Annotated in this window: 50 protein-coding genes (2 of these 50 only partly in view); 30 read left to right on the top strand and 20 right to left on the bottom strand. The window is 69.6% G+C overall.

What is annotated here, in order from left to right:
- From IEY21_RS03265 to IEY21_RS03255, 3 genes are all read left to right on the top strand, one after another.
- Window positions 1-902: the 3' portion of a PilT/PilU family type 4a pilus ATPase gene (locus IEY21_RS03265; protein ID WP_188901299.1), read on the top strand. The gene continues 175 nt to the left of window position 1, outside the view; 902 of the gene's 1,077 nt are visible here — the last part of the coding sequence; the start codon falls outside the window, past its left edge; it ends in the stop codon at window positions 900-902.
- Window positions 903-1,115: 213 nt separating this feature from the next.
- Window positions 1,116-2,294, top strand: coding sequence for an ABC transporter ATP-binding protein (locus tag IEY21_RS03260; RefSeq protein ID WP_188901297.1), 1,179 nt, complete (start codon window positions 1,116-1,118; stop codon window positions 2,292-2,294).
- 265 nt (window positions 2,295-2,559) lie between these two features.
- Window positions 2,560-3,318: an ABC transporter substrate-binding protein gene (locus tag IEY21_RS03255; RefSeq protein ID WP_188901295.1), complete on the top strand. Its 759-nt coding sequence runs from the start codon at window positions 2,560-2,562 to the stop codon at window positions 3,316-3,318.
- 89 nt (window positions 3,319-3,407) lie between these two features.
- Here the strand turns inward: IEY21_RS03255 and IEY21_RS03250 are convergent, their stop codons facing one another.
- The 3 genes from IEY21_RS03250 to IEY21_RS03240 all read right to left on the bottom strand — a co-directional run bounded on the left by IEY21_RS03250 (window position 3,408) and on the right by IEY21_RS03240 (window position 6,538).
- Complete coding sequence (locus IEY21_RS03250) at window positions 3,408-4,898, bottom strand: tripartite tricarboxylate transporter permease (RefSeq protein WP_188901293.1); 1,491 nt, start codon at window positions 4,896-4,898, stop codon at window positions 3,408-3,410.
- Window positions 4,898-5,407 (bottom strand): tripartite tricarboxylate transporter TctB family protein, encoded by a 510-nt coding sequence (locus tag IEY21_RS03245; RefSeq protein WP_188901291.1) that lies wholly within the window; start codon window positions 5,405-5,407, stop codon window positions 4,898-4,900. The genes IEY21_RS03250 and IEY21_RS03245 overlap by 1 nt, the downstream gene beginning before the upstream one ends.
- Before the next feature lie 159 nt (window positions 5,408-5,566).
- On the bottom strand, window positions 5,567-6,538 hold the full coding sequence (locus tag IEY21_RS03240) for a Bug family tripartite tricarboxylate transporter substrate binding protein (RefSeq protein ID WP_188901289.1): 972 nt from the start codon (window positions 6,536-6,538) through the stop codon (window positions 5,567-5,569).
- A gap of 201 nt (window positions 6,539-6,739) precedes the next feature.
- On the opposite strand from IEY21_RS03240, the gene IEY21_RS03235 reads away from it, so the two are divergent.
- The 3 genes from IEY21_RS03235 to IEY21_RS03225 are packed head-to-tail and all read left to right on the top strand — an operon-like array spanning window position 6,740 to window position 10,082.
- Window positions 6,740-8,377: an ATP-binding protein gene (locus tag IEY21_RS03235; RefSeq protein ID WP_188901287.1), complete on the top strand. Its 1,638-nt coding sequence runs from the start codon at window positions 6,740-6,742 to the stop codon at window positions 8,375-8,377.
- Window positions 8,374-9,093 carry a response regulator gene (locus IEY21_RS03230; RefSeq protein WP_188901284.1) on the top strand — a complete coding sequence of 240 codons (720 nt, stop codon included), beginning with the start codon at window positions 8,374-8,376 and terminating at the stop codon, window positions 9,091-9,093. The genes IEY21_RS03235 and IEY21_RS03230 overlap by 4 nt, the downstream gene beginning before the upstream one ends.
- 59 nt (window positions 9,094-9,152) lie before the next feature.
- Entirely contained in the window at window positions 9,153-10,082 is a 930-nt protein-coding gene (locus IEY21_RS03225) for a hypothetical protein (protein WP_188901282.1), read from the top strand.
- A 6-nt stretch (window positions 10,083-10,088) separates the two neighbouring features.
- Here IEY21_RS03225 and IEY21_RS03220 read toward each other — a convergent pair whose 3' ends face one another.
- From IEY21_RS03220 to IEY21_RS03210, 3 genes are read right to left on the bottom strand one after another with little or no spacing between them, the layout of a single operon-like run.
- Window positions 10,089-10,508, bottom strand: coding sequence for an inorganic diphosphatase (locus tag IEY21_RS03220; protein ID WP_229752830.1), 420 nt, complete (start codon window positions 10,506-10,508; stop codon window positions 10,089-10,091).
- Complete coding sequence (locus tag IEY21_RS03215) at window positions 10,505-10,873, bottom strand: hypothetical protein (protein WP_188901280.1); 369 nt, start codon at window positions 10,871-10,873, stop codon at window positions 10,505-10,507. Before IEY21_RS03215 ends, IEY21_RS03220 begins: the two co-directional genes overlap by 4 nt.
- A gap of 60 nt (window positions 10,874-10,933) precedes the next feature.
- Window positions 10,934-11,845, bottom strand: a complete 912-nt coding sequence (locus IEY21_RS03210; protein ID WP_188901278.1) for an alpha/beta hydrolase — start codon at window positions 11,843-11,845, stop codon at window positions 10,934-10,936.
- Window positions 11,846-12,025: 180 nt separating this feature from the next.
- On the opposite strand from IEY21_RS03210, the gene IEY21_RS03205 reads away from it, so the two are divergent.
- The 5 genes from IEY21_RS03205 to IEY21_RS03185 all read left to right on the top strand — a co-directional run bounded on the left by IEY21_RS03205 (window position 12,026) and on the right by IEY21_RS03185 (window position 20,305).
- Complete coding sequence (locus tag IEY21_RS03205; RefSeq protein ID WP_188901276.1) at window positions 12,026-13,510, top strand: lycopene cyclase family protein; 1,485 nt, start codon at window positions 12,026-12,028, stop codon at window positions 13,508-13,510.
- Between the two features lie 76 nt (window positions 13,511-13,586).
- On the top strand, window positions 13,587-14,252 hold the full coding sequence (sdaAB, locus tag IEY21_RS03200; RefSeq protein WP_188901274.1) for an L-serine ammonia-lyase, iron-sulfur-dependent subunit beta: 666 nt from the start codon (window positions 13,587-13,589) through the stop codon (window positions 14,250-14,252).
- A 68-nt stretch (window positions 14,253-14,320) separates the two neighbouring features.
- The gene (locus IEY21_RS03195) at window positions 14,321-15,109 is read left to right on the top strand and encodes a DUF1175 family protein (RefSeq protein ID WP_188901272.1); all 789 of its coding nucleotides are present in this window, start codon (window positions 14,321-14,323) and stop codon (window positions 15,107-15,109) included.
- 99 nt (window positions 15,110-15,208) lie between these two features.
- Window positions 15,209-19,639: an alpha-2-macroglobulin family protein gene (locus IEY21_RS03190; RefSeq protein ID WP_188901270.1), complete on the top strand. Its 4,431-nt coding sequence runs from the start codon at window positions 15,209-15,211 to the stop codon at window positions 19,637-19,639.
- A 3-nt stretch (window positions 19,640-19,642) separates the two neighbouring features.
- Window positions 19,643-20,305, top strand: a complete 663-nt coding sequence (locus tag IEY21_RS03185) for a hypothetical protein (protein ID WP_188901268.1) — start codon at window positions 19,643-19,645, stop codon at window positions 20,303-20,305.
- Between the two features lie 61 nt (window positions 20,306-20,366).
- Here the strand turns inward: IEY21_RS03185 and IEY21_RS03180 are convergent, their stop codons facing one another.
- Window positions 20,367-21,125, bottom strand: a complete 759-nt coding sequence (locus IEY21_RS03180; RefSeq protein ID WP_188901266.1) for an IclR family transcriptional regulator — start codon at window positions 21,123-21,125, stop codon at window positions 20,367-20,369.
- A 134-nt stretch (window positions 21,126-21,259) separates the two neighbouring features.
- Between IEY21_RS03180 and hutU the strand changes: the two genes are divergently transcribed.
- The 5 genes from hutU (at window position 21,260) to sdaAA (ending at window position 27,541) form a co-directional block, all read left to right on the top strand.
- Window positions 21,260-22,942 (top strand): urocanate hydratase, encoded by a 1,683-nt coding sequence (gene hutU / locus IEY21_RS03175; protein ID WP_188901264.1) that lies wholly within the window; start codon window positions 21,260-21,262, stop codon window positions 22,940-22,942.
- Window positions 22,939-23,850, top strand: coding sequence for an arginase family protein (locus tag IEY21_RS03170; protein ID WP_188901262.1), 912 nt, complete (start codon window positions 22,939-22,941; stop codon window positions 23,848-23,850). The genes hutU and IEY21_RS03170 overlap by 4 nt, the downstream gene beginning before the upstream one ends.
- Window positions 23,843-25,042 (top strand): imidazolonepropionase, encoded by a 1,200-nt coding sequence (hutI, locus tag IEY21_RS03165; RefSeq protein ID WP_188901260.1) that lies wholly within the window; start codon window positions 23,843-23,845, stop codon window positions 25,040-25,042. The genes IEY21_RS03170 and hutI overlap by 8 nt, the downstream gene beginning before the upstream one ends.
- On the top strand, window positions 25,039-26,538 hold the full coding sequence (gene hutH / locus IEY21_RS03160) for a histidine ammonia-lyase (protein ID WP_188901258.1): 1,500 nt from the start codon (window positions 25,039-25,041) through the stop codon (window positions 26,536-26,538). The genes hutI and hutH overlap by 4 nt, the downstream gene beginning before the upstream one ends.
- A gap of 112 nt (window positions 26,539-26,650) precedes the next feature.
- Complete coding sequence (gene sdaAA, locus IEY21_RS03155; RefSeq protein WP_188901256.1) at window positions 26,651-27,541, top strand: L-serine ammonia-lyase, iron-sulfur-dependent, subunit alpha; 891 nt, start codon at window positions 26,651-26,653, stop codon at window positions 27,539-27,541.
- Window positions 27,542-27,653: 112 nt separating this feature from the next.
- On the opposite strand, the gene IEY21_RS03150 is transcribed toward sdaAA, so the two are convergent.
- Window positions 27,654-28,340: an HAD family hydrolase gene (locus tag IEY21_RS03150; protein WP_188901254.1), complete on the bottom strand. Its 687-nt coding sequence runs from the start codon at window positions 28,338-28,340 to the stop codon at window positions 27,654-27,656.
- A complete protein-coding gene (locus tag IEY21_RS03145; RefSeq protein WP_188901252.1) occupies window positions 28,340-28,678 on the bottom strand; it encodes a histidine triad nucleotide-binding protein in 339 nt (112 codons plus the stop codon). The genes IEY21_RS03150 and IEY21_RS03145 overlap by 1 nt, the downstream gene beginning before the upstream one ends.
- A gap of 217 nt (window positions 28,679-28,895) precedes the next feature.
- Between IEY21_RS03145 and IEY21_RS03140 the strand changes: the two genes are divergently transcribed.
- From IEY21_RS03140 to IEY21_RS03115, 6 genes are all read left to right on the top strand, one after another.
- Window positions 28,896-29,819: a ferritin-like domain-containing protein gene (locus tag IEY21_RS03140; RefSeq protein WP_188901250.1), complete on the top strand. Its 924-nt coding sequence runs from the start codon at window positions 28,896-28,898 to the stop codon at window positions 29,817-29,819.
- A gap of 80 nt (window positions 29,820-29,899) precedes the next feature.
- Window positions 29,900-30,994 carry a DNA glycosylase AlkZ-like family protein gene (locus tag IEY21_RS03135; protein WP_188901248.1) on the top strand — a complete coding sequence of 365 codons (1,095 nt, stop codon included), beginning with the start codon at window positions 29,900-29,902 and terminating at the stop codon, window positions 30,992-30,994.
- 107 nt (window positions 30,995-31,101) lie between these two features.
- Window positions 31,102-32,460 carry a phosphoglucosamine mutase gene (gene glmM, locus IEY21_RS03130; RefSeq protein WP_188901246.1) on the top strand — a complete coding sequence of 453 codons (1,359 nt, stop codon included), beginning with the start codon at window positions 31,102-31,104 and terminating at the stop codon, window positions 32,458-32,460.
- 165 nt (window positions 32,461-32,625) lie between these two features.
- A complete protein-coding gene (locus IEY21_RS03125) occupies window positions 32,626-33,126 on the top strand; it encodes a hypothetical protein (RefSeq protein WP_188901244.1) in 501 nt (166 codons plus the stop codon).
- Window positions 33,127-33,279: 153 nt separating this feature from the next.
- Window positions 33,280-36,039 carry a DNA polymerase I gene (polA, locus tag IEY21_RS03120; protein WP_188901243.1) on the top strand — a complete coding sequence of 920 codons (2,760 nt, stop codon included), beginning with the start codon at window positions 33,280-33,282 and terminating at the stop codon, window positions 36,037-36,039.
- Window positions 36,040-36,127: 88 nt separating this feature from the next.
- Entirely contained in the window at window positions 36,128-36,466 is a 339-nt protein-coding gene (locus IEY21_RS03115) for a hypothetical protein (RefSeq protein ID WP_188901240.1), read from the top strand.
- A 30-nt stretch (window positions 36,467-36,496) separates the two neighbouring features.
- Here the strand turns inward: IEY21_RS03115 and IEY21_RS03110 are convergent, their stop codons facing one another.
- The 3 genes from IEY21_RS03110 to IEY21_RS03100 all read right to left on the bottom strand — a co-directional run bounded on the left by IEY21_RS03110 (window position 36,497) and on the right by IEY21_RS03100 (window position 39,169).
- On the bottom strand, window positions 36,497-37,816 hold the full coding sequence (locus IEY21_RS03110) for an Nramp family divalent metal transporter (RefSeq protein WP_188901238.1): 1,320 nt from the start codon (window positions 37,814-37,816) through the stop codon (window positions 36,497-36,499).
- A 378-nt stretch (window positions 37,817-38,194) separates the two neighbouring features.
- Complete coding sequence (locus tag IEY21_RS03105; protein WP_188901236.1) at window positions 38,195-38,524, bottom strand: cyclic-di-AMP receptor; 330 nt, start codon at window positions 38,522-38,524, stop codon at window positions 38,195-38,197.
- A 141-nt stretch (window positions 38,525-38,665) separates the two neighbouring features.
- Entirely contained in the window at window positions 38,666-39,169 is a 504-nt protein-coding gene (locus IEY21_RS03100; RefSeq protein ID WP_188901234.1) for a transcription initiation factor IIE subunit alpha family protein, read from the bottom strand.
- Window positions 39,170-39,530: 361 nt separating this feature from the next.
- Between IEY21_RS03100 and IEY21_RS03095 the strand changes: the two genes are divergently transcribed.
- Window positions 39,531-40,274, top strand: coding sequence for an ABC transporter ATP-binding protein (locus IEY21_RS03095; RefSeq protein WP_188901413.1), 744 nt, complete (start codon window positions 39,531-39,533; stop codon window positions 40,272-40,274).
- Between the two features lie 31 nt (window positions 40,275-40,305).
- Window positions 40,306-41,541, top strand: coding sequence for an ABC transporter permease (locus IEY21_RS03090; RefSeq protein WP_188901411.1), 1,236 nt, complete (start codon window positions 40,306-40,308; stop codon window positions 41,539-41,541).
- Between the two features lie 126 nt (window positions 41,542-41,667).
- Here IEY21_RS03090 and IEY21_RS03085 read toward each other — a convergent pair whose 3' ends face one another.
- Window positions 41,668-42,951 carry a DUF4127 family protein gene (locus IEY21_RS03085; protein WP_188901232.1) on the bottom strand — a complete coding sequence of 428 codons (1,284 nt, stop codon included), beginning with the start codon at window positions 42,949-42,951 and terminating at the stop codon, window positions 41,668-41,670.
- Window positions 42,952-43,095: 144 nt separating this feature from the next.
- Between IEY21_RS03085 and IEY21_RS03080 the strand changes: the two genes are divergently transcribed.
- Together IEY21_RS03080 and IEY21_RS03075 are read left to right on the top strand one after the other, a co-directional pair.
- Window positions 43,096-44,256 (top strand): ABC transporter permease, encoded by a 1,161-nt coding sequence (locus IEY21_RS03080; protein ID WP_188901230.1) that lies wholly within the window; start codon window positions 43,096-43,098, stop codon window positions 44,254-44,256.
- On the top strand, window positions 44,256-44,975 hold the full coding sequence (locus tag IEY21_RS03075; protein ID WP_188901228.1) for an ABC transporter ATP-binding protein: 720 nt from the start codon (window positions 44,256-44,258) through the stop codon (window positions 44,973-44,975). Before IEY21_RS03080 ends, IEY21_RS03075 begins: the two co-directional genes overlap by 1 nt.
- 32 nt (window positions 44,976-45,007) lie before the next feature.
- On the opposite strand, the gene IEY21_RS03070 is transcribed toward IEY21_RS03075, so the two are convergent.
- From IEY21_RS03070 to IEY21_RS03050, 5 genes are all read right to left on the bottom strand, one after another.
- Window positions 45,008-45,631, bottom strand: a complete 624-nt coding sequence (locus IEY21_RS03070; protein WP_188901226.1) for a hypothetical protein — start codon at window positions 45,629-45,631, stop codon at window positions 45,008-45,010.
- 13 nt (window positions 45,632-45,644) lie between these two features.
- Window positions 45,645-46,196, bottom strand: coding sequence for a GNAT family N-acetyltransferase (locus IEY21_RS03065; RefSeq protein ID WP_188901224.1), 552 nt, complete (start codon window positions 46,194-46,196; stop codon window positions 45,645-45,647).
- Between the two features lie 70 nt (window positions 46,197-46,266).
- Window positions 46,267-46,656 (bottom strand): diacylglycerol kinase, encoded by a 390-nt coding sequence (locus IEY21_RS03060; RefSeq protein WP_188901222.1) that lies wholly within the window; start codon window positions 46,654-46,656, stop codon window positions 46,267-46,269.
- Window positions 46,657-46,662: 6 nt separating this feature from the next.
- On the bottom strand, window positions 46,663-47,130 hold the full coding sequence (ybeY, locus tag IEY21_RS03055; protein WP_188901220.1) for an rRNA maturation RNase YbeY: 468 nt from the start codon (window positions 47,128-47,130) through the stop codon (window positions 46,663-46,665).
- 181 nt (window positions 47,131-47,311) lie between these two features.
- On the bottom strand, window positions 47,312-48,370 hold the full coding sequence (locus IEY21_RS03050; protein WP_188901218.1) for a PhoH family protein: 1,059 nt from the start codon (window positions 48,368-48,370) through the stop codon (window positions 47,312-47,314).
- Window positions 48,371-48,621: 251 nt separating this feature from the next.
- Between IEY21_RS03050 and aroE the strand changes: the two genes are divergently transcribed.
- From aroE to IEY21_RS03030, 4 genes are all read left to right on the top strand, one after another.
- Window positions 48,622-49,476, top strand: a complete 855-nt coding sequence (gene aroE, locus IEY21_RS03045) for a shikimate dehydrogenase (RefSeq protein WP_229752828.1) — start codon at window positions 48,622-48,624, stop codon at window positions 49,474-49,476.
- Window positions 49,473-52,871 carry a PAS domain S-box protein gene (locus IEY21_RS03040; RefSeq protein WP_229752827.1) on the top strand — a complete coding sequence of 1,133 codons (3,399 nt, stop codon included), beginning with the start codon at window positions 49,473-49,475 and terminating at the stop codon, window positions 52,869-52,871. Before aroE ends, IEY21_RS03040 begins: the two co-directional genes overlap by 4 nt.
- On the top strand, window positions 52,868-54,109 hold the full coding sequence (locus IEY21_RS03035) for a hybrid sensor histidine kinase/response regulator (protein WP_188901216.1): 1,242 nt from the start codon (window positions 52,868-52,870) through the stop codon (window positions 54,107-54,109). Before IEY21_RS03040 ends, IEY21_RS03035 begins: the two co-directional genes overlap by 4 nt.
- 84 nt (window positions 54,110-54,193) lie before the next feature.
- Window positions 54,194-55,528: a S1C family serine protease gene (locus IEY21_RS03030; RefSeq protein ID WP_188901214.1), complete on the top strand. Its 1,335-nt coding sequence runs from the start codon at window positions 54,194-54,196 to the stop codon at window positions 55,526-55,528.
- A 180-nt stretch (window positions 55,529-55,708) separates the two neighbouring features.
- Here IEY21_RS03030 and IEY21_RS03025 read toward each other — a convergent pair whose 3' ends face one another.
- Both IEY21_RS03025 and IEY21_RS03020 read right to left on the bottom strand, forming a co-directional pair.
- A complete protein-coding gene (locus tag IEY21_RS03025; protein ID WP_188901212.1) occupies window positions 55,709-55,987 on the bottom strand; it encodes a hypothetical protein in 279 nt (92 codons plus the stop codon).
- Window positions 55,988-56,041: 54 nt separating this feature from the next.
- A protein-coding gene (locus IEY21_RS03020; RefSeq protein ID WP_188901210.1) for a [LysW]-aminoadipate kinase crosses the window boundary here: on the bottom strand, window positions 56,042-56,724 show its 3' portion. Its footprint extends 121 nt past the window's final position; only the last 683 of its 804 coding nucleotides appear in the window; its start codon lies off the right edge, out of view; the stop codon is at window positions 56,042-56,044.

Here is a 56,724-nt window from a genome sequence, read left to right as displayed (position 1 = left end):
AGTGGGACGACTTCACGTACCGCAACGAGCTGGACCTCGCCTACAGCGTCTCGGGGCTGGGCCGCTTCCGCTGCAACATCTTCCGTCAGCGCGGCGCGGTGGGCGTGGTCATGCGCATCGTGACCGACGCCATTCCCGGCTTCGATTCGCTGGGCCTGCCGGCCGAGGTGATGACCCGGCTGGCCGACGCTCCACGCGGCTTGATCCTGGTGACCGGTCCCACCGGGTCGGGCAAGACCACGACCCTGGCAAGCATCCTCGACCACATCAACCGCACGTACGCCCACAACGTCATCACGGTGGAAGATCCCATCGAGATCCTGCACCGCAACAAGAAGAGCATTGTCGTGCAGCGTGAGATCGGCAGCGACACCCGCGACTTCCGCACGGCCCTGAAGTACGCCATGCGTCAGGACCCCGACGTGATCATGATCGGCGAGATGCGCGACAAGGAAACGGTGGAGGCGGCCCTCTCGGCGGCGCAGACCGGCCACTTGGTCCTGAGCACGCTGCACACCCAGGACGCCGTGCGCAGCGTCAACCGCATCATCGACTTCTTTGCGCCCTACGAGCGGCCCCAGGTGCGCCTGCAGCTTGCCGAGAGCCTGGTCGGCATCGTCAGTCAGCGCCTGCTGCGCCGAGCCGACGGCGTGGGGCGGGTGCTGGGCCTGGAAGTCCTGCTGAACACGCCGCTGGTGCAGGAATACATCAAGGACGAGGACAAGACCCCGCTGATCAAGGACGCCCTGGTGGAGGACAACATCCGCGGGATGCACACCTTTGACCAGCACCTCGCGCAGCTCTACCAGCACCACCTGATCACCATGGAGGCGGCGCTGGAGGCCGCGACCAGCCCGCACGAGTTGCGGCTGATGGTCACGCGCAGCGGCCACTCGTACTGAGGACACGGCAGGGCGCGCCGGCAGACACTGAAAATGACCCCACCCTGATTCAGATAACCGGCGTGTTACACTGCTGGGGTCAGCGTGGCGTCAGTGTAAACCCCGGGTTTCTCGTTCTCGTACCCCGGTTGCCCGAACCTGTTTTCTCTGCACGGCTTCACGCAGGAAAGCGACTTTCGCGGGCAAGAGCAGGGGCGAAAGGTAGGCGTACTCATGGCAGAAGTCATTCTGGAGCACATCGACAAGATGTACGGCACGAAGCATCACGCGGTCAAGGACTTCAACCTGCACATCGAAGACCGTGAATTCATGGTCTTCGTCGGGCCGTCCGGCTGCGGCAAGTCCACCACCCTGCGCATGATCGCGGGTCTGGAAGACATCAGTGACGGCATCCTGAAGATCGGGGACCGCGTGGTGAACGACGTGCCCCCCAAGGACCGCGACATCGCGATGGTTTTCCAGAACTACGCGCTGTATCCGCACATGAACGTCTACGAGAACATGGCCTTCGGCCTGAAACTCCGCAAGACGCCCAAGGAAGAGATCGAGCGCCGCGTTCGTGACGCGGCCAAGATCCTGCAGATCGAGCACCTGCTGGGCCGCAAGCCCAAGGAACTCTCCGGCGGTCAGCGCCAGCGTGTGGCGATGGGACGCGCCATCGTGCGCGAGCCGAAGGTCTTCCTGATGGACGAGCCGCTCTCGAACCTGGACGCCAAGCTGCGCGTCGAGATGCGCTCGCAGATCAACCAGCTGCACCGCCGCCTGGGGGCCACCATCGTCTACGTGACCCACGACCAGGTCGAGGCCATGACGCTGGGCAACCGCATCGTGGTGATGCGCGACGGCCTGATTATGCAGGTGGACACGCCCATGAACCTCTACGACTTCCCCCAGAACAAGTTCGTGGCCGGGTTCATCGGCAGCCCGAGCATGAACTTCCTGAATGCCCGCGTGCAGAACGGCGAATTTGTGGTGGGCGAGAACCGCGTCTCGGCCATGGGCCGCCTGGCCCAGAGCCTCAAGGGCTACGAGGGCAAGGAAGTCGCCATGGGCATCCGCCCCGAGCACATCGGCGTGATCGGCATGACCGACATTCCCACGGGCGGCAACGTTCTGCGCGGCACGGTGGTGGTGGTCGAGCCGCTGGGCGCCCAGACCGACCTGATCATCGAGGTTGCCGGTCAGGACATTACCGCCAAGGTGGAAGGTCAGGCCATAGTGCAGCCCGGCGACACCATTGAGCTGGTTGTCGACCAGACCCGCCTGCACGCCTTTGATACGGCCACCGAGGCCGCCATCGACCGTGGCACGCCCGGGGGCAAGCGTGGACAGGCCGACACGCCCGACCTGGGCTACGAGTACCCCACCCAGCAGGTCGTCGGGGCCGACTGAGCTTCACAGCGAAACAGTTCAGTTCCGAACGAACAAACCACGAACAAACCGGGCCTCCATCAGGGCCCGGTTTGTTCGTGTCTGACCTGCTGATGTCTCTGGCCTGCCGATCCGCATGCGGCAGGCGGGGACCCGGCAAAGAGGGTCACGATGTTCCCTCATGGGGTGGGCGCTACAATACCGGCCAACAGTCACCCCCGGTGTTCAAGACCGGAATCCATCCTGGACCGCCATTATTGCTGGCATCCAGACCACAGGAGAACACATGAAAAAAACGGTTCTGACCATTGCCGCCCTGACCCTCCTCGCCACCACCGCCCAGGCCCGCACCTGGGATGAGATCAAGCAGAGCGGCACCATCAAGATCGCCACCGAGGGAGCATTTCCTCCCTTCAATATTCTGGAAGGCAAGAAGCTGACCGGCTTTGAGGTCGAGCTGGCCGAGAACCTCGCCAAGGAACTGGGTCTCAAGGTGCAGTGGGTCACGCAGCCCTTCGACAACCTGCTGATCGGTCTGCAGCAAAACCGCTACGACTTCGTGATTGCCAGCCACGGCATCACGCCGCAGCGTGCCAAGGCCGTGGATTTCTCCAACCCGCACTACTGCACCGGCGGCGCGATTGTCGCCAAGCCCGGCGGCCCCCTGACCGCCGCGGACCTGGCGGGCAAGTCGGTGGCCGTGCAGGTGGGCACCACCTACCTGGAAAATGTGCGCAAGGTGTCCGGAGTGGGCGACGTCAAGACCTTCCCCAAGGACACCGACGCCCAGGCCGCGCTGATGGCGGGCCGGGTGGACGCCTGGGTGGGCGACAAGTTCACGGGGCTGGATCTGGTCAAGGCCCAGAAGGGCAAGGTCAAGGCGGGCGCGCTGCTGTTCAACGAGCGCATTGCCATGGCCGTCAAGAAGGGCAACAGCAGCCTGCTCAAGGAGCTGAACTCGGCGCTGGACAAGTCCCTGAACAACGGCTCGTACGCCAAGATCAGCAGCAAGTACTTCGGAGAGGACGTCCGCTGCCGCAACTGAGCGGCGCTTCCCTTCACCACCGCGCGTAAAGGGCATAAAGAACGGCGACTCTGCAAGGAGTCGCCGTTCTGCGGTCGGGGTAGAAAGTGCTACGCCGCCCGACGCGCCCGCCACTTCAGGATCTGCGGCACGGTGAGCGCGGCGAGCACGCACAGCATCAGGAAGGCGGTCAGCGGCTGGCGCACGAAGATGGAAGGGTCGCCGTTGCTCTGCTGCAGGGCCGTGCGGAACTGCGACTCGGCGGTGGGCCCCAGCACCACGCCGATGATCGCGGGCGTGACCGGAAAGTCGAAGCGGCGCATGCCGTAGCCGATAACGCCGAACAGCGCGAGCAGGCCCAGGTCAAAGACGCTGTTGTTCAAGGAATACACGCCCACCGTGCTGAACACCAGAATCCCGGCATACAGAAAGGGGCGCGGAATCAGCAGCAGCCGGGCCCACACCGGTGCCAGCGGCAGGTTCAGGGCCAACAGCATCACGTTGCCGATGTACAGCGAGGCGATCAGGCCCCACACCAGATCGCCGTTGGTCAGGAACAGCAGCGGCCCTGGCTGCAGGCCGTACTGCTGGAAGGCCGCAAGCAGGATGGCGGCGGTGGCGCTGGTGGGCAGGCCCAGCGTGAGCAGCGGCACCAGCACGCCCGCCGCGCTGGCGTTGTTGGCGGCTTCCGGCCCGGCGACACCCTCGATGGCGCCCTGGCCGAATTCCTCGGGGTGCTTTGAGAGCCGCTTTTCCAGCGTGTAGCTCAGAAAGGTTGGAATCTCCGCGCCGCCCGCCGGAATCGCGCCGAAGGGAAAACCCAGCGCCGTGCCGCGCAGCCACGGCCCCCAGCTACGGCGCCAGTCCTGCTTTGACATCGTGGCGCCGCCTTCCAGCTTGATCACGTCGCTTTTGCCCTTACGCAGGCGGCTGGCGACATACAGCGTCTCGCCGATGGCGAACAGGCCGATCACCACGGTGATGAAGTCGATGCCGTCGAGCAGTTCCGGTCGGCCCAGCGCAAAGCGGGCCTGACCGCTCTGCAGGTCGGTGCCGACCAGACCGATGCCCAGGCCCAGAAACAGGCTCAGCAACCCGCGCAGTGGGCTGCCGCCGAAGGTCGCGCTGATGGTCACGAAGGCGAGCATGATCAGCGCAAACTTGGCGCTGGGCGTGATCTGCACGGCGATCTCGGCAATTGCGGGCGCGGCGAAGGTCAGCAGCAGCGTGCCGATGGTGCCCGCGATGAACGAGCCGATGGCGGCGGTCGCCAGCGCGGCGGCGGCGCGGCCCTTGCGCGCCATCTTGTTGCCTTCCAGCGCGGTGATGATGCTCGCCGATTCGCCGGGTGTGTTCAGCAGGATGGAGGTGGTGCTGCCCCCGAACATCCCGCCGTAGTAGATGCCCGCGAACATGATAAAAGCGCTCACCGGGGGCAGCTTGGCCGTCACCGGAAGCAGCAGGGCCACCGTCAGCGCGGGGCCAATGCCGGGCAGCACGCCCACCAGCGTGCCCAGCGTGACGCCGATCAGCGCCCACAGCAGGTTGATGGGGGTCAGCGCGGTTTCAAAACCCGCCAGCAGGGAGGTCAGGGCCTCCATTACAGGACGCCTTTCAGGACACCGGGCGGCAGGCTCAGTCCCAGGCCGCGCGTGAAGGCCACGTAGGTCACCAGGGCCACCGTCAGCGCCACCCCGGTCATCAGGCCGACCCTCCGCTCACCGAAGGCCCACGCCACGCTGAAGTACATGATGGCGGTGCCGACCACGAAGCCCGCCGTGGTCAGTACCGCCGCGCCCAGCGCGAAACCGCCCAGGATGATGCCCGGCGCGGCGAGGTTGACTGGGGCCTCCAGATCGGTGTCCTCCTCGGCGGCGGGTTCGGCGCGGCCCCCGCGCAGCACGCTGACCGTCAGCAGCACGCCCAGCGCCGTCAGACCGCTGCTGACGATCACGGGGAACACGCGGGGACCGACCACCGCGTTGATGCCGAAGGGAATCTGCCGGGTGCCGAGCAGCAGGGCGAGGCCCAGCGCGGTCAGCGCCAGCGCGACCAGCAGGTCGGGCACGCTGATGCCGCGGCGGGTGGGTGGGGGCGGGGGATGGGTCATGCGAACTCCTTGAACGGGAAAGGGGGCGGGTGGAAGCCGGAAGAGGAATGGGGAAAGTGGCAGGTGGGAACGGAGCGCTGGGGCGAACGGACCCGCCCGGCATAGCACGTGGGGCGGAGGGGTCACTGAACCCCGCTCCGCCCCACGCCGCCGCGCGGCCTACTTCACCAGGCCGATGTCCTTGAGCACTTCCTTGGTGCGGGCGGCTTCCAGCTTCAGGTACACGTCGAACTTGCTGCCGCTGAGGTACAGGTCGGTCCAGTTGCGGGTTGCCAGGGTGTCCTTCCACTGCTTGCTCGCGTGCATCCTGTCCATGGCGGTGACCAGCGCGGCCTTCTCGGAGGCGCTGATGCCGGGGGCGGCCACGATGCCGCGCCAGTTGGCGAGGTCAATGTTCAGCCCCTGGGACTTGAGGGTCGGGACCGGAATACCGGCCTGCGGTTTGGGCGCGCTGATGCCGATGGCACGCAGTTTGCCCGCCTTGATCTGCGCCTCGAACTCGCCGTAGCCGGCCACACCCGCCGCCACCTGGTTGCCCAGCAGGGCCGCCAGGGTCTCGCCGCCGCCGCTGAAGGGCACGTAGTTGATCTTCCTGGGATCTATGCCCGCGGCCTTGGCCATCAGGCCCACCAGCATGTGGTCGGTGCCGCCCGCGCTGCCGCCGGCAAAGGCCACCTTGCCGGGATCGGCCTTCCACGCCGCGACCAGATCGGCCACCGACTTGTAGGGGCTGGCGGCGGGCACCACCACGACCTCGTACTCGCCGGTCAGGCGGGCAATCGGGGTCACGCGGCTGAGGTCCACCTTGGAGCTGTTGGTCTGGATGGCGCCTACCATCACCAGACCCATGGTCATCAGCAGGCTGCCGTCGCCCTTGGCGTTGTACAGCTGTGCCAGGCCGATGGTGCCGCCCGCGCCGGGCACGTTGAACACCTGCACCGGCTTGACGATGCCCTGTTCCTGCAGCACGGTCTGGATGGCGCGGCTGGTCTGGTCCCAGCCGCCGCCGGGGCTGGCCGGGGCCATGATGCGCAGGTTGTTGATGTTCTGGGCTGCGGTGGTCTGGGCCACGGTGGCGGGGGCGGCGAGCAGCAGGGCGCACAGGGTCAGAACGGATTTTTTGGTATTCATGTGGAAACCTCCGGGGAGAGCGCCGTGGGGCGCAGGTGTGGATTGTGTGTGGGGTTCACCCTACTCCCTGCCTCCCCGCCGAACAAGCCTGTTCAGGCGTCTGGCACGCCTGTTTTCGTGAGCGCAATGCACAGCCGTGAACGCAATGCACGCAAAGGGCCGGGCCGGGGCGGGAGCGGTTCTACAATGGGCGGTGTTCCTATGAGGCTTTTCCGCCGCTTTCGTTCCGGCCGGCCCAGAGCGGGTCTGCAGGGCCGACTGGTGCGCTGGCACCTGCTGGTGCTGTGTGCCATGACGACGCTGCTTGTGGCGGTGCAGTCGTGGCAGCTGTACGGTGAGGCCCGCGCGCGGCTGGGCGAGCGGGCGCTGACCACCAGCCGGCTGGTGGCCCGCTTGCCGGAGGTGGTGAGCGGCGCGGCGTCGGGCCGGCCCAATCCGGCGCTGAACGCCCGCATCAATGCGCTGCGCGGAGCGGCGGAAGCTGACTTCATCGTGGTGGGAGACCGCGCGGGCATCCGGCTGGCGCATCCGGTGCCCGCGCGGCTGGGGCGGCCCATGGAGGGCGGGGACAACGTGGAGCCCTTCGCGGGCCGCGAGATCGTGAGCGTGGCGCGCGGCAGCCTGGGCGTCAGCGTGCGCGGCAAGGTGCCCGTGTGGCAGGCGGGCGAGGTCGTCGGCGTGGTGAGCACCGGGTACCTGATGCCGCAGGTGTGGTCCCTGGTGGGGCAGGCGCTCGTCGGGCTGCTGCCGTGGTTTCTGCTCGCGCTGGCGCTGGGCACGCTGGGCGCGGTGTGGGCTGCCCGGCGGCTGCGCGCCGAGATCCTGAATCTGGAACCCGAGGAGATTGCTGCCCTGGCCCGGCAGCAACGCGCGGTGCTCGCCGCGCTGCGTGAGGGGGTGATCGCGGTGGACCCCGCCGGGCAGGTCACGCTCGTGAGCGACCGCGCCGCCGCCGACCTGGGAGAGCGGCCCGTGCCGTATCCGCTGGCCGAGGTCTGGCCCGAACTCGCGCACCTGACTCGCGGCGGCGTGGGGGCGCGGCAGCAGAGCCTGGAACTGACCCTGCGCGGCGGCCCGGTGCTCGTGAACCTGGAACCGCTGGACGGCAGCGGCCCCAGTGGCGGAGGATTCGTGGCGGGCTTCCGCGACCGCGCGCAGGCGCTGGCCCTGGCCGAGGAACTGACCCACGCGCGCGGGTTTGTGGACGTGCTGCGTGCCCAGACCCACGAGTACCAGAACCGCCTGCACGTCATCTCGGGCCTGTTGCAGCTGGACCGTCCCGAGGAGGCCCTGCGGGTGCTGAACGCCGAGATCCGCTCGGACGCCGAGTTCCGGCAACTGCTGCGCGACGTGCAGGTGCCGCGCCTGGTGGCCCTGCTCGCGGGCAAACGTGAGCGCGCGCAGGAACTGGGTATCGAGTTCGGGGTGGCCGAGGGCAGCAGCCTCTCGCCCACCTGGGAACGGCACGCCGACACGCTGGTCACGGCGGTGGGAAACCTGACCGAGAACGCCTTCGAGGCCCTGGCCGGGCGTCCTGGCCGCGTCACGGTCCTGATCGGAGAAGACCCCGAGGGAGTGCAGCTGTCGGTCGAGGACAGCGGCCCCGGCGTTCCGGATGACCTGGCCGGGACGCTGTACGGGCGCGGCGTGAGCAGCAAGGGCGAGGGCCGGGGCCACGGACTGGCCGGGGTGTTCGCGCGGGTGCAGGCGCTGGGCGGGCAACTCCGGCACCGCCGGCGGGAGGGGCGCACCGTGTTCGAGGTCAGCCTGCCCACCCCGCACCCGGCGCCGCTCATGCCGCTGCCCCCGGCCTCCCGGTCAAGCGAGGCGGAAGGGTGAGTGCCGTTCCGCTGCCGGTACGTGTGCTGCTGGTCGAGGATGACCCGCGGGTGGCCCGCATCAACCGCGACCTGCTGGAACGTGACCCCGGCGTGCATGTGGTGGGCAGCGCCGCCTCCTGTGCCCAGGGGGACGCGCTGGCCCGCGCACTGGACCCGGACCTGATCCTGCTGGACGTGCACCTGCCCGACGGCAACGGGCTGGGGCTGCTGCACCACTGGCGGGCGGCGGGTCTGCTTACCGACGTGGCCGTGATCACCGCCGCCGACGATGAGCCCAGCGTGCGGCTGGCGCTGGCCCACGGGGCCTTCGATTACCTGATCAAGCCGTTTACCGGGGCGCGGCTGGCCGAACTCGTTGCCCGGCACCGCGCCCGGCGCGGCCCGCCGCCGACAGACGCGGCCCCACGGATGGATCAGGCCGCCCTGGACCGCCGGCTGGGCGTGGCGGCCAGCGCCGGCGAACCCCTGCCGCGCGGCATTGACCCCCACACCCTGGACCGGGTGGAGGGAGCGCTGCGCGGAGCGGGGGGCAGCGTCAGCGCCGAGGATCTGGGCGAGCGGGTGGGCCTCAGCCGCGTCACGGCGTGGCGGTATCTGGAACACCTCGTCCGGGAGGGCGCCGCCACGCTGGACCACCACTACGGCCACGCGGGGCGGCCGGCCAAGCTGTACCGTCACCGCAACGGGCGCCGGGGTCCGGAGGAGGGATCCTGAAGCTCCAATGGCAACCCCCGACCGAATCTTTCCCTGACCGGCGCGCCTAGACTGATGGGGTGTCGGTCCGTTTCCTCTCTTCGTTGCTGGCCCCCTTCCTGGCGCTGGCGCTGGTGGGCTGCACGCCGGTGCTCATGCTGGCTCCGGCCCGCACCCCCGCCCTGAACCTCAGCGGCTCCGCCCCCGACGTGGTGATCCTGAGCGTGTCGGGGCGCTGCACGCCGCCGTGCCAGGCTCCGCGTGACAACTACGATTACCTGAGTGCGCGCGGCACGGTGGACCGGCTGGCCGACGTGTTCGTGGCTTCGGGGTACCGCGTGCAGGCCGCCGGGTACGCGAGCAACGCCGCCGCGCTGTTCTCATCCCCGTACATCGCCGTGCCCCAGCGGGGGTATGAAGCGCTGAGAACCGATTTCGCGCGGCTGCGGGCCGGATGGATGACGGCTCCGCATCCGCCCCGGCTGGTGCTGCTCGGCCACTCGCAGGGCTCGGCGTGGCTGCACCACCTGACCCAGGTGCATCCGGAAGTGCCGTTTGCGCTGCAGGTGGATCTGGACGGCATCTGTCTGGGCTGGAAGTCGGACTTTGGGGCGGGCATCCGGGCGCTGGGAGACGCCCTTGGTCCCGAACCCTCGCCGCTGGACGCCTGCGCGGCCGTGCAGGTGGCCGGACGCACCGTGCAGGCCAAGGACGTGGTGTGGCCCAACGTGGCCCGCGCCCTGGAGGTTCAGAGCAAGCGGCTGCCGGCGCTGCCGGGCGTCGGCGGAGGCTGGCCGGTCAATTACCTGTTCGAGGTCACGCCGAACGTGCGGCCCGACGGCACACGCCGGGGCATCGAGCGTTTCATCTCGGGCCGCGAGGACCACAGCGCCGTGTCGTATCCCAGCAGTGACGCGCTGGCCTGGGTCATCGGGAAGACCGCCGCCCTCGCGCAGGAATGGCGCGAGGACGATCTGCGGCAGGAGCGGCAGAAACCGGCCGTGCGCTGAAGGGCGTCACCGGCCCGGCGTCAGGTCCTCCAGCCATGCCCAGGCCGCCGCTGCGTCCAGCCACCGCGCGCCGCGTTCGGCAGGAAACCACGCGAGCAGCGCCTGCCGGCCGGAGTCGTTCTGCTCGGCGTTCGGAGCGGCAAAAACGACCTTGTGGTCGCCGTCGCGCAGGTGCAGCAGTCCCAACGGCGGGGCCTCGACCACGTGGCCGACCGCCTGCGGGGGCCCCAGCCACACCGCGTCCACTTCCGCGCCGTCTGCCGGGTTCAGGGTGCCGGGCAGGCAACCGTAGTTGACCGGCGCGGGAACGGATTCCACCCGCAGCGGCTCCATGCCGCCGCCCCGCCAGATCCAGCGTTCGCGGGCGCCCGCCGTCCACTCCACCACGCCGCGCAGCCGTCCGGGGGCCGGGTCGTTGTCGCTCACGGCTGAACCTCGTACAGCTCGACCTGCCGCAGAACCGCGCCGGCAAAAGACAGCACCGCGCGGTAGGCACCCGGGGCCGGGGCCGGCAGCGAAAAGGCCGCCGTGCGCTGGGCCACGTCCAGATACACACTGTCGGTGCCCAGGGTGCGGCTGCCCTCGAACCAGTGGACGCTGAGGTAGCCGGGGTCGAACCGGCCGTCCACGGTGGCCGTCACGGTCAGGGTGTCGCCGGTGCGGGACAGCGCGGCCTGCGTGACCCGCACCGGCAACTGCACCGTGATGGGCGCGGGCAGCAGCGGCACGAAGTTGTAGCGGCAACCGCTGAGGGTCAGCGCCAGGGCACACAGCAGGGCAGAGCGGAGCATGCCGTCATGCTAAGGCCACGGATGTGGTGGGGGGTGAGGCGGCCCGGGGACGGGCAGGCCCTACTTCAGCCGGTGCGCCTCGATGAAGTAGGTCATCTGCTGCCGGGTGGACCCCAGGAAGGTCAGGGGCCGGGCCACCGCCGCCATGACGGTGATGTGGTTGACTCCTGGCAGGACCGTGCGCTTGACGGGCACGCCCGCCCGCTGCAGAGCCGCCTCCATGTTGGCGGCGTTGGCCGGCGCGACGGTCGTGTCGTTGGCGGCGACGAGCAGCAGATGGGGCGGCGCGTCCGGACGCACGTGGCGGTCGGGCATGACCTCATCGGGAGTGGCACCGGCCGGAAAGGCCACGGCGCTCGGGAAGTCGCGGAAATCGTAGCTGTACGGACCGGCCACGCCGATCACGCCGCGCACCGCACTGATGGGCACGCCCGCTTCCCGCAGCCAGCGGGCATTGTCCACGACCTCCACGGCATTGAAGCCGCCCGCCGAGTGGCCGGTCACAAACAAGTTGTCGGGGCTGCCGCCGTAGCTGCGGGCGCGTTCGCGCAGCACCTTCAGGGCGGCGGCGGCGTCCTGTACGTAGCTGGGGTAGCGGTTCTGCGGGGCCAGGCGGTAGTTCATCACGCCGGTCACGTAGCCCGCGCGGGCCAGAGATTCGCCCACGAACTTGTGGCCCTCCTTGTCGCCCCCCTGCCACGAGCCGCCATGGATGAACAGCACCACCGGTGCGCCCGTCACGTCCTGCGGAGCGTACACGTCCAGCACATTGCGCGGGTCCGGACCGTAGCGCACATTCTGGGTCACGTTCAGGCCGCGCGTGGGGGTCAGGGTGTTCAGGGCGGCCTGGGGCGAGCACGCGGCGAGCGTGACTCCCAGGGCCACGCTCGCCAGGCCCAGACCGGCGGCGCGGGTCAGTGCTGGAGTGCGTGGAGCACGTGTGGGTGAGGGAACAGAAGCGCGCAGAGGCATGGCCGTCAGGCTAGCGCGCAGCGCGTTTGTGGCGGGCGCATAGGCCACAGTTGGCCGCCGCGCGGGCTTGAGGTGGCCTTGAGGCTCGTGGGGGCCAGCCGCGGGGCCGGGCAAAGCGCAGGGACCGCCCGTTGCCGTGCCCACACTCGCCCGGACGGTCAGGACGCTAGCCTGCGCGGGATGCCTGCTCCTGAACCCCGGCGCACCCACCACGTCACCGATGTGCTGGTGGTCGGCGGCGGTCCGTCGGGGCTGGCGCTGGCCGCCGAATTGAGCGTGCGCGGCCTGAGCGTGCGGCTGGTCGCGCCGCACCCTCCGATCCCCTTTGTGCCCACCTACGGGGCATGGTGGGACGAGCTGCCGGCGTGGGCCCAGGCCTGCGCTGCCCAGGTCTGGACCGACGTGCGGGTGTACACCTCCGGGAAGCCCACCCCGCTGCTGCGGCCCTACGCGCTGCTGGACAATGCCCGGCTGCTCGGCGCCCTGCTCGCGCGGGCGGGGGACGGCCTGTGCTGGACCCAGGGAACGGTGCGGACGACGGTGCGGGCCGGTGACCTGTGGCAGGTCCAGGGTGCGGCGGGGGAGACCTGGAGCGCCCGCGTGGTCGTGGACGCGGCGGGGCACGGCGGCATTCTGCGGCCCACCCGGTTTGACGGGGGCGCGGCGCTGCAGACGGCCTACGGCATCGTGGCGCGTTTTGAGCGCCCACCCAGTCCGCCGGGAGCCATGGTCTGGATGGATTACCGCGCCGCGCACCTTCCACGTCAGGCGGTGCGGGCCGTGCCGACCTTCCTGTACGCCATGCACCTGGGAGGCGACCGGTACTTCGTGCAGGAGACCAGCCTGATCGCCCGTCCCGCCCCCACCCAGGAAACGCTGCGGGCCCGGCTGTACGCCCGTCTGGCGGCGAACGGTACGCCCCCACACGCGCTGGAGGCCGACGAATGGGTGGTCTTTCCCATGAACGCGCCCGCCCCCCAGCCAGGGCCGGTGCTGGCCTTCGGGGCGGCGGCCGGATTGGTCCACCCGATCAGCGGGTTTCAGGTGGCCGGGGCGCTGGCAGATGCGCCGCGGGTGGCACAGGCGGTGGCGCGGGCCCTGCGGCGCGGTGAGGACGCCGCCGCGGCAGGGTGGGCGGCCCTGTGGCCTCCCGAACGCCGCGCCGCCCGCGAAGTGCATCTGCTGGACCTCGCCGCGCTGCTGGCGCTGCCGGGCGACGGCCTGCCGGCCTTTTTCGCGGCCTTTTTCCGGCTGCCGGCTCCCGAGTGGCACGCCTTTCTGGCTCCGCACACCGGGGTGGGCGCGCTGGCGCGCAGTATGCTCCGGGTCTTTGTGCAGGTGCCCCCCCGGGTCCGCTGGTCGCTGGCGCGCGTGGCCGCGCAGCAGCCGGGCGTGAGCCTGCGGGCGCTGCGGGCCGCCCGCATGAAGGCCGCTTCCGGGTCTTCCCATCCTTCCCCGGCGGCGGTCGGCCACCCTGGAGCCATGACCAACCCCAACCCCGAGACCGGCGACATCGACCAGCAGGAAGTGATCGAGGAGGGCATGCAGGGCGCGACCGGAAACGTGAATGCCGATGGTCTGGCACCGGATGTGGACCGTCAGGAAAAGCTCGCCGAGCTGCAGGAGAACCTCTCGGAAGTCAGCGGCGAGCGGCAATCTCCCTGACTCGGCTGAGTGTGTCCACGCTGCGCGGGCCGGACACCTTCCTTTTTCGTGGGCATGACCTGCCTATACTGCCAACATGTCCCTCCTCGACATGATTGGTCCGGTCATGATCGGCCCCAGCAGCAGCCACACGGCGGGCGCGTGCCGCCTGGGTCTGGTGGCCCACCACCTGCTGGGCGAGGCTCCCCGGCACGCCACCATCGGCCTGCATGCCTCCTTCGCCAAGACGGGCCGGGGCCACGGCACCCACCTCGCGCTGGTGGCGGGGTTGCTGGGGTACGCCCCCGACGACGCCCGCCTGCCGCGCGCCTTTGAGGAGGCGCAGGCAGCGGAGCTGGATTTCGAGTTCCGGACCGTGGATCTGGGAGACGTTCACCCCAACACGGCACACATCGAACTGCACGGCGAGGGACAACAGGTGACCGTCCAGGGCAGCAGCACCGGCGGCGGCGTGATTCTGGTCACCGCCGTGCAGGGCCTGGGCACCAACTTCAGTGCGGCCAGTCCCACGATTCTGCTGCGCTACACCGACGCGGTGGGCATGATCGCCCGTATTGCGAGCACCATCGCCGCCGACGGCGTGAACATCGCCGCCCTGACCTGTACCCGCCAGACGCGCGGCGGTCAGGCCCTGCTGAGCATCGAACTCGACGCGCCCCTGAGTCCGCAGGCGCTGGCCTTTCTGGCCCACTGGCCCGACACGAACTGGGTGCGTCCGCTGCCCAAGCTGATGGACGGCTAGAGGCCGGTCCGGCCCACGGAGGGCAGTTCCTCACCTGCTGTGCCCACCCCGGCGCGGATACTGTGAATGTGACTTCCTGGGTGCGGCGGCGCTGGTTCCGGCCCGATGCCGGGCTCCTCGCGGCCAGTGTGTTCTGGGCCAGCGTGCTTGTGGCCGGTCTGCCCGCTGCGGCGTCGGCCCCACGGGGCGCCGAGCCTCCGATCCCCAGTGTGGCCGACCGCGACCGGGACGGCTACCCGGACGCTGCCGAGCTGACCGGTCAGGACCGGGTCCGCTTCGCCGACTGGTTCGCGGCGGTCGCCGAGAGTCAGTATTCCGGCATGAACGCCGACTGGCGGCCCGAGGACCGCGACTGCGGCGGGCTGCTGCGCTACGCCTTCGTGAACGCGCTGCTGCCGCATGATCCGGCCTGGATAGCCAAGTTCCGGTACCTGCCGCGCCCGACCTCGCCGGATGTTCAGGGGCTGTCCTACCCGTTGCCGGTCATCAGCCGCTCGGTGTTCCGCGTGGCGGGCGGCGCGTACCGGCCCGGCGACATCGAGGCGGGGCGGCTGGTAGGCCGCACGACCGTCCAGTACCTCGCGACCCACTCGATGGTGCGCGTCTCGCGGACTCTGGATCAGGCGCGGCGGGGCGACGTGCTCGTCTTCCTGCGCCCCGGCCTGCGCTCGTACCACAGCATGGTCTATCTGGGGGGCGGGCGGGTCGTCTACCACACCGGGGCCAGCCCGGAGGAGGGCGGAGAGGTGCGCCTGCTGACGGTCCAGAGCCTGCTGCGGTATGCCGAGCGCGCTTTTCATCCGGCCCCTTCCAACCCCAACTTTCTGGGCGTCTACCGCTGGAAGGTTCTGAACTGAGGGCGGGCCGCCGGACAGCCGTTACTCCATACCGGAAGAAGTGACACAATTTGGTGACGCACCGTAGGGACAGCGGGCCGGTGGCGCGGAGGGGCGACCATGAAACGAGCGTGGATGCGGGGATTGCTGATCTCAGGTCTGCTGGTCGTGGGGCTCGCCCCCGCGCAGCGCAACGTCTCGGTGTACGGCGGCGTGTTCCAGGGGGACCAGCCGGTCCGGGTGGACGTGTACGCGCCTGCCGGCACTGCCTTTACGCTGCGGCGCGTGCTGGACCCGGCGGCCTTGTTCGCCGCCTCGCCCGACCCGCACCGTCCGGCGCTGGGTGCCAGCCCCCAGAGTGGGCCCCTGCGCACCCTGCGGCTGGCCCGGGGCGCGGGCCGCCTGGATTTTGGCCGCCTGCCCAGCGGCGTCTACACCGTGGGCACCGGGGGGCTCGCGGTCGTGGTGCTGGTGAGCAACCTGGGCCTGGTGGTCAAGCGGGACCAGACCCAGGCCCTGACCTACACCGCCGACCGCGACAGCGGCCAGACGCGGGCGGCGCGGGTGTGGGTGCTGGGACCGGGCCGGACGCCGCGTCTGGCCGGTGCGGACGGGGTGGCCCGCTTTGTGCGCACGGCTCCGGCCAGCGGTGATCAGGAAACCTTCCTGGCGCGCTTCGGCAACGACTGGGCCATCTCGGGCGCGTACTGGAACCGCTACGCTGCGCCGCTGGTGCGCGGCTACGTCTACACCGACCGGCCGGTCTACCGGCCCGGACAGCATGTGGACTTCAAGGCAGTTCTGAGACAGGCCGGCAGCCTGCAGCCGCTGGCGAATACGGCGGTGCGCGTGGTGGTCACGTCCCCGGATCAGGAAGAGGTGCTGCGCCGCACCCTGAACACCGACACCACCGGCTCGCTGAGCGGCGGGCTGGACCTGCCGGCCGGGGCCCGGCTGGGCGACTACTCCTTCGTGTTGACCCCGCAGGGCGCGGGGGGCGAGGGCCAGAGCGACGTCGGCGGCCGCTTTCAGGTGGAGGCGTACCAGAAACCCGAGTACGCCGTCACGGTCTCGCCCGACCGCCAGCGGGCGGTGCAGGGCGACAAGGTCAGTGTCCGCATCTCGGCGCGCTACCTGTTCGGCGGCAGCCTGAGCGGAGCGCGGATCAACTACAACGTGACCCGCGCTCCGTATTACCCGCCCGGCTTCGACCGCGACGCGCTGCCGCCGGACTCGGCGGGAAGCGACTACGGCTCGGATCTGGTGGTGCAGGAGGAAACGCGCCTGAACGCGGGCGGTGACCTCGACCTCACCCTGCCGCTGGCGAGGGACGCGGACGGTCAGCCGGTCAGCTACCGCATCGAGGCCGAGGTGGAGGACGAGTCACGCCGTACGGTGAGCGCGCAGACCCGGGTGATCGCCTTTCCGGCGAGCCTGAATGTCGAGGCCGAGACCGACGGCTATGTCTATGACGTGAACCAGCCGATCCGCGTGACGCTGGACACCCGCGACCTGAACGACGTGGGGCGCGCCGCGCCGGTCACGCTGGATCTGGTGCGCCAGCGCTACGACTACGACCGCCGCAAGAAGACCTGGGTCCTGAGCGAGACGCGGGTGGCCCGCCGGCAGGTTCAGACCGCTGCCAGCGGGACCGCCACCGCCACCCTCAGCGCCCCGCAGGGCGGCGGCTACCTGCTGCGCGCCAGCGTGAGGGACGCCCAGGGCCGCGTCAGCACCTTCGACAATTTCGTGTGGGTGCTCCGGCCCGGCGAGGACTACGGCTGGAACTACCGCGACCTGATGGTGCGCCTGGACCGCAAGACCTACGCGCCCGGCGACACCACCACCGTGCTGGTGGGCAATCCCACCCCCGGCGCTCCGGTGCTCGTAACCCTGGAGGGAGACCGGCTGCGGCGCTCGGCGGTGCTGCGCGGCGCGGGCGCGGTCCTGACCTACCGCTTTGCGGTCACGGCGGACATGGCCCCCAACATCTCGGTGGCGGCCACGGCGCTGGGAGGCGGCCAGCTGTACAGCAACGAGGCCCGCGTGAAGGTGCCCCGCGTGGGGGCGGCCCTGAGCGTCCGCGTTACGCCCGGCAAGGTCCACTATGCTCCCGGCGACACCGGCATCTTCAGTGTGGATGTCAGGGACGCCGGAGGTCAGGGGGTGGCGGCGGACGTGGCGCTGGGCGTGGTGGACGCAGCGATCTACCTCGTGCAGCCGGACACCAGCCCGCCCATCACCGGGGTCTTCGACGCGCCGCGTGACAACGCCGTGGGCACCGATTCCAGCCTGAACTTCTATTTCTCGCAGGTGGGCACGGTGGCCGGCTCCCCCAGGCCGATGGAGGACACGCCCGCCTTCGCCCAGAACAAGCAGGGCCGGGCCGACAGCGCCGCCAGCGCCGACCCGCTCACGCCGCGTCAGGACTTCAAGGACACCCTGCTGTGGCTGCCCCACCTGAGCACCGACGCGCAGGGCCACGCCGAGGTGGAGGTCAACTTCCCCGACAACCTGACCACCTGGGTCGCAACCGCCCGGGCCCAGACCCATGCCCCGCGCTTCGGGCAGGCGACCGCCACCACCATGACCACCCGGGACGTGGTTGCCCGGCTGAGCGTGCCTCCTTTCCTGGTGGGCGGCGATACCGTGACGCTCTCGGGACTGGTGAACAACACCCTGAATACGCCGGTGCAGGGCACGGCCACGGCCACCCTGAGGGGCCTAACTCCCCTGGGCGGCGCGGCCCTGAACCCGGCGGGCGCCGCGCTGCAGGTGGCGGCCAACGGGCGGGCGCGCACCGATCTGCGCGTGCGGGCGGGCAACGTCGGCACGGCGGACGTGACCTTCACGGCCCGCACGGCTTCCGGCAGCGACGCCCTGAAGCTGCCGCTGCCGGTCAAGGCCCGCGGCTACGAGGTCACGCAGACGGCGGTGGGCAGCGCGGCCCGGCCCAGCCTCAGCCTTAATTTGCCCGGAGACGCCAACTCCAGGACCCTGGACCTCAGCCTGAGCCTCACGCCGTCGCTGCTCTCGGCGGTGTCGCCCGCCCTGGACTACCTGGTGGGCTATCCCTACGGCTGCACCGAGCAGACCATGAGCCGCTTTCTGCCCGCGCTGCTCGCCCGGCAGACCCTGGGCCGCGCCGCCCTGCCGCCCGGGGTTCTGAAGGATCTGCCCGACATCGTGAGCTCGGGCCTCGCCCGGCTGCAGCTGTTCCAGCACGCGGACGGCGGCTGGAACTTCTGGCAGTACGACGACAGCACGCTGGAGATGAGCGCCTACGTGGTGGAGGGCCTGTTGCGGGCCCGGGCCCTGGGCGTGCGGGTGGACAACACCATGCTCGACCGTGGCCTGAAGTACCTGGCCCGCAACGCTGGCCGCCCGAAAGCGCGCCAGGCCGAGCGCGCCCGCGCCTACCGCGCCCTGGCCGACGCGGGCCGGGTCAAGGCGGACGACCTCGCCGGTTTTGCCCGCCGGGGGGACCTTGAGCCGTATGCCCTGGCCCAGACCGCTCTGGCGCTGCACCGGACCGGGCAGACGGCGGCTGCGCGCGACGTGCTCGACCGCCTCAAGGGCCGGCGCCTCGGCACGAACGGGGGCGCCCTGCTGCACTGGGAGTCCCCCCGGCGGGCCGATTCATGGTCCGGCTTCTGGGACGACAACAGCATTCAGGTCACGGCGACCGCGCTGGAGGCCCTCGCCACGCTGGAGCCGGCCAGCCCGCTGATTCCCGGCGTCTCGCAGTGGCTGCTCGCCCAGCGCCGCGGCCCACGCTGGCTCAGCACGCAGGACACCACCAGCGTCATCGTGGCGGCGCTGGCCCTGCGCCCCCCGGCCCCCACCCCCAGCGAGATCAGGGTGCTGGTGGACGGCCAGCCGGCTGGCCTCGCCACGCTCAGCGGCCAGGAGGCGGCCACCCTCAAGCTCGGGGTAGAGGGGTGGGGAGCCGGGCCACACACCGTGACGGTGCAGGGTGCGCCCTCCGGCCTGACCTTCAGCGCCCGGCTGAGCTACAGCCGCGAACCCGCCGAGCTGCGGGGCGACGCGGGCGGAGGCTTGCGCCTCAGCCGCCAGTACCAGCGTCTGGACCCGGTGTGGAACGACCGGGAGAAGCGCTACACCTACCGCCGCACCGACCTGCTGCGCGCAGGGCAGCTGCAGCCCGTGACCGTCGGCGACCTGATTCTGGTGACGCTGAGCGTGCAGCCCGTGGGCCACAGTGCCCGGTACCTGCTGGTGAGTGACCCGATTCCGGCGGGCATGCGCGCGCAGGACGAACGCAGCCTGTCCATCGCGGGACTGAAGGACGCCGACGAATACAACTGGCAGGACTGGAACTACTGGTACGCCGGGCGCGAGCTGCTGGATGACCGGGTGGACCTGTATGCCGATTTTCTTGCCGGGCCGCAGAAGATGACCTATGTGTTGCGGGCCCAGACGCCCGGCACCTTCACCGCGCTGCCCACCCACGCCTTCTTGATGTACGACCCGGACGTGGAAGGCTACGGCCCGGCGGCGACCCTGACGGTGCGCGACCGGGGGCAGTGAGGCGTGGGACGCGCGGGGCGGTGGTCCGCGGCGCTGACGCTGGTGGCGCTGTGGGCCGCGGCGCTGTATCCCACGGTGCTGTGCCCAGCACTGGCCGGACCGGTGGCCGGGGCCACCCGGGTGCAGCGGGGCGGCCTGAGCGTGAGCTACACCGACCCGCGTGACCGTCTGCAGCTGGGGGCCGTTTTCAGGGCCTGGGAGGCGGCGGTGCGCGACCTGGGGGCACTGGGGCTGTCGCCGCCTGGGCAGGTCACGCTGGAGGCGGCGGGCAGCGCGGCGGAGTTCGCGCAGCAGACCGGAAAGAGCGGCACCACCGCGGCGAGCACGCGGGGCGCGGCGATCTCCACCCAGCGGCTGACGGCCCTGGCCCAGGCCGGACGGCTGCCCGCCACGGTGCGGCACGAGGCCTTTCATACGGCCCAGCCCCCCGGTCTGCCGCGCTGGCTGGCCGAGGGGCTGGCGCGCACCTTTAGCGGCGAGGCGAGGAGTGATCCTCCGGGGCCGACCGGGCTGGCCGGCCTGAGTGGGCCCGCCCTGGACGCCCGGTTGCAGGACCGCGATCCGGCCCGCCAGCGCGCCGCCTACCTGGAAGCCACGCGGCGGGCGCAGCGGCAGGTTAAGGCGGGGGGGTGGCGGGCGGTGCTGGGCCGGCCCCCGGTCAGATGAGCCGGCAAAGACCTGTGCTGGGGGTGTGGACGCATCTGCGGTGCGGCGGTGGACGCAGGGTTCATTTCTGTCCCCGGTGGCCCAGGGTCCAGCCCACCTCTGCCGCCGCTCCATGCAAGGCGCGCAGCAGGCCGTCGCTGCTCCCCAGGCGCGCGGTGGGCAGGCTGAGGCCCAGGGCCGCCAGAACCGTGCCTCCCTCACCGCGCAGCGGCACGGCCAGACCGCTGGTGCCGGATGCCCACTCGTCGCGGCTCAGGGCGTAGCCCCCCGTGCGGATGGCGCGGGTTTCGGCAGCCCAGGCCTCGGGCGTGGTCAGCGTCTGGGGGGTGAAGGCGGGGGCGGGCCGGGGCAGGGGGCGTCCGGCCAGCGCCAGCAGCAGTTTGCCGCTCGCCGTGGCGTGGGCGGGCAGCTCGAAGTCCAGTTCGCCCGCCACCGGTGGGCCGTCCCGGCCCTGCACGCTGCGCGCCACGCACAGAATCTGGCTGTGCTCGTCGGTGTGGCTGTGCAGCACGCACAGAAAGGCCAGCAGGTGGGTGCCGCGGGCCAGACGCTCCATCGCATCATGGGCGGGGGCATACCACGGCAGGCTGCCGTACAGGGCGCTGCTCAGCTTCAGCAGCCGCCAGCCCAGCCGGTAGCGGCCCCGTCCCACCCGCACGAGCAGTCCCGCCGCCGCGAGCGTGCCCAGTTGCTCGTGCAGCGTGGAGGTCGGCTGCCCCAGGTGCCGCGCGAGCTCGCTCAGGGTCCATTCGGAGTGGTCGGCATCGAACAGCTCCAGCACGCGCACGGCGGCCTCCACGGTGGCGTGGGTGCGTGGCATCAGGGGCCGGGCGGCCCGCGCTGAATCCTGGTCTGGTTGCTGGCAGCCATCACGCCCCCAGCCTACCGCTTTGCTTTCCGCCATATCCGGAAAACTCCCCTTTCGGCCCAGGGAAAAAGGCGAAGCATGGAGGTATGACTCAGTTTCCCTCCGAGGCCCCCACCATCCGCGCTCCCCGTGGCCCGCAGCGCACCGCCCGGGGCTGGATTCAGGAAGCGGCCAAGCGCATGCTGATGAACAACCTCGATCCGGAGGTGGCCGAACATCCCCAGGATCTGGTGGTGTATGGCGGACGCGGCAAGGCGGCGCGCAACTGGGAGGCGTTCCACAAAATCGTGGAGACGCTCGACCGGCTGGACAACGACGAGACGCTGCTGATTCAGTCGGGCAAGCCGGTGGCTGTGTTAAAAACACACGAGTGGGCGCCGCGCGTGATCCTCGCCAACAGCAACCTCGTGCCCCACTGGGCGACCTGGGAGGAGTTTGACCGGCTGGATCAGGCGGGCCTGATGATGTACGGCCAGATGACGGCCGGAAGCTGGATCTACATCGGCACGCAGGGCATCCTGCAGGGCACCTACGAGACGTTTGCGGGCGCGGCGGACAAGCATTTTGGCGGCAGCCTGAAGGGCACCATTACCGTCACCGCCGGGCTGGGCGGCATGGGGGGCGCGCAGCCGCTGGCGGTCAAGCTGGCCGGGGGCGTGAGCATTACCGTGGAGGTGGACCCCACCCGCATTCAGAAGCGCTTGGTCACCCGATATCTGGACGAGGTGGCCGACAACCTCGAAGACGCCATCAAACGCGCTGAAGGGTACAGGTCGGCGGGGGAGGCCCGCTCCATCGGGCTGCTGGGCAACGCCGCCGAGGTCATTCCCCGGCTGGTGGACCTGAACTGGACCCCGGATCTGATCACCGACCAGACCAGCGCGCACGACCCGATGTGGGGCTACCTGCCGGTCACCACACCGGATGAGGACGCCGCCACGTTGCGCAGCGAGCATCCCGAAGCGTACCGGGCACGCGCCTACGACGCGATGGCCGCCCACGTCCGCGCCATCCTGGAGCTTCAGAAACGCGGCGCCGTGGCCTTCGATTACGGCAACAACCTGCGCCAGCGGGCCAGGGAGGCGGGCGTGGAGGACGCCTTTGCCTACCCTGGCTTCGTTCCTGCCTTTATCCGCGACTCGTTCTGCGAGGGGCGCGGACCGTTTCGCTGGGTGGCTCTGTCCGGCGATCCGGAGGACATCTACGCGACCGACCGGGCCCTGCTCGACCTGTTTCCCCACGATCAGCGCCTGCAGGCTTGGCTGACCTACGCCGCCGACCAGATCGCCTTTCAGGGCCTACCCGCCCGCATCTGCTGGCTGGGCTACCGCGAGCGCGATCAGGCCGCGCGGCTGTTTAACGAGATGGTGGCCGATGGCCGCCTGAAGGCTCCCATCGTGATCGGGCGCGACCATCTGGATGCGGGCAGTGTCGCCAGCCCCTACCGCGAGACGGAGGCCATGCTGGACGGCAGCGACGCGGTAAGCGACTGGCCGCTGCTGAATTTCGGCGTGGGCATCGCCTCGGGCGCGGCGTGGATGAGCTTTCATCACGGCGGCGGCGTGGGCCTGGGCTTTAGCCAGCACTCTGGGCTGGTGGCCCTGGCCGACGGCACCCCGGAAGCGGCCCAGCGCCTGAGCCGCTGCCTGACCAATGACCCGGCCATGGGTGTGCTGCGCCACGCCGACGCCGGCTATGAGCGGGCGCAGGACGTGGCGCGGGAGCGCGGGCTGGACCTGCCGAGCCTGGGGATTGAGGACCGGCCGTGAGCCAGCCGACCCATCTGCCCTACGCCGGCATTCCCACCTTTGCCCGCGCGCCCCTGATGCAGCCGGACGGTGATTGGACGGCGGATGTGGCGGTGCTCGGCATTCCCTTCGACATCGCGCTGGGCTTTCGCCCCGGCGCACGCTTTGCGCCGCGTGCCCTGCGGGAAGCCAGCCTGCGCTGTGTGCCGCCGTTCACCGATCTGAACGGCGTGACCCGGCTAAAGGACGTGACTTTTGCCGACGCCGGGGATGTGGTGCTGCCCTCGCTGGAGCCGGAGCTGGCACGCGAACGCATCACGCGGGCGGCGCAGCAGGTGAAGGATCGTTGCCGCCTCCCCGTCTTTCTGGGCGGCGACCACAGCGTGACCTTTCCGCTGCTGCGGGCCTTCCACGATCAGCCGGACCTGCACGTCATCCAGCTGGACGCCCACCTGGACTTCACCGACATCCGCAACGACACGCGCTACAGCAATTCCAGTCCCTTCCGGCGGGCCGCCGAGGAACTGCCCAACCTCGTTCACATCACCACCATCGGCCTGCGCGGGCTGCGGCATGACCCGGAAGCGGTGGCGGCGGCGCGGGCACGCGGGCACACGCTGGTGCCGATGACAGACATCGAGGCCCACTTCACGCAGATCGTGGAGGCGCTGCCCCCGGACCGCCCGGTGTATCTCAGCGTGGATGTGGACGCCCTGGATCCCGCCGTGCTGCCCGGTACGAGCAGTCCGGAACCCGACGGCTTTTCGTACGCGCTGGCCCTGCGCGTGATCGCGGCACTGGCCCGCCGTCATCAGATTCTTGCGCTGGATGTGGTGGAACTGGCTCCCTCCCTGGATCCCACCGGGCGCAGCGAACTGCTTGCGGCGCGGCTGATCATGGAGACGCTGTGTGAGGTGTTCCATGACTGAAACGCTGTTTACCGGAATCTCTCAGCTCGTCACTCCCTCCCCAGGGCCCCAGCGTGGCGCGGCCATGCGCGAATTGACGGTGATTGAAAACGCCGCTCTGCTGGTCCGCGACGGTGTGATCGCCTGGGTGGGACCCGCCGGGGAAGCTCTCGCGGCCACCGAACCCTACGATCTGGGCGGTGTGGCCGTCGTGCCCGGTCTGGTGGACCCCCATACCCACGCGGTCTGGGCCGGGGACCGGCTGGCAGACTTCGAGGCCCGCTCGGTGGGCGTGCCCTACGAACGCATCCTGGCCGGGGGCGGCGGCATCCGCTCCAGCATCCGGGCGACGGCACAGGCGTCGGTGGAGGAACTGAGTGCGCTGGCCCGTCCGCGGCTGACCGCCCTGCAGCAGTCCGGCGCGACCACCACCGAAATCAAGAGCGGGTACGGCCTGGATTTTGAGGCCGAGCTGCGGATGCTGCGGGCGATCCGCGCTCTGGGACGCGGGTTTTCGGTGGTGCCCACCCTGCTGATTCACATTCCGCCCACCGAGGGCCGGGAGGCCTACGTGCGCGGTGTCTGCGAGACGCTGATTCCCGAGGTCGCAGCCGGCCAGCTCGCCACCGCCGTGGACGTGTTCTGCGAAGTGGAGGCGTTCTCGGTGGAGGAGACCCGGCAGATCTTCACGGCGGCGCACGCGCACGGCCTGCGGCTCAAACTTCACGCCGACCAGTTCCATGCCCTGGGCGGCACCGAACTCGCCTGTGGGGTGGGGGCGCTGAGCGTGGACCATCTGGAGGCCAGCGGGACCCCACAGATCGCGGCGCTGGCGGCGTCCGGCACGGTGGCCACCATCCTGCCGGGGGTCACGCTGCATCTGGGGCTCCCCGCCGCGCCGGGGCGCGCGCTGATCGATGCGGGCGCGGCTGTGGCGGTGGGCACCGATCTGAATCCGGGCAGCGCGCCGCTGTTCAGCACGCAGCTGGCCCTGGCCCTGGCGGTGCGCCTGAATGGTCTGACCCCCGCCGAGGCCCTGACCGCCGCCACCGTCAACGCCGCCGCCGCGCTGGGCCTGCGGGACCGGGGAGCCCTGAGCGTGGGCCTGCGCGCCGATTTCCTGGCCCTGCGCGGCCCGGACTGGCGGGAACTGCCGTATGCGCTGGGCATGAACCCAGTGCGGGATGTCTTTGTGGAAGGAGTGAAACCATGATTCTTGACCGGAGCCTGTCCCTGCAGGAGTTTATTCGTGTGGTGCGCGGCGGCGAGGGCGTGGAACTCGCGCCGGCGGCCACCACCCGCATCCGCGCTGCGCGGGCGGTGATCGAGCGCATCGTGGAGGGTGGAGCGGCGGTGTACGGCGTCAACACCGGTTTTGGCAAGTTTGCCAGTGTCCGGGTGGGCAACGATGAACTGCAGCAGCTGCAGTACAACCTGATCGTGTCGCATGCCATCGGGGTGGGCGAGGCGCTGCCCGCCGAGGTGGTGCGCGGCATGATGCTGTTGCGGGCGGTCTCGCTGTGCCAGGGCCACTCGGGAGTGCGTCCGAAAGTCGTGGAACTGCTGCTCGCCCTGCTGAACGCGGGGGCGCATCCGGTGGTGCCCGCGCAGGGCAGCGTGGGCGCGTCGGGCGATCTCGCGCCGCTGGCACATCTGGCGCTCGCATTGATTGGCCTGGGAGACATGGAATACCAGGGAGAGGTGCGCCCCGCCGCCGAGGTGCTGGCCGCGCTGAAGCTCACCCCGCTGACCCTGCAGGCCAAGGAAGGCCTCGCCCTGATCAACGGCACGCAGCTGATGGGCAGCGTGCTGGGACTGGCCCTCGCGGACGCCCGCACGCTGCTGGGCACCGCCAACCTGGCGGCGGCCATGACCGTCGAGGCCCTGTACGGCTCGCATCAGCCGTTCCGTGCCGATCTGGTGGGCCTGCGTCCACATCCCGGCGCTCTGGCGGTGGCCGGGGAGATCCGCCACTTTCTGCGGGACTCCGAGATCGCGCCCAGCCACGCCGAATGCGGCAAGGTCCAGGACCCGTACTCGCTGCGTGCCGTGCCGCAGGTTCACGGCGCGACCCATGACGCGCTGGAGCAGGCCGCCCGCGTGCTGGACACCGAATTCGCCTCGGTCACCGACAATCCGCTGGTGTTTCCGGAAACGGGCGAGGTGGTGTCCGGTGGCAACTTCCACGGGCAGCCGCTGGCGCTGACCGCCGACGCCCTGAAGGTGGCTGTGGCCGAGCTGGGCAGCGTCAGCGAGCGCCGCTGCGAACAGCTGCTCAATCCTGCCCTCAGCGGTCTGCCGGGGTTTCTGGCCGCGCACGGGGGGCTGAACAGCGGCCTGATGATCGCGCAGTACACGGCGGCGGCCCTGGTCAGCGAGAACAAGGTCCTGGCGCACCCCGCCAGCGTGGACAGCATTCCCACCAGCGCGAACCAGGAAGACCATGTGAGCATGGGCGCGCACGGGGCACGTCAGCTGCGTCAGATTCTGGGGCATGTCCAGACCGTGGTGAGCATCGAGCTGCTGTGCGCGGCCCAGGCGCTGGACTTCCAGAAGCTTCGTGCCGGCACAGGCGTGCAGGCCGCCTACGAACGCATCCGGGAGGTGGTCCCCCCCCTGGAGGAGGACCGCTACTACCGCCCCGATCTGCTGCGGCTGCGGGAACTGGTGGCCGGGGGCGAGCTGCTCATTCGGGCGCAGGAGGGCTGAGCGTCCGGCACACATGGACGCTCCTTCAGCCCACCCGTCTAGAGGACTCAGGAAGGTGCGTTAAACTACAGGTCTCAACGTGCTTTTCTCGCCCGCTCTGGAGGCCCCTGCCATGACCACCCTGGAAGAACTCATGAACGCCCCCGCCCCGGCCTCGACCTGGGTGCTGGAACGGGACTGCCAGGAAACCGGTCTGGACCCGCAGGACATCCGCGACGAGATGGCCCGGCGTATCCGTGAGATGAGAAACTGCATCGAGCGCGGCCTGAACAGCGACGCCCGGAGCATCACCGGTATGGTGGGCTGGAACGCCAAGGGGCTGTGGGACGCCCCCGACGCCCTGAACGCCCCGCTGATCCGCCGGGTACAGGCCTACGCGATGGCGGTCAACGAGGAAAATGCCCGCATGGGCCGCATCGTTGCCGCGCCCACGGCGGGCAGTGCGGGCACCATTCCGGGGGCGCTGCTGGGGGTGGCCGACCACCTCGGGATTCCCGATGAACAGCTGGTGGACCCCATGATCCTGGCCGCCGGGGTGGGCAAGGCCATCAGCAAGCGCATGTTCATTTCCGGCGCGGCGGGTGGCTGTCAGGCCGAGATCGGTTCCAGCGCCGCAATGGCCGCCGCCGCCGTCGTGGAACTGCTGGGCGGCACGCCCCGCGCCGCCGTGCAGGCCGCGAGCATGGCCCTCATGAACACCATCGGACTGGTCTGTGACCCGGTGGGCGGGTACGTGGAGGTGCCGTGCGTCAGCCGCAACGCCTTCTACGCCGTTCACGCCGTCAGCGCGGCGCAACTCGCGCTGGCACAGCTGGAATCCTTTATCCCCCCCGACGAGGTGCTGGGCGCGATGGCCTCGGTGGGCCGCATGATGCCCGCCGAGCTGCGCGAAACGGCCGAGGGCGGGCTGGCACAGACGCCGACGGGTCTGGCGGTCACGGCCCGCATGGAGGGCAAGGGCAAGGACGGCGGCCCGAGCATGATCGAATTGCCGATGGCGTAAAGCCAACTGACCGGGACGGCGAGTGGACCTGTTCCCTCGCCGCCCCGATCCTGTCAGACCGTTCGGGTGGCAGACGGGCAGGTGGGACCGCTGGCCTCTTCACTTCAGGATTTCAGACCCGGATGCTCAACCCCAGCGCGTCCTGCAACTCGGCGTGCGAGGCCAGGATTCTTTCTGCGCCCGCTGCTCGCAGCGCCGCCGCGCCGCTGGGGTGAACGTGGCCGCCCGCGAGCAGCCCCCAGGCGGTGGCTCCGGCGGCGACCCCGGCGCTCAGGCCAGTCACGCTGTCCTCGATCACCACGCAGCGGGTGATGTCTGCGCCCAGCTGTGCGGCGGCGTAGGCGTACAGATCGGGGGCGGGTTTGCCGCGGCCCCCGACGTGCGCCGGGTCGTAGGCGTGGGTGCCCACCAGCGCCGCCAGTCCCGAGGCCTCCAGCTTGCGGCTCAGGCGACCGCGCAGGCTGTTGCTCGCCACCGCGAAGGGAAGTCCCGCCTCACGCAGGGCCCTCAGGGTCTGCGCGGCCCCTTCGATGGCCGGTGTGGTTCCGAAGGCGGCGTACAAACGGGCGTCCAGTTCCGGAACGAAGGTTTCTGGCTGGCTCCAGCTGTGGTCGCGCCGCAACCACTCAAAGAGGACCGCGTGTGTGCTGCCCACCGCCTGGGCCATGAAGGTTGACTGGTCCAGCTCCAGCCCATGTTCGGCCAGCAGCTCGACCCAGACGGTGCTCGCTGCGAGTTCGCTGTCCACCAGCACACCGTCCAGATCAAAGAGGACGGCCTCAAAGCCACGTTCCAGCATCAGACGTCGCTCTCGGGGCCGTGTTCCCAGCCCGCCAGGATGTGGATGTGGGTGTGGAACACCACCTGTCCGCCCTTCTTGCCGGAGTTGACGAGCAGGCGGTAGTCGTCGGCGTGTTGCCGCGCCACCTTCACGGCGGTCAGCCACAGCCGGCCCATTTCCCCGGCATCGGTGATCTCGTCCAGGCGGGCACTGACCCGTTTGGGAATCACCAGCAGATGAATGGGGGCTTTGGGGGCGATGTCGCGGATGGCGATGTACCCGTCGTCCTCATACACGATGTCGCTGGGAATCTCGCGGGTGATGATGCGCTCGAACAGGGTGGGGGAGGCGGTCATGCGCCCACTGTACCCACTGGCCCCGGCAGAACCCGGTCTTTATGCGACATTCATCTTTGGCGGGCGGGTGATCCAGTCGGGCCCAGGACGCATATAGCCCTATGAATCCGGGGGCGGCCACCCAGCGGGCGGCTGCTTCCACTTCATCCCCGATCCCCTTTCCGGACCCGTCCGCGTGGCGTGTCCACGCCCCCTCGCTGTTTCAAGGAGTTTCCCCATGAGCCACGACACCGATCAGAACACCATGCCCGTTACCCCCGAACTTGCTCCCCTGAACCGCCGCGCCGCACTGGGCTTTCTCGGCAAGGCGGGCCTGGGCATGGCCGCGCTGGGCCTGAGCGCCCCGGCCCTGGCCGCACCTGCCAAGAACATTGACGGCGACGTGCTGAACTTCGCCCTGAACCTGGAATACCTGGAAGCCGCCTTCTACCTCGCGGCGGTGGGCCGTGTGGACGAACTGCGGGCCATCGGTGGCGGCGCAGAGATCCGTCTGCCGGCCGGTCTGGACCCCAAGCGCGGCATGCAGTTCAAAGACAGCAATGTGCAGGCGCTCGCCAACGACATCGCCGAGGATGAGCTGGCCCACGTCAAGTTCCTGCACGGCGCGCTGGGCAAGGGCGCGGCCATGCGTCCGGTGCTGGACCTGAACGGCGCGTTCCGGGCGGCGGGCAACGCGGCCTCGGGCGGCGCGATCACGGGCTTCAACCCCTACGCCAATGACCTGTTCTTCCTGCACGGCGCCTTTATTTTCGAGGACGTGGGCGTGACCGCGTATGCCGGCGCGGCGACCCTGATCACCAACCCCGCCTACCTGCAGGCGGCGGCGGGCATTCTGGCCGTGGAGGCCTACCACGGCGGCGCGATCCGCACCATGCTCTACCAGCAGCGCCAGATCACGGCGGCGGCGGGGCTGTACGTGGGCCAGGTCGTGCAGGCCATCAGCAACCTGCGCGGCAAGGTCGGCGGCGGCAAGGACCAGGGCCTGAGCGACAATGCGGGCCGCGCGGTGATCGCGCCCGCCGACAGCAATGGGGTGGCCTTCGGGCGCAGCACCCGCGAGGTGCTGAACATCGTCTACCTGGCCCCCGGCGCGAACAAGGGCGGCTTTTACCCCAACGGTCTGAACGGCAGCATCAAGTAAGTCCCTGCCCAAAGGGAGCGGCCCGGCATACGTTGCCGGGCCGCTCCTGTTTTGTTGTCCGGCACGCTACCCTGCCGGACATGTCGTCCCTGACCGCTGCCGACCTGCACGCGGCCGCCCTGCAGACCCTGACGCCGCAGCCATCGCTGCAGGCGGCGCTGGACACCCTGGGCTTTGTGCAGGCTGATCCCATCCGTGCGCCGGCCCGCGCCCAGGACCTGACCCTGATGGCCCGCGTGCCCGGTTACCAGGCAGGAGAGCTGGAACGGCGGTATCCCGAGCTGGACGCCGAGGAGGATATGATTCCCAATTACGGCTTCGTCACGCGGGGGGTTCAGGCGCTGCTGCACCCGCGTGAGGTGGAGCCGGGCCGGGTCGAGCGTGAGCATCCTGGCCTGCTGGAGGAAGTGCGCCGCGTGCTCGCCGAACGCGAGGAACTGCACCCGCGTGATCTGGCCACAGCACTGGGCCGGGGCCGCACGGTCAACGCCTGGGGAGGGCAGTCCAGCGCCACCACCCGCGTGCTGGGGGCGCTGCACCACGCCGGTGAGGCCCGCGTGACCCGCCGGGTGGGCGGTGTGCGGCTGTACGGTCCCGCGCCCCACCTGCGTGCCCTGCGCGCCGCGCCCCTGCCCGAGGAGGAGCGTCTGCGCCGCACGGTTCACCTGCTCGCCGCGCTGTACGGACCGCTGCCCGAGGCCAGTCTGGGGTACCTGATCACCCTGTCGCGCTTCGGCTTTCCGCACCTGCACCGTCCGCTGCGGGCGGCTTTCCGGCGGGCCGTGCAGGAGGAACTCGCGGGCGCGGTGGTTGACGGCCTGCGGTATGTCTGGCCGGCTGCATGGAGCCTGAGCGACCTGCCGGCGCCGCGCGGCGTGCGCATCGTGGGGCCCTTTGACCCGCTGGTCTGGGACCGCCGCCGGTTTGAACACCTGCACGGCTGGCCCTACCGTTTCGAGGCGTACACGCCCGCCGAGCGGCGCACCCTGGGCTACTACGCCCTGCCGGTCTTTCATGCGGGAAAGGCGGTGGGCTGGGTCAACCTGACGGTGAGGGGCTCAGAGCTCGACGCCGATGTGGGGTTCATTCCCGGGTTCCGTCAGACCGCCGCTTTCCGCAGGCAGCTGGAGGGCGAACTCGACTGCTACCGCACCTTCCTGACGGTGTCCCCTTGACCGGCGCCTTCCTGACCGCGCCTTGAGCCGGCGGGTGAGGGGGGGGGCGGGTAGAGTGACATGTGTGAAGTGTGTAATGCACTCTGGGCGGTATGCTGACCGGTGATATGAGCGACAGAACCTATTTTGGCACCGACGGTGTGCGTGCGGTGGCCGGCGAATTTCCGCTGACGCCCGCCTGGGTGATGACCCTGGGCGCGGCGGCGGGCGAGGTGCTGATGCGCCGCTCGCAGACGGGCCGGGTCAGCGTGGTGATCGGCAAGGACACCCGCCAGAGCGGGGACATGCTGGAAGCGGCGCTGGCCGCGGGCCTGACGGGCCGGGGAGTGGACGTGATCCACGTGGGTGTGCTGCCCACCCCCGGCGTCAGTTACCTCACGCGGCACCTCTCGGCGGATGCGGGCGTGGTGATCAGCGCGTCCCACAACCCCTACGAGGACAACGGCATCAAGTTCTTTGGCGCAGACGGCCAGAAGCTCAGCGACGCCACCGAACACGAGATCGAGGCGGCCATTGACGAGGTGGCCCGCCTGCGCCCGGTGACCGGCACCGACCTGGGCAGCGTGACCAACTACACCGAAGCCGAGCGGCTGTATATCCAGTACCTGAGTGCCCTGGCCCCCGACCTGAGTGGCCTGAAGATCGCGCTGGACTGTGCCAACGGCGCGGCCTACCGGGTGGCCCCGCGCGTCTTTCAGGCGGCGGGTGCGGACGTGTTCGCGGTGTACACCACGCCCGACGGACGCAACATTAACCGCAACTGCGGCAGCACCCACATGGACCACCTGCAGACCATTGTCCGCAACGGCGAGTATGACCTGGGAATCGCCTTTGACGGCGACGCGGACCGCGCCCTGTTCGTGGACTCGCGCGGCAACGTGGTTCACGGCGACCACATGCTGCTGCTCAATGCGCGCGCGCGCGGCGAACGGGCGGTGGTGGCCACCATCATGTCCAATATGGCGCTGGAAGTGAAGCTGCAGGAAACGGGCATTCCGCTGGAGCGCACCGCTGTGGGAGACCGTTATGTCCACGAGCGTCTGCACAGCCAGGGGCTGCAACTCGGGGGCGAGCAGAGCGGCCACATCCTGTTCCTGGACCTGTCGCCCACCGGAGACGGCGTGCTGACCGCCCTGCTGACCCTGGCGAGCATGAAGACGCTGGACACCACCCTCGACGCGCTGTTCGATGAGCTGACCATGTACCCCCAGACCCTGGTCAATGTGCGGGTGGGAGACAAGAAGGCCATCGCGCGGGACGAAACCGTGCAGCTGGCCGTGTCCCGCGCCGAGGCCCAGCTTTCGGGCAAGGGCCGGGTCAACCTGCGTCCCAGCGGCACGGAGAACCTGATCCGGGTGATGGTGGAAGGTCAGGACGCCGCCGAGATCCACGAGATTGCCCGCGTGCTTGCCGGCGTGGTCGAGGAGCGCGGTCTGCTCACGGCGTCTGCCTCCGCAACTTCCTGAGAGGCCGGTTCCGGCAGGCGCCGTCAGGTTGAGGTCGGGAACCCCGGTTAGGGTGGCAGGGCCGGCAGAGTGTTGCGTGTGCCTTCCCGCCCTAATGGTCTGGTCCGCTGGCCTGACCCCGGCTCTCATTCTCGGTCGCCACAATCCTTTTCAGGAGGAACACCCATGAACAAAAACCATCTGATCACTGCCGCGCTGTTCGGTACGCTGGCCGCCCCGGCGCTGGCCCAGAACTCGCCCCTGAAACTGACCGCCTCGACCCTGCTCGTTACCGAGGTCAAGGAGGACGGCAAGACGGTCGAGAAACTCACGGACACCGCCAACCGGGGCGTGACTCCCGGCAGCCTGTTGCAGCTGCAGCAGCGCGCCGAGAATGTCAGCACCTCCACCGTACGCGGCCTGAAACTCAGCATGGCTGTGCCGGCGGCGACCGCCTTTATCGGACAGCAGTGCAACGTGCCGGATGTCAAGGCGCTGTTCAGCATCGACGGCAAGTCCTTCGCCGCCGAGCCGCTCAAGAAGTTCGTGACCGTGACCGAGAACGGCAAGGACGTGAAAAAGGAAGTTACCGTCAATCCCAGCGACTACACCCACGTCCGCTGGCAGCTGCCGGACCTCAAGGCGGGACAGACCGCCGTGTGCTTTATCCGCACCCGCGTGAAGTAAACATCGCCGCACGTCGCTGAGGGTGGTGGGCCATGTGGACCCGCCGCCTTTTTCCATGTGACCGCAGGTCCTGCGCCGGGTTCCTGTCCGGCTGGGCCTTCACCGATCTGTTCCTCCCGGCCCCGCCATTACGCCCAGAGTAGAATCGGCGTCATGACCTCTTCCTCACCCGAGACGCCGGCACCCGACACGCTGGTGCTGATCGACGGGCACGCGCTGGCGTTTCGCTCGTACTTTGCCCTGCCGCCCCTGAGCAACAGCCGGGGCGAGGCGACGCACGCCATCGTGGGTTTTTTGCGTCTGACGCTGCGGCTGGCCCGGCAGCGCTCCAACCAGATCATCGTGGTGTTCGACCCCCCGGTCAAGACCTTCCGCCACGAGCAGTTCGACGGCTACAAATCGGGCCGCGCCGAGATGCCCAGCGACCTGCCCGCCCAGATCAACCGCGTCCGGGAACTCGTGGACGCCATCGGCTTTCCGCGCCTAGAAGAACCCGGATACGAGGCCGACGACGTGATCGCCTCGCTGACGCGCAAGGCCGAGGGCACCGGCATGCAGGTCCGTATTGTGACCAGCGACCGCGACGCCTACCAGCTGCTCGACGACCACGTGCGCGTGATCAGCAACGATTTCCGGCTGATCGGCCCGGACGAGGTGCTGGAGAAGTACGGCGTGACCGTGCGCCAGTGGGTCGACTACCGCGCCCTGACCGGCGACGCCAGCGACAACATTCCCGGTGCCCGGGGCATCGGCCCCAAGACCGCCGCCAAGCTGCTGCAGGAGTACGGCACGCTGGAAAAGGTCTATGAAGCTGCCCACGCGGGCACGCTGGAGCCCAAGGGGACCCGCGAAAAGCTGCTGGCTTCAGAAAAGGACGTGCAGTTCAGCCACGGGCTGTCGTGCATGGTGACCGATCTGCCGCTGGACGTGCAGCTGGGCGGGCAGCGGCTGCCCGGCGATCCGGCGCGGCTGGCCGAGCTGATCGAGGAACTGGAGCTGCACGCCATCGGGCGTGACATCGCGGGCCTGTCGCGGCCCGAGGAAAGCGTGCCCGATCCCTATGTGGAGGCCACCACCGCCGTTCCCCCGGTGCCGAAGGTGCAGCCGCCCCGCAGCGAGGCGTGGCGCGCTCCCAAGAAGGGAAAAGGGGGCGTGGTGTGGGGCTACGTGCTGTCGCGCGAGGACGACCTGACTGCCGCGCTGACCGGGGCCGCGACCTTCGAGCCGACCCGGGACGGCGCGGGCATCGTCCGTGAGGCCCCGGTCCACGAGCCCGAGCAGTGGCAGCAGACGGGGGCGGTGGCCCCCACACCCGGTCTGTTCGACGCCGAGCAGCCGCTGACCAAGAAGGAACAGAAGGCCGCCGAGAAGGCACTCAAGGATGCCCAGAAGGCCGCGGACAAGCTGCGGGCCCAGTTCCCGGCAACCGTGGACGACGCCGAGTTCGCAGGCCAGGAGACGGTGACGGCGGCGGGGGCCAAGGCCCTGGCGGCGCACCTGAGCGTGCGCGGCACGGTGGTGGAACCGGGGGACGACCCGCTGCTGATGGCGTACCTGCTTGATCCCTCCAACATGAATATGGGCATCGTGACCAAGCGGTATCTGGACCTGGCGTGGCCAGACGACGCGCCGGGCCGCGCGGCGATCACCGCCCACCTGCTGGGCGAGTTGCCCGCACAGCTGGACGGGGCCCGCACGAAGCTGTACGAGGACATGGAGCGGCCGCTGGCCGCCGTGCTGACCCGCATGGAGGTGCGCGGCGTGCGGCTGGACGCCGACTACCTGCGCGGGCTGGCCGCCTCCACCACCGCCCGGCTGAACACCCTGGAGGCCGAGATTCACGCACTCGCGGGCCGCGAGTTCTCGATCCGCAGCCCACAGCAGCTCGAGACCGTGCTGTACGACGAACTGGGGCTCGCGAGCGGCAAGAAGACCAAGCTGACCGGCAAGCGCTCCACGGCCGTCAGCGCCTTGGAGCCGCTGCGCGACGAGCATCCGGTGATTCCGCTGCTGCTGGAATACCGCGAGCTGGACAAGCTGCGCGGCACCTACCTCGACCCGCTGCCCAATCTGATCAACCCGCGCACCGGGCGGCTGCACACCACTTTCGCGCAGACGGCGGTGGCCACCGGCCGCCTGAGCAGCCTCAATCCCAACCTGCAGAACATTCCCATCCGCTCGCAGGTGGGCCGCGAGATTCGCAAGGGCTTCATCGCGGATCCGGGCTACTGCCTGATCGCCGCCGACTACTCGCAGATCGAGCTGCGGCTGCTCGCTCACATCTCCGGCGACCCATTGATGCAGCAGGCGTTTCAGGAAGGTGCCGACATCCACCGCCGCACCGCCGCGCAGGTGCTCGGCCTGGACGAGGGCGGCATTACCCCGGACCAGCGCCGCGCCGCCAAGACCGTGAACTTCGGCGTGCTGTACGGCATGAGCGCCCACCGCCTGAGCAACGATCTGGGCATTCCGTACGCGGACGCAGCCTCGTTCATCGAGATCTACTTCAGCACCTATCCGGGCATCCGGGGCTACATTGACCGCACGCTGGACTTCGGGCGCACCCACGGCTACGTGGAAACGCTGTATGGCCGCCGCCGCTACGTGCCCGAACTGACCGCCACCAACCGCAACGTGCGCGAGGCGGGCGAGCGGCTGGCCTACAACATGCCCATCCAGGGTACGGCGTCGGACATCATCAAGCTGGCGATGGTGAAGCTGGACCGGGAGCTCGACGTCCTGGGCGCGCGGCTGCTGCTGCAGGTTCACGACGAACTGCTGATCGAGGCCCCCGAGGACCGCGCCGGGGAGGTGGCCCAGGTCACCCGTGAGCTGATGGAGGGAGCAGCCCAGCTCAGCGTGCCGCTGGCGGTCGAGGCCGGGGTGGGACCGAACTGGTATGACGCGAAGTAGCGGTCGGCGACGGGAAGGGACGTGGGCAGGCCGCGTCCGCTGAACCTTCTGGCCCGCCCGGGCGTACCCCGGGCATGAGGGGTTGACCATGTTTCAGACTTTGAGCGAGTGGGTCTCTGCCACCGCCGTGACGCTCAGCGGGCGCTACGGCGTCAACCCGGTGGTGTTCGGCCTACTGTATTTCGGCAGCATGCCGCTGTTCGCGCTGTCGCTGGCGTGGTGGCTGAGGCGCTGGCGGGGCGGCGGCTCCACCACGCTGCCAGCGCTCACCACAGGACTGCTGTTCGTCGGAGCCTACCTGTATGTGCTGGTTGCCGGGCGCAACCTACCGCTGTGGGTCTACGTGTTCATGGGGGCCATGCTGCTGCTGGGCGCGGTGACGACCTGGCGGCAGGTGCAGGCCAAGCGGGCACCGTCTGATCGTTGACGGCGCCCGCTTTCTGCCCTCCCGCAGCGCCTATCCGCCGAAGAAAGTCTGGATCAGCAGGAAGGCATTCAGGCCGATGATCAGGGCCGTGATGCCCCAGCCCAGCACCTTCATCGGCGTGTTGATCACGAACTCTCCCATCTTGGTCTTGTCGCTGCTGAACATCATCAGGGGCACGACCGCAAACGACAGCTGCAGCGACAGGACGACCTGCGACAGGATCAGCAGTTCCCCGGTGCCGCGCTCGCCGTAGATCAGGATCACGATCACGGTGGGAATGATGGCCAGCAGGCGCGTGACCAGTCGGCGCACCCAGGGCTTCAGGCGAATGTTCACGAAACCTTCCATGACGATCTGACCGGTCAGGGTGCCGGTCAGGGTGCTGTTCTGTCCCGAGGCGAGCAGTGCCACGGCGAACAGGATGCTCGCTGCCCCCACTCCCAGCAGCGGCGAGAGCAGCTTGTAGGCGTCCTGAATCTCGGCGACCTCGGTGCGGCCCACCGCGTGGAAAGCGGCGGCGGCCAGAATCAGAATGGAGGCGTTGATGAAGAAGGCGAAGACCAGTGCGAGGGTCGAGTCGATGGTGGAGAACTTGATGGCTTCCCGCCGCCCTTCCGGGGTGCGGTTGTAGCCGCGCGTGTTGACGATGGCCGAGTGCAGGTACAGGTTGTGAGGCATCACGGTGGCCCCCAGAATGCCGATGCCCACGTACAGCACGCCGGGGTCGAGAATCTGGCGTGACGGCACGAATCCGGCGAGCAGCGGGGCCCACTCGGGTTTGGAAAAGATCAGCTCGAACAGAAAGGCCACCGCAATGGTGGCGATCAGGGTAATGACCAGCGCCTCGATATAGCGGAAGCCGCGTTGCTGCAGCATCAGGATCAGCAGCACGTCCACGACGGTCAGGATCACCCCGATCAGCAGCGGCAGCCCGAACAGCAGGTTCAGCGCAATGGCCGTGCCGATCACCTCGGCCAGGTCTGTGGCGATGATGGCGATCTCCGCCGAGAGCCACAGAAAGATGGCGGCGGGTTTGCGGAAGTGGTCGCGGCAGGCCTGCGCCAGATCGCGCCCGGTGGCGATGCCCAGCCGCGCGGTGAGTGCCTGCAGGTAGATCGCCATCAGCGAGGAGATCAGCACCATGCTCAGCAGCGTGTAGCCGTAGGCGCTGCCCCCCGCGATGGAGGTGGCCCAGTTGCCGGGGTCCATGTAGCCCACTGCCACCAGGGCCCCCGGTCCCAGGAAGGCCAGGAAGCGCCGGAAGGGCGGTTTGTGATACGGCACCGGAATGCGCTCAACGTCGCTCAGGGATTCCTGAAGGTTCTCCTTCCTCCAGCCGTCTCCGGTCATGAACGGCCCCTCAGCGGTAAGGCGGCGGGACGCAGATGTGCGGAGCGGGCCGGGAAGGGGGACAGAGAAACGGCCGTGGCACGTCGGCGCAGAAACATGAGCCACTTTAGGATCGCCTAAAACCAATTGCAAGCAGTCTGGAGCGCGTGCAGGAAACCCTAAGGAAAGGCTCAGGTCAGGCCGTGCGGGCGTGGCGGCGAAGGGAATGCGGTGAAAAGGGCTGCAGTGGGCAGGTCCGCTGCCCAGCACTGGAGGTCGGAGGCCGCCCCTACGCTGGCCCAGGCGCTTCAGACAGGGACGCCGCACAGTTCCGGAAGGAACGGGCGGCGCTGAGAGTGAACGCTGGGAAGACGGTGGCCATTGTGCCGGCCCGAGTCTCTAGACCTTCACGAATTCCTGCACGCCCATCACGAACATCACCGCGCCTCCGACCGGCACCTCGACCGGGTCATTGACCAGGCCCTCGCTCTGCTCGCCCATCGGAACGCTGGGGGCCACCAGGCGGCTGCGGGTGCGGCAGGTCTGCTTGACGAAGCGTTTCAGTTCATCCAGACGTTCGTCGGAGACACCGATCATCAGGGTGGTGTTGCCCTCGCGCAGAAAGCCGCCGGTGCTCGCCAGCTTGGTGACCTCGAAGGCATTCTCCGACAGGGCGCGGACCAGCGCCGTCGCATCGGCATCCTGAATGACTGCGAGTACGAGTTTCATGAACAGGAGCATAGCAAACCGGTTGTGATCGGGCGGTCTGCCGGATGCAGCAGCGGGGCTGCGGGCGGGCTCCAGGAAAGGGGCCTGCAAAAAGGGGCTGCCCCCCACAGTGGAGGGGCAGCCCGCAAGTTCCGCCGTGACTCAGGCGACCTGTTTCTTTTTCCCGGTGGTGGGGGCCGCCTGCTCCTGGCCCAGCGCCTGCGACTCCTTCATGCGGAAGATCACCAGGCTGCCCACGAAGGTGCAGGTGACCATACCGTGCGCGTTCAGCAGGCTCAGGGCGCTCATGACGTCCTCGCGGGTCATGCGCAGCTGCTCGCTCATGTACAGGGCGCTGTCGGCGCGGCCTTCGAGGTAGTCACGCACCTTCTCGGCGTCGGTCGTCAGGGGAGTGGCGGGCACGTCGGCCAGACCGGGGTCGGCCAGACCGTACACGGCGCGGGTGCCGGTTCCCGGCAGGCGGCGCACCCGGCCCTGGTCGAGCAGGCTGGCCAGCGCCGCGCGCAGGTGCGACAGCGCCAGACCGGTGGTCTTGGCCAGTTCGGTCTCGACCCATTCGGGCTTGCTGTCGAGCGCTCCCAGCACGAGTTTCTCGTTGGCGCGGCGGGTTTCTTGCAGATCTTCCAGGGTGGGGGGGTTAAACATGCACCATCCTCCGTTGGGAATTGCGGGGCAGTGGACCGAGGCTCTCAGCGCCTGTCTGCAACTCCTGAGTTGAGTGATTCGGGGGTCAGAAAAAGGCTGACCGGGTATAAGAACCGTAGAGAAGTGCGCCTGGTAGCGCAACTTTCCTATTGTCACATACTTTTTCTCATTTTTGATGAGCAATAGACAGAGGTGTGTTCAGGGTTTGTCCGGACATGGCGGTGATCGGCCTGGCTGTGGCCAGAGACGGAGGTGGAACTCCCGTTCCACTGCTGGCGTACTGTGATTTAGGAGACCTATGACACAATTGCAATCCACTTTTGTCCCTGCCTCTGCACCGTCCTCCCACGCCGGGTCGGTCATGCTCGACATCCAGAATGTCACCAAGACCTACGGCAAGTTCACGGCGCTGCACGACATCCGCCTTAGCGCGCCCGAGGGCGAGGTCTTCGGGCTGCTCGGCCCCAACGGCGCGGGCAAGACCACGCTGCTGCGCATTCTGGCGACCCTGCTGCGGCCCACGTCCGGCGCGGCGCAGGTGGCGGGCTTTGATGTTGTGCGTGATCCTGAGCAGGTGCGCCGCCGCGTCGGCGTGGTCAACGGCGGTATGGGCCTGCCCGCCCGCCTGACAGGCCGCGAGGTGCTGCGGTCCTTTGCGGGGCTGTACGGCATGGACCGCGCGGCCACTGAGGCGCGCATTCACGAACTCGACCAGCGGCTGGACCTGGGCCGCACGTTGGATGTGCGTGCCGGCGAGTACAGCACCGGCATGAAACAGAAGGTGGTCATCGCCCGCGCGGTGATTCATGACCCGGCGGTGCTGATTCTGGACGAGGCGGCCAGCGGTCTGGACATCTTTGCCCGCCGCACGCTGCTGGATTTCGTGCATGCCACCCGTGCGCCGGGCCGGTTGACGCTGTACTCCACCCACGTCATGAGCGAGGCCGAGGAAGTCTGTGACCGCGTGGCCATTCTGCATGAGGGCCGCCTGCTGACGGTGGGGCGCATTCCCGAGATTCTGGAACACACCGGGCAGGACACTCTGGAACGGGCCTTCTTTTCGTTGGTGCGCGGCACGGGCCTGGAGGACGGCCGTGCGGTCTGAACGGCGCACGGGCGCGGGCCTGCGCTGGAACATGGTCCGGCGCATCGCGGGGCGGGATCTGCTGTCCACCCTGCGCGACCGCCGCACGCTGGGGGCCACCATCCTGATGCCGCTGATCCTGATTCCGGCGCTGGCGCTGGGGCTGCCGCTGCTGCTGGGCAGCTTTATCGGCGGCCAGCAGCAGGAGCGCCAGAAGGTGGGGGTGGTGGGCCAGATCCCGGTGGCCCTGCGCACGGCGCTGGAGCGCGATGAGAAGGTGGGCGGGCAGACCGTGCGTGCGGGCGTCACGCTGGTTGCGGTGCAAGACCCCCGTCAGGCGGTGCAGTCGGGCGACGTGGAGGCGGCGGTGCAGGCGGCGGGACCGCTGCCCACCCGTGCGGGGGGCGAGGCAGGCACGCTGCAGGTGTATGCCAAGCTCAGCAGCCTGCGGACCCAGACCGGGGCCTTCAGCAAGGTGCAGGACGTGGTAGAGGGCTACAACCGCAGCCTGACCCTCAGCCGCCTGCAGGGGCTGGGGCTGGGTGAGGACACCCTGCGGCCGGTGCGGGTGCAGCCCATTGACGCCAGCCCCCCGCAGGAGCAGCGCAGCGGACAGCTGGCCTTCCTGATTCCCCTCCTGATGCTGCAATTCATTCTGTCGGGGGGCATGGCGACCGCCGTGGACGCCACCGCCGGGGAAAAGGAGCGCGGCACCCTGGAAAGTCTGCTCGTCTCCCCGGTGCGCCGCTCCGAGGTCGTGGCCGGCAAGCTGCTCGCGACCACCGTCACCGCCCTGACCAGCGCCGCCTTCAGCGTGCTGGGCTTTCTTGTCAGCGGGCTGCTGGCCGCCGGTCTGATCAAGAACCAGAGCGGCGCGGCGGCAGAGTTGACCGGAGTGATGGGCGGGCAGCTCAGCCTGAGCGTGGGCGGCACGTTCGCCCTGCTGGGGCTGGCCGCCAGCGCCGCCCTGATCATCAGCGCCGTGCTGATCGCCATCGGCATCTACGCGCGCAGTTTCAAGGAGGCGCAGACCTACATCGCGCCCCTGAGCATCGTGATCGTGCTGCCGGCCGTGATGCTGCAGTTCGCCGATTTCCTGACGCTGGGGGGCGGCATCTATGCCGTGCCGCTGTTCGGCGCGATGCTCTCCATTCTGGAAATCGTCAAGGGCAGCGCCGGCACCGCGCACATCCTGACCGCCATCCTTTCCAACCTGATCGTGGCCGTTCTGCTGTCGCTGCTCGCCCTACGCTCTTTCGGACGCGAGGAGGTGATCTTCAGAAACTGAGTGCCGGGCGGCGGCCGCCCGAACGCCACCTCTCCTGAATGAAGCTGCCCCTCGCCTGCGCGGGCGGGGGGCTTTGCTTGTTTCCGTCTGCGCCGGTGGGCCGGAGCGGGTGGCTGGAGGGGGCGGTTACGGCCCGCGGGTCTTTAGTTCAAAATCCCACTCGAACGAACGGCCCCACGGCAGCGTGGCGTCCTGCAGCGTGTATTCGTTGCCGATCCGCAGCGGAAAGTAGTTCTGCGCGAGTTGCAGCAACTGGGCCTGACCCTGCGGAGTATCGAGGTCCTTTTCCGGCACATGTTTGCGCAGCAGGGCCCGCACCTCCGAGCTGTAGATGATGTCGTTGGCATACTCGCGGGCAAGCAGGGCGTCCTGGCGCACGGGATCGGCCCCGGACAGGGCCAGCTTGGCGTGGGCCAGGGCGGTGCCCAGGTTGTTGCCAGGAGTGCCCCAGGCGGCCAGGGAGAGCAGATTGGCGTGCTGGCGCAGGGTGGTCAGATCGCTCCACAGCCGCGGGTTGCCCAGGTTCACCTTCTCCACGTCGGCCACCGCCACCGGTCCGCGGCGCAGCAGCGCGCTGATCCGCAGCGCCGCCTGCCGCGAGTCGCCGCCGTTGAACACGTACAGCGTCAGGTCGGCCGGTCCAGCATCCACCACTCCGTACCCGCTGGCCGCCGCGTGGTTGGCTGCGCTCGCGGTGAGGGGGATGCCCTCGTACCGGATGACCGCCTGGGCTGCCGCCGGGTCACTGTATTCCAGCCGCACGGTCTTGGGCTGTGAAGCCAGCGCGCGGGCGGCGAGCATGGACAGCACCTCGTCGGCGCCGGGGTAAACCCGCACGTTCTTCAGGCCGGCAGCGGCGGCCTCGGCGGCGAGCGCTGCGCCCTCGGCCGGGGCGGGGCTGCCCTTCAGGGCGTCGTCCCAGGCGATGTGCAGCTCGGCGAAGACGCCCTGCCGGGCCCAGCCCAGCATGGCCCGTACGACCGTCAGGTTGCGCGGGCGGTCGGTGGCGTCCGGCTCGCGCGGCAGCGTGATGAAGGCGTAGACGGGCCAGCCGGTCCGGGCCTGCCACGCACGCAGCGGTTCCAGCCGGGCCAGCGCCTGGGCGGCCGTCAGCGGGCTGGTGCGCGACTGCACCAGTCCCCCGTAGGCCAGGGCGTCCAGCGAGGCGATCAGCGGGCCGTCTGCAGGTTGGGCGCTGAGCCACGCGGCGAGCAGCGCGGGGTTGGCCTCCTGGGCGGCGGTACCCAGCAGTACGGTGGGCGGCACGTGCGGCGTGCCCCCGCCGAGGCCGGCGATCAGCGCGGGCAACACCCGCGTCGCCGGGCGTGAGTCCAGGGGCAGCAGGATCTGGGCCCCGGCCTGAGCGGCAAGAAGAACGGTCAGGACCGGGGCGAGGCGGGCAGGCAGCATGGCGGTCAGGGTAGCGGGCGGGTATGAGAAGGGGTGGGGAGGGCCGCCCGGTCGGTCCATCCGGACGCCACGCCCCCGCACGCCACCTCCATCTGTAACATCCCCGCCGCCCGGCCCCGGCGTTTGGGGCGTAGCTTGGGGGCCATGAAGTGGACGGATTTATGGAGCCTGGCCTGGCGCGGGCTGACGCGGCGGCGGGTGCGCACCGGCCTGACGGCGCTGGGCATCACGGTGGCGGTGGCGAGCATGGTGATTTTCCTGTCGCTGGGCGAGGGCATCCGCAAGGTGTTCGTGAATGAGCTGGGCGGCATCGGGCCGGATATTCAGGTCAGCCTCAGCGGCTTTACGCAGGGGCTGGCGCCACAGCCCAACCTGCCGCAGAGTGCCGTGCAGGACATTCAGAAGCTGGCCCCGGAACTGGGCATCAATACCATCACTCCGGTGGTCATGACCGTGCGCGGCAGCCTGGACGTGACCCAGAGCGTGGTTCTGTACGGCCTGCCCGCGGCGCAGGGCATCGCCGCGGTGTTTCCCAACTCGTCGGTGGCCCAGGGGCGGGTCTTTACCCCCGCCGATGAGGGGCAGGGCGTGGCTGTGGTGGGGGCCAAGGCCGCGCAGAACCTCAACCTCAAGGCGGGCAGCACCCTGAACCTCAACCGCCGCAACCGGGCCACCGTGGTGGGCGTGCTCGCTCCCGAATCCGGGTTGGTGGACAACTTCATCTTCCTGCCGCTGACCACGCTGCAGCGCGCCGAGGGCGCCGAGAACCGCCTGTCGCTCGTGGCACTCAAGCTCGCCGATCCCCGGCAGGCCCGCACGACGGCCAGCACCCTCTCCGAGCGGCTGAACCTGGAGGCTTCCACCCAGTCGGATTTTCTGAGCTTTGTGGAGCGGGCGCTGCGCATCAGCGACGCCGTGCGTTTCGGTATCTCGCTGATCGCGCTGATCGTGGGTGGGCTGGCGGTGGCGAACACGGTGATGATGGGGGTCTTTGAGCGCACCCGCGAGTTCGGCACGCTGCGGGCCATCGGAGCGCGCCCCTCGTTCGTGCGGGCGCTGGTGCTGACCGAATCGCTGCTGCTGGCGCTGGCGGGCGGCGTGGGCGGGGTGCTGCTGGGACTGGGCGGCATCTGGGCTGTGAACCTGTACACCCAGAACCTAGCCGGCATTGACGCCGCCGCCCTCACGCCGCGCCTGATCGTGCTCGCGCTGGGCATCAGCCTGCTGCTTGGACTGCTCTCGGGCCTGCTGCCGGCCCGCAGCGCCAGCCGACTGAACATCACCGAAGCCCTGGGGAGGATCTGATGACGGTTTCCGTATCCCGGCAGGTGCCGGCCGCCGCCACTGCGAACACGCCGCCGCTGCACGTCGAGCGGCTCTCGCGGGTGTATCCCAGTGGCGACGGGCAGGTGCAGGCGCTGGCCCCCTTCACGCACACCTTTCCGCCGGGCATGACGGCGGTGGTGGGGCCCTCGGGCAGCGGCAAGAGCACCCTGCTGAACCTGCTCGCCGGTTTCGACACGCCGAGCAGCGGTCATGTCTCGGTGGGCGACGTGAACCTGACCACCCTGTCCGAGTCCGCCCGCGCCGATTTCCGGCTGGCGCACTACGGCTTCGTGTTCCAGAACCACAATCTGGTGAGCATTCTCAGCGCCCAGGAGAACGTGGAATTTCCGCTCACGCTTGCGGGCCTGCCGCCGCGCGAACGGCGCGAGCGGGCCCGCGAACTGCTGTCGCTCGTCGGGCTCTCGGGCCGCGCCGGGCACCTGCCCTCCCAGCTCTCGGGCGGCGAGGCGCAGCGGGTCGCCATCGCCCGCGCCCTGGCCCGCGATCCGGGCATCCTGCTCGCCGACGAACCCACCGGCAACCTCGACACCCGCACCGGCGAGAAGGTCCTGGCCCTGCTGTCGGGGGCGGCCGGGGCGGGCCGCCGCGTCGTGCTGATCACCCACGACCGCGAGGTCGCCGCCCGCGCCGACCACCACCTGCGCGTGCGCGACGGCGTGGTCACCGTGGAGGACTGAGGGTCAAGGAGCGGGGCTGTGCCGCGTCGCGCCTAATCCCAGTCCCAGTCTCGCCAGTCGCTGGCCCGTGCCTGGGCCTTTCGGGTGGTGGACGGAGCTTCCGGTGCCGGCTGTCCTGGCGCGGGATACCACGGGTACGCGGCGGCCAGCGCCGTGTCCAGCTGTTCCCGCAGCAGTTCACTCAGTCGGGCTTCCTCGCGGGCGGTGAGCCTGGGGATCTCGCGCCGCAGCCGGTCCAGCGCGGCGTCCAGGCCAGCGAGGTAGGGATCGCGCGCCTTCCTGACCGCGCCCCTGCGCAGCGGCTCCGGGTGGATGCTGGGCGCATACGACTGCGCTGCTGTTTCCAGCAGCAGCGCCCGCTTGGCCTCGCGGACGGCCCGGTTGCGTTCGGCGCGCTCGCGGGCGTCGGCGGCGCGGGCCTGCGCGGCCAGGAAAGTGTCGTCGCGCTCCACCTCCAGCACGCGGGCCTCGGCGTACAGCTTGACCGGCGGCAGGCGGCGGCGGCCCATCTTCAGACCGTTGGGCCGCGTTCCGTCGTGCTCCCCCAGAAAGCGCGTGATCAGGCTGGGGGTCCAGCCGCGGTCCTTGAGGTCCTGGGTGGCCAGAAAGCCCGGCGGGTTGAGGGGCGCGCGTTTTCCCCCGGCCTCGCTGCTCATGCCCGTCTGCGCATTACTGCGGCGCCGTCCATTCGCGGCGCAGCAGGTCCAGCCGCACGCTGTCGTGGCGCTCTCCGGCCACCAGCCGGGCCTCGCGGACGCGCCCGGCCTCATGAAAGCCGATCCGCTGCGCGGCGCGGATCATGCGCTCATTGCCGCCCCAGGTGGTAAAGGTCAGGACGTGGGCGTCGGTCTCGTTCAGGGTGGCCTCCACCCACAGTTCCAGCGCCCGCGTGCCGAGGCCGAGGTTCCAGTGACGGGGATCGTAGATCAGGATGCCCAGGTCCCACCACCCGCCGCCCGCCGGATCCTCCTCGCTGCGGTTGACCATCCCCACGCACTCGCCGTTCAGGTCGATGACCCGCTCGTCGGGCCGGGGGGGCGTGCGGTCAAGCCGGTCCACGTAGGCGCTGAGGGACGCGGTGGTCGTCGCGGCATGAAAGTACGGCGCGTCCCACCGGCGCCACTCGGCCTCCGGATCGGCCAGCCAGCGCCGCAGCACCGGCAGGTCACGCGGACGTCGTCCGCGCAGGGTCACGCCGGACGGGGAGGTCGGGGCAGTCATGCGGGCATCATTCCAGACGGAACGCCGTCCGGGTGAAACTCAGGCTCCAGTGTTCAGGCCGTGCGGGGCGTTACCCGGCTCCCAAACGCCACCACCGCCACAGCGGCGGCCCCAGCACGGCCGCCCCGACCACCAGCGCGCCGATGGCCGCGAGCAGCACCGCTCCGGCGGCGGCGTCCTTGGCGATCTTCGCCAGCGGGTGGAGTTCAGGACTGCTCAGGTCCACCACGGCCTCCAGCGCACTGTTGATCAGTTCCAGGCTCAGCACCAGCGCGCACGCCAGGGCAACCGGGGCGATGGGCGCACGCAGCCCCCACGCGGCGCCCAGGGCCAGCACGCCCGCCCAGACCTCGATGCGGAAATTGGCCTGCGAGCGGTAGACGTGCCGGATGCCCGCCCACGCAAACCCCGCCGAGCGCCACCAGCGCCGTGGGTTCAGGGCCGAGCCGCCGGAGCGCACGCGGCCTCAGGTTCCGGCAGGCAGGGCGGCCTCAGCGGCCTGCCAGGCTGCGTGGAACACGTTCCACTCGGGGCCGGTGGCGCCTTCCTCGTAGCCCAGGCCCTCGGCGTGCGGATGGTCGTGGCCCACCAGATGGGTCAGGCCGTGGCTCGCGAGCAGCGTCACCTCGCGCGTCAGGCTGTGGCCGCGTGCGGCGGCCTGACGCGCCGCCGTGTCCAGACTGATCACGATGTCGCCCAGATGCGGCGGCATGAAAGGATCGCCCGGTTCCCAGGTGGGAAAGCTCAGCACGTCGGTGGCGGCGTCCTCGTCCCAGTGCTCCAGCTTGAGCCGGCGAATGGTCCGGTCCCCCACGAGCACCACCGTGACCTCGCGGTCCTGCACACCAAAATGTTCCATCGCCGCGTTCAGGCCCGCACGCAGCGCCGGGCGCAGGCCGGGAGGCGGGGTCTTGCGGGCCAGCAGATCAATCACGCGCCCCAGGGTAGTGCAGATCCGGGCGGGATGGGACGTCCACCGTCCCCGGATCTGCACCGGGCCAATAGCGCAGGGTCCAACGAAGGCAGAATCTAGTGTAACGCAGAACCCAATAAACGCAGGGCCGGCGTGGTGGTCACGCGCGGCCCTGCCGGGTCCGGGGAAGGGGGGGTCTGGCTCAGACCGAACGCTGCGGGTCGCCTTCCGCCTCGGGAATGCTCGCGAACTCGCCGCGGCGCGCGGCGCGCTTGTCTTCCTCGGCGTCCTCGGCGATCTCGTAGGCCTTGATGATGCGGCCCACCAGAGGATGGCGCACCACGTCCACCTCGGTGAACTCGTGCCACGCGATGCCCTCGATGCGGCTGAGCACCCGCTTGGCAACCGCGAGCCCGCTGGTGATGTGGCGCGGCAGGTCAATCTGGGTCACGTCCCCGGTCACGACCACCTTGCTCGAAAAGCCCATGCGGGTCAGGAACATCTTCATCTGCTCGCCGGTGGTGTTCTGGGCCTCGTCGAGGATGATAAAGGCGTCGTTCAGCGTACGGCCACGCATAAAGGCCAGCGGCGCAATCTCGATGACTCCGCTCGTGAGATACGACTCGAACTTGTCCTGGTCGAGCATGTCCTGCAGGGCGTCGTACAGCGGGCGCAGGTAGGGGTCAATCTTGGCCTGCAGATCGCCGGGCAGGAAGCCCAGCTTCTCGCCGGCCTCGACCGCCGGGCGGGTCAGGATGATGCGCTTGACCGTCCTGGACCTCAGCGCCTGCACGGCCATCGCCACGGCCATGTAGGTCTTGCCGGTTCCGGCGGGGCCGACCCCGAAGGTGATGTCGCTGCCCGAGATCTTGTCCAGGTACAGCTTCTGGCCCGGGGTCTTGGGCTTCAGGCCGCGCGGCAGGCTCAGGCCGCTGACCGCCGTTTCCGCGGCCAGGCTGCGGCCCTCGCCACTCATGCGCGCCGAACGCAGCAGGCTCTCGGGGGTCAGCTCGCCGCCGCTGCGCACCACGTCCAGCGCGTCGCGCACCATGCGCTCGCCCTGGCGCACGTCGGCTTCCTCCCCGCTGATGGTGATGGTCTCGCCGCGCGCCACCAGCCGCGCACGGGTGAGTTCCCGCATGCGGCGCAGGTTGGCGTCTCCGGCTCCCAGCAGTGCCAGGGCCTCGCGCTGGTCCTGCAGGGTCACGGTGGCGGAGGCGGCCCCGGTTTCGGGCTGGGCGGACAGCTTCTGGTCAGTCAACTTGGCTCCTGTGGGTCTGGGCCGCGCTCCGCGTTGGCGGCGGCGCGGCGCACCCTCTCCCGACGGCGCTCGGTAGGTGGGTGAAGGAAGGATGGGGTCATTCGGATGGCTTCATTGTCGGCAGTCAAGGACGGGAGTGGCGTGGCCTGCGGCACATTCTGCGCCCTTCCCGGCGGGAGATGAGGAAACGGCTTAACCCTGCGCGGGTCGGTGCACGCAAACCGGTGGGGGCAGACCGCTAAACTGTGGGCGTGAGCCTGCCGGACCGCCCCAGCTTCTGTGCTGTTCAGCATGCCTTTCTGTTCGCCGACCCGGCGGCGCATTCGCGTTCGCCCGAGATGCACCGGGCGGCTTTCGCCCATGCCGGCATCTCCGGCGAGTACACCGCACGCCGCGTGCCGCCGGCCGAACTGCCCGCTGCCGTCGTCGGGCTGCGCCAGCCGGGGGTGCTGGGGGCCAACCTCAGCCTGCCGCACAAGACGGCGGCGCTGTCCTTGCTCGACGACCTGACTCCGGCGGCGCGGGCCATCGGGGCGGTGAACACCGTGATCCACCGCGGCGGCCGCCTGACCGGCGACAACACGGACGCGCCCGGCCTGCTCGCGGCCCTGGCCGACGTGGACGCTCCCACGGGGGGGCTGAGCGTGGTGCTGGGCGCGGGCGGCGCGGCGCGGGCGGCGGTATATGCCCTGGTCTCGGCGGGCCACACCGTCATGATCGTCAACCGCACCCACGCCCGCGCGCAGGCGCTCGCCGCCGAACTCGGCGGGCGGGCCGCGTGGCCCGAGACCGTGCCGTGGTCCGCCGTGACCCTGCTCGTCAATGCGAGCAGTGCGGGGCTGGACGCGCCCGACGAGTCGCCCCTCTCGCCCTTTGTGCCGCTGGAGGCCCGCGCTGTGGTGTACGACATGGTGTACCGCCCCGCCGAGACCCGGCTGATGCGCGAGGCCCGCGCCGCGGGACTGCGGGCCGAGAACGGGCTGGGCATGCTCGCCCACCAGGCTCGGCTGGCCTTCCGGGCCTGGACCGGCGCCGACGTGCCGGTGGGGGTCTTTCTGGGGGCGCTGGCGGGCGGGAGGATGCCGCAGCCCGAAGGCGGGGCGTGAGCCTCTCACCCCCGCCCGCCTCCCGCCGCGCGCCGCTGATGGTGATGGCGCTGATCCTGCTGCTCTCGACGGCGGCGGCGCTGGTGATCTCCGGCTTCGTGCGTGCCCAGCAGCAAAACCGCTTTGAGCGTGAGATCCAGGCCTACTCGCTGGCCCTGCGTGACCGCCTGAACGATTACGACCGCCTGTTGCGCACGGCGCGCGCCACCTGGCTGGTCCATCCGGACCTGCTGAACGAGGCCGTCTTTGCCCGGTTCGTGGACGCGACGGATCTGGCGCGGCGCTACCCCGGGGTGCAGGCGCTGGGTTTCGGTCCCTGGGTGCCCGACGGCGACACCACAGCACTGGTGCAGCGTCTGCGGCGCAGCGTTCAGTCCGACTACACCGTCAGGGCAGGCGAGGCGCCGCAACGCGCGCGGGTGCCGATCTCGGTGATCGCGCCGGCCAGCCCGAGCAACCTGGAGGCACTGGGCTTCGACCTGTACAGCGAGCCGCTGCGCCGCGCCGCCCTGGACCGGGCCCGGCGACAGGACGACGTGCAGGCGACCGCCCGCATCACGCTGGTGCAGCGTGACGAGAGGGGTCACCTCCTGACCGGCTTCCTGCTGATGCTGCCGGTGTGGGAGAGCGGGCGGGCCATCGGGCCCTCCGGTCCGCAGGGATTCATTTACATGGCGGTGCGCGCCGATCAGTTTCTCAAGAGCCTGGATCAGCCGCTGCTGCCGGGCCTGGGAGTACGGGCCTCGCTGGGGGGCGAGTTGCTGTCTGCGCAGTCGGTCCCCGAGAATGTGGCCTTCCGAGACCGGATAGCCCTGACGCTGGCCGGACAGCCGTGGACGCTGGAGTACAGCGCGGACCGGCAGTTCGGCCAGGACGCCGCCGCCGCCGTGCCGATGCTGACCATGCTCGCGGGGCTGCTGATCGCGGGCCTGGCCTACCTGCTCGTGCAGTCGCAGGTCAGCGCGCGCGGCCGCGCCGAGGCGCTGAATGTCTCGCTGGGTCAGGCCCGGTTGCGCCAGGAGCAGGCCCGCGCCGAGTTCGAGGCGATCTTCCAGTCCATGCAGGACGCCGCCATCTTTACCGATGTGCGGGGGCGGGTGCGGCTGGTGAACCGCGCCCTGACCCGGCAGTTCGGGTTCTCGGCCGACGAGCTGATCGGGGAGCCGCTCTCGAGCCTGCACACGGACGACCGGCTGAGTGACCAGACCACCATCACGGCCCTGACCACTCCGTACCGGCGGCGCAACGGCAGCACCTTCCTGGGTGAGGCGCAGCGCAGCGAGGTTCAGGATGGCAGCGGCGAGCAGCTGGGCTCCTTGGAAGTGGTGCGCGACGTGACTGCGCAGATTGCCGCGCAGCGCGCCCTGCAGGCCGGCGAGCGGCGGTACCGGGGCGTGCTGGACGCCATTCCGCACATCCTGCAGGTCAGCGATCGGCAGGGCCGGGTCACCTACGTCAATGCCCAGCATCAGGCCCTGCTGGGCCACGACGAGCTGGCGGCGCGGCTGTGGCCCGAGGACCTGCCGGTCTTTGACCGCATGTGGCGCGAGGCCCGTGTGCGGGGCGGCGAGGCGCTGGGGGGTGCGCACGCCGAACTCCGGCTGACGGTGGACGAGGGAGTCTGGCGCTGGTTCATGCTGCGCGTGGCTCCGCGCCTGGACGAGAACGGCGCAGTCCGCGAATGGGTGACCAGCGCCACCGACATCCACGACCGCCGGCTCGCCGAGCAGCTGGCGCAGCGCAGCGAGGAACGCTACCGCAGCGTGCTGGAAAGCCTTCCGCAGATCGTATGGCTCACCGATCCGCAGGGCACGCCGTTCTATTTCAACCGCCGCTGGGACGAGTATGTCGGCTCCCAGCGGGCCGCCGCCGGCTTTCTGGGTCAGCTGCACCCGGACGACCGCGCGGCCTACCAGCAGCGCTGGGCGGCGGCCATTCGTTCGGCGCGGCCCTTCGAGGCCGAACACCGCCTGCTCTCGGCGCAGGGCACCTACCGCAGCTTCGTGACGCGCGGCCTGCCGGTGCTGGACGCTGCGGGGCAGGTCATCGAGTGGGTGGGCACCAGCACCGATGTGGACGACTCGGTATACGAGGAAAACGCCGCGCGCCTGCTGGCCGACGTGTCGCAGGACCTGGGCACCCGCGGCCCCGGCGGCCAGCCGCTCCGGACGGCGCTGGGCCGGCTGACCGCCCGTTTTGTGGACAGCGCCGCCGTTTGGTCGGTCACGGGGACGCCCGAGCCGGCCGGGGAAGTGGCGGCGGCCCCCCAGGTGCAACTGCTGACGACCTCCTCGCTGCATCCGGCGTGGAAGACCGAACACATGCGCGCCTTTCTGGACGGCGCGGTGGATCAGGTGGTCACCAGCGAGGACCCGCTGTTCCTGCCGTCGCACCCACTGCTGCACGGGGTGCGTGCCACGGGCGCACTGTTCTACCCGCTGCTGGACCGCTCGGGACGGCTGTGCGGCGTGCTGGGCCTGTTTTACCGTCAGGCCATGACCGCCCGCGATCAGGACCTGGCCCACGAACTCGCCAGGCGTTTTGCCACCGCGCTGGAGGCCGACGCCCTGCAGGTGCAGGTGTTGCGGGCCCAGCACGACCTGCAGGCGCTCAACCAGTCACTGGAGGAACGGGTGCAGCGCCGCACCGAGGAACTGGAGGGCGCCAACCGGGAGCTGGAAGCCTTCAGCTACAGCGTGTCGCACGATCTGCGCACGCCGCTGCGGCACATCGTGGGCTTCGGGGACCTGCTGGGCAAGGAACTCGGGGAGGGCCTGAGCAGCAAGGGACAGCGTTACCTGGGCATCATCACCGACTCAGCCAGCCGCATGAGCCAGCTGATCGACGACCTGCTGGACTTCTCGCGCATGGGCCGTCAGGAAATGCGCCGCGAACTGGTGGACCTGCGGACGCTGCTGCGAACAAGCTGGACCTCGCTGGAACCCGACCGACAGGGCCGGCAGATCCACCTGACCCTGCCCGACCACCTGCCGACGGTGCGCGGCGACTCTGCGCTGCTGGGTCTGGCATTCACCAACCTGCTGAGCAACGCCGTGAAATACACCCGCATGCGGGAGCGCGGCGAGATCACGGTCAGTGCGGAGACGGATGCCAATGAGGTCACGATCACGGTTCGTGACAACGGCGTGGGTTTTGACCCCAGATACGTGGATAAACTGTTCGGTGTGTTTCAACGCCTCCACCGCGCCGATGAGTTTGAGGGCATTGGCATCGGCCTCGCCAATGTCCGCCGTATCGTCACCCGCCATGGCGGCCGGGTGCGCGCCGACGCCCGGCCCGACGAGGGCGCGTCCTTTACCGTGACGCTGCCCCTGAACGGCCACCCCTCCGGCCCACAGTCCCAGTCCAGTGCGGCCCCGGCAGGACAGCCATGACCGATCCACTCGGAACCGTGTCCTCGCACGCCCTGCCCGTTCCGGTCCACGACTACCGCATTCCCGAGGCCGGCGAGGCCCTGAACGTACTGCACCTTGAAGACAGCGAACTGGACCACGAACTGGTGCTGATGCACCTGGACGGGGAACTGCCGTGGCCGCTCAAGGTCCGGCGGGTCGAGGATGAGGCGGGCTTCCTGCAGGCCATTGAGGAAGAAACCCCGCATCTGATCCTCAGCGACTACGCGCTGCCCAGCTACGACGGCATGAGCGCCTACCGCGCCGCGCACGAGCGGCTGCCGCTGGTGCCCTTCATCATCGTGACCGGCGCCATGGGCGAGGAGGTCGCCGTCGACACGCTGCGCCAGGGCGTGACCGACTACATCCTTAAGCAGCGCCTGGAGCGGTTGGCCCCCACCATGCGCCGCGCCATCGCGGAGGTCGAGGCCCGCGCCAGCCGCGAACGTGCCGAGCAGGAGGTGCGCGGCCTCAACCGCGATCTGCAGGCCCGCCTGATCGAGGTCGAGCGTCTGCGCAACACCGCCGAGCGGCAAAGCCAGCGCCTGGAAGTCCAGGCCAAGCAGCTCGAGGAAGCGCTGAACATGCAAAAGACCTTCCTGGCCGAGACCAGCCACGAGCTGCGCACGCCGCTGACCGCGCTGCATGGCTACCTGCGCCGCGCCGAGCGTGAGGCGGGCGGCTCACAGACGCTGCAGGACGCCCAGCGCGTCGCCGAGAACATGACCCGGCTGGTCAACGACCTGCTGCAGCTGTCGCGCGGCGAGCTGACCCAGGGCATCGAAATGCACTTTATGAACCTGGGGCAGGTGCTCTCGCAGCTGGGCCGCGACTATGGCGTGCGGGTGCCGCAGGAGGCCATCGAGATCGTGGGCGATCCGGGGCGGCTGGGGCAGGTGTTCGTTAATCTGGTGGCCAACGCCATCCGGGTCAGCGGCTCGCCGGATCTGGTGCATCTGGAAACGGAGCTGCGGCCCGGCGAGGTCGAGGTGCGGGTGATTGACCGTGGCCCCGGCGTGCCCGACGAGATCAAGCCGCGCATCTTCGACAAGTTCTACCGCGGCAAGGAGGCAGGCTCGGCGGGGCTGGGGCTCACCATTGCCCAGCAGGTCGTGACCACCCACGGAGGCAGCATTGACGTGGTGGACACCCCCGGCGGCGGCGCGACCTTCCGCGTGAGGTTGCCGCTGCCCGACGAGGAGGACGACGGCGAGATCTAAGGCGGCGTCTGGGGGTACCGGGGCGACCGGGGACCGCACCAGGGCTTTAACCGCCGTGTAACCGGCCCACGGCAGACTTGCTCCATGAAGAAGAACCTCTCCATCCTGGCCCTGTCGGGCACGCTGGCCCTCGGCGCGTTCGTGGGCTACGGCATCAATGAACGTTCCGCCGCCCAGAACGCTTCGTCCGTGAGCGCCCCCCAGAGCACGCAGGGCCAGATGGTGCAGGCCCTGGCCACTCCACCCCAGGGCAACACCTACAGCGGAGGCCGGGCCCGCACCGAATCCGAGGCGAACACCGTGCAGGTGGTCAAGCAGCGGCAGGGCGGCCTGGTGTACATCAGCGTCACGGAGGGCAACCCGGGCAGCTCGGAGGCCCAGCTGCGCAAGCGCATGCAGGAGCAGATGCCCTTTGGCCTGCCCTTTGATTTCGGGGACGGCAGCGGCAATGACGGCAGCGGCCTGGGCACCCCACGGGCCCAGACCGGCACGGGCAGCGGCTTTTTCGTCAACAAGAGCGGCGACATCGTGACCAACAACCACGTGGTGGACGGGGCCAGTGAGATCACCATCCGCGTGCACGGAGACAAGAAGGAGTACAAGGCCAGGGTCATCGCCCGCGCCCCCGACTTTGACCTCGCGCTGATCCGCCCCGAGGGCCTGCCCCAGAACCTGATCCAGCCGATTCCGCTGGGCGACTCCTCAAAGCTCGATGTGGGCCTCAAGGCCGTGGCGATGGGCGCCCCCTTCGGGCTGGACTTCAGTGTCTCCGAGGGCATCATCTCCAGCCTGGAACGCACCGCCCCGGTGGGGATGAAGGGCATCGAGCAGAGCCTGATCCAGACCGACGCGGCCATCAACCCCGGCAACTCGGGCGGCCCGCTGCTCAACAGCTCCGGCGAGGTGATCGGCGTGAACACCCAGATTCTGACCGGCGGCGCGGGCCAGAGCGCGGGCGTGGGCTTCGCCATTCCCGTCAACACCGTTAAGAAGCTGCTGCCCCAGTTGCAGGCGGGCAACGGCGGCGTGCTCCAGACTCCCAGCCTGGGCATTCAGTTCACCGACGTCGGTGCCCTGAGTGACGCGCAGCGCAAGCAGGCGAACCTGCCCGAAAGCGGCGCGCTGATTCAGCGGGTCTACCCCAACAGCCCCGCCGCCGCCGCCGGCCTGAGGGGCAGCACCCAGGCGACCGGCCAGGGAGCGGACGGCCCAGGGGCCCAGAGCGCCGAGATTCCCACGGGCGGCGACGTGATCACTGCCATTGACGGACAGGCCATCACCTCCCGCGACGATCTGCCGCGCACCATCATCGGCAAGCAGATCGGTGACAGCGTGAAGCTCACGGTCCTGCGTGGCGGCCAGATCCGCGACGTCACCGTCAACCTCAAGGCGTTCTCCTTCCCGAACGCCCAGCAGTAAACGGCGCTCAGGCGCTGACCGGCGTCCGGGGCGGGGGGTTGTGACCCCTGCCCCGGACGTCTCTCTTTGCTACGCGGATGGCGCGGGTCGTCACCGTCATCCGCGTGGAGGCAGCGGGAAGGGGCCTGTTGGTGGTTCCCTGCTCTGGGCTGCGAAGCAGACTTCGCTGTATCCAGCGCTTTACCCGAACAGCGGTCCCAGGTCAGTCATCGCTCCGGTAGCCGCCACGGGGCCAAAGCGGTAGCTGCCGAACACGGCCATGAACTCGCCCGGGCTCAGCGTCCGCATCTGTCCGCTGGGGCCCACCGCCTGCACTCCTTCCCCGCGCACCGTCAGGCGGTACTCACCCAGTTCCTGCACGCGGGCCTTCTTGCCGCGTCCCACATGCAGCAGGGCGGTGGCACGGTGTTCCTGGCCGCCCCGGGCCGTCAGAAAGCTCAGCAGTTCAGCGGGCGTCACGCGCGGCAGGATAGCAGACCGTCGGTCAGGGCTGGCAGGGCTTCACACGCCCGGTCACGACACCACCGTGCCCGCGCCCTCCAGAGCGGCCGTGACCGGCTGTCCGGCGCGGGCGTCCCCGAAGATCACCCGTTTTACGCCGCCCTGCACAGCCTCGGCGGCGCCCAGTACCTTCTTCTTCATGCGGTCCTGCGCGAACTCCAGGTACGCCTCCACATCACCGGCGGGAATCTCGCGGATCAGGCTGGCCTCGTCCGGGTAGTCGCGCAGCAGACCCGGCACGTTGGACAGCAGCAGCAGGGCGTCGGCCCGCAGCGCCACGGCCAGCGCGGCGGCGGCGCGGTCGCCGTCCACGTTGATCGCCACGCCCTCGTAGCTGCTTGCAGGGGGAGTCAGCACCGGCAGGTAGCCCGCGCCCAGCAGCAGTTCGATCAGGCCGGTGTTGACCCGCTCCACCGTGCCGGTGTGGTCGCCGCGCAGCACCTTCACCTTGCCGTTCTCGACGGCCCGCACCGAGTCCTTGTGGCGGCCCTCGAAGATACGTCCGTCCAGGCCCGACAGGCCCACCGCGTTCACGCCCAGACGTTGCAGCCGTTCCACGATGCCCTTGTTCATCTTGCCGCAGTACACCATCTCGAAGATTTCGAGCGTCTGCCGGTCGGTAAAGCGCGAGGTGTAGCCGCTGGGGCTCGTCACGAACCTCGGGGGATGCCCCAGTGCCTCGGCCACCCGGTTGG

This window comes from Deinococcus aerophilus (assembly GCF_014647075.1).
Taxonomy (GTDB): Bacteria; Deinococcota; Deinococci; order Deinococcales; family Deinococcaceae; genus Deinococcus; species Deinococcus aerophilus.
This window is presented reverse-complemented; position numbering and strand designations above follow the sequence as displayed.

Excerpts from the sequence above, each read along its gene's own strand:
- IEY21_RS03260 (WP_188901297.1), top strand. The coding sequence starts at position 1,116 with ATGGCAGAAGTCATTCTGGAGCACATCGACAAGATGTACGGCACGAAG.
- IEY21_RS03255 (WP_188901295.1), top strand. The coding sequence starts at position 2,560 with ATGAAAAAAACGGTTCTGACCATTGCCGCCCTGACCCTCCTCGCCACC.
- IEY21_RS03250 (WP_188901293.1), bottom strand. The coding sequence starts at position 4,898 with ATGGAGGCCCTGACCTCCCTGCTGGCGGGTTTTGAAACCGCGCTGACC.
- IEY21_RS03245 (WP_188901291.1), bottom strand. The coding sequence starts at position 5,407 with ATGACCCATCCCCCGCCCCCACCCACCCGCCGCGGCATCAGCGTGCCC.
- IEY21_RS03240 (WP_188901289.1), bottom strand. The coding sequence starts at position 6,538 with ATGAATACCAAAAAATCCGTTCTGACCCTGTGCGCCCTGCTGCTCGCC.
- IEY21_RS03235 (WP_188901287.1), top strand. The coding sequence starts at position 6,740 with ATGAGGCTTTTCCGCCGCTTTCGTTCCGGCCGGCCCAGAGCGGGTCTG.
- IEY21_RS03215 (WP_188901280.1), bottom strand. The coding sequence starts at position 10,873 with ATGCTCCGCTCTGCCCTGCTGTGTGCCCTGGCGCTGACCCTCAGCGGT.
- IEY21_RS03210 (WP_188901278.1), bottom strand. The coding sequence starts at position 11,845 with ATGCCTCTGCGCGCTTCTGTTCCCTCACCCACACGTGCTCCACGCACT.
- IEY21_RS03205 (WP_188901276.1), top strand. The coding sequence starts at position 12,026 with ATGCCTGCTCCTGAACCCCGGCGCACCCACCACGTCACCGATGTGCTG.
- sdaAB (WP_188901274.1), top strand. The coding sequence starts at position 13,587 with ATGTCCCTCCTCGACATGATTGGTCCGGTCATGATCGGCCCCAGCAGC.
- IEY21_RS03190 (WP_188901270.1), top strand. The coding sequence starts at position 15,209 with ATGAAACGAGCGTGGATGCGGGGATTGCTGATCTCAGGTCTGCTGGTC.
- IEY21_RS03180 (WP_188901266.1), bottom strand. The coding sequence starts at position 21,125 with ATGCCACGCACCCACGCCACCGTGGAGGCCGCCGTGCGCGTGCTGGAG.
- hutU (WP_188901264.1), top strand. The coding sequence starts at position 21,260 with ATGACTCAGTTTCCCTCCGAGGCCCCCACCATCCGCGCTCCCCGTGGC.
- hutI (WP_188901260.1), top strand. The coding sequence starts at position 23,843 with ATGACTGAAACGCTGTTTACCGGAATCTCTCAGCTCGTCACTCCCTCC.
- hutH (WP_188901258.1), top strand. The coding sequence starts at position 25,039 with ATGATTCTTGACCGGAGCCTGTCCCTGCAGGAGTTTATTCGTGTGGTG.
- sdaAA (WP_188901256.1), top strand. The coding sequence starts at position 26,651 with ATGACCACCCTGGAAGAACTCATGAACGCCCCCGCCCCGGCCTCGACC.
- IEY21_RS03150 (WP_188901254.1), bottom strand. The coding sequence starts at position 28,340 with ATGCTGGAACGTGGCTTTGAGGCCGTCCTCTTTGATCTGGACGGTGTG.
- IEY21_RS03145 (WP_188901252.1), bottom strand. The coding sequence starts at position 28,678 with ATGACCGCCTCCCCCACCCTGTTCGAGCGCATCATCACCCGCGAGATT.
- IEY21_RS03140 (WP_188901250.1), top strand. The coding sequence starts at position 28,896 with ATGAGCCACGACACCGATCAGAACACCATGCCCGTTACCCCCGAACTT.
- IEY21_RS03135 (WP_188901248.1), top strand. The coding sequence starts at position 29,900 with ATGTCGTCCCTGACCGCTGCCGACCTGCACGCGGCCGCCCTGCAGACC.
- glmM (WP_188901246.1), top strand. The coding sequence starts at position 31,102 with ATGAGCGACAGAACCTATTTTGGCACCGACGGTGTGCGTGCGGTGGCC.
- IEY21_RS03125 (WP_188901244.1), top strand. The coding sequence starts at position 32,626 with ATGAACAAAAACCATCTGATCACTGCCGCGCTGTTCGGTACGCTGGCC.
- polA (WP_188901243.1), top strand. The coding sequence starts at position 33,280 with ATGACCTCTTCCTCACCCGAGACGCCGGCACCCGACACGCTGGTGCTG.
- IEY21_RS03115 (WP_188901240.1), top strand. The coding sequence starts at position 36,128 with ATGTTTCAGACTTTGAGCGAGTGGGTCTCTGCCACCGCCGTGACGCTC.
- IEY21_RS03110 (WP_188901238.1), bottom strand. The coding sequence starts at position 37,816 with ATGACCGGAGACGGCTGGAGGAAGGAGAACCTTCAGGAATCCCTGAGC.
- IEY21_RS03105 (WP_188901236.1), bottom strand. The coding sequence starts at position 38,524 with ATGAAACTCGTACTCGCAGTCATTCAGGATGCCGATGCGACGGCGCTG.
- IEY21_RS03100 (WP_188901234.1), bottom strand. The coding sequence starts at position 39,169 with ATGTTTAACCCCCCCACCCTGGAAGATCTGCAAGAAACCCGCCGCGCC.
- IEY21_RS03095 (WP_188901413.1), top strand. The coding sequence starts at position 39,531 with ATGCTCGACATCCAGAATGTCACCAAGACCTACGGCAAGTTCACGGCG.
- IEY21_RS03090 (WP_188901411.1), top strand. The coding sequence starts at position 40,306 with ATGGTCCGGCGCATCGCGGGGCGGGATCTGCTGTCCACCCTGCGCGAC.
- IEY21_RS03085 (WP_188901232.1), bottom strand. The coding sequence starts at position 42,951 with ATGCTGCCTGCCCGCCTCGCCCCGGTCCTGACCGTTCTTCTTGCCGCT.
- IEY21_RS03080 (WP_188901230.1), top strand. The coding sequence starts at position 43,096 with ATGAAGTGGACGGATTTATGGAGCCTGGCCTGGCGCGGGCTGACGCGG.
- IEY21_RS03075 (WP_188901228.1), top strand. The coding sequence starts at position 44,256 with ATGACGGTTTCCGTATCCCGGCAGGTGCCGGCCGCCGCCACTGCGAAC.
- IEY21_RS03070 (WP_188901226.1), bottom strand. The coding sequence starts at position 45,631 with ATGAGCAGCGAGGCCGGGGGAAAACGCGCGCCCCTCAACCCGCCGGGC.
- IEY21_RS03065 (WP_188901224.1), bottom strand. The coding sequence starts at position 46,196 with ATGACTGCCCCGACCTCCCCGTCCGGCGTGACCCTGCGCGGACGACGT.
- IEY21_RS03035 (WP_188901216.1), top strand. The coding sequence starts at position 52,868 with ATGACCGATCCACTCGGAACCGTGTCCTCGCACGCCCTGCCCGTTCCG.
- IEY21_RS03030 (WP_188901214.1), top strand. The coding sequence starts at position 54,194 with ATGAAGAAGAACCTCTCCATCCTGGCCCTGTCGGGCACGCTGGCCCTC.